This window comes from Janthinobacterium sp. 75 (assembly GCF_004365495.1).
Classification (GTDB): Bacteria; Pseudomonadota; Gammaproteobacteria; order Burkholderiales; family Burkholderiaceae_D; genus Janthinobacterium.
Genome location: NZ_SORD01000001.1, coordinates 4618496 through 4674733, shown reverse-complemented (window position 1 = coordinate 4674733; position 56238 = coordinate 4618496). Strand labels below are relative to the sequence as shown.

Below are 56238 nucleotides of genomic sequence, written 5' to 3'. Positions count from 1 at the left end.
GACGCGCACTTCCGGGCGCGCCACGGGCCAGCGCACATAACTGATGATGCCAAACAGGACCTGGGCCACCTCGGCCGGCCGCTTGGCTTCGGCAGTCGCGCCCGTTTGCGCCCGCGCCACGCACGGCGCCAGCACAATGCAGGCGAGCAGCGAAGCCAGCAGCGAGGTCAGCAGCACGGCGAGCAGGGCGGGCGGCGCGGAGCGCTGCCGATGGAGAGAGAAAGTGGGCACGGCGTCGGGTGTCTTTATGCAGGTCGGGTGGTTACTCAAATTGCTACTCAGCAACACACACTCTACGGAAGTCCATGCTGAAAGTAAATCACGGCACTAGGCCATAAACCTTGCATTATAAACACGAATGTTAAAACTTGCATTCCTTGCCATGAAAATTACTTATTAACACTGTCTTGGCGCGCCAGAGTGTTGCTATTCTTCCAGTGTTGCTTCCAGCAAGTCGATTTCGCGCAGCAGGCGCAAATGGATGGTGTCGTCCAGTTCGCCCGAGATGCGGCGGCGGAACAGTTCGTCCCGCTCCGCATTCAGCGCTTCCAGGCGCAGCGCGCGTTCAGCCTTGGCCAGCTCTTGCAGCCGCATCGCCTCGTCGTTGCTGCTTTCGCCGTATGCCAGGCGGCGCCGGTAGGCTTCGATCAGGCGGTTGGCCGCCTCGGTGACGACTTGCTGCTTGTCATTCTTGTCGATGCCTTTGCACACTTTTTCCAGCCGCGCAATAGCCGCTTCGGCGGCGGCGGCGCGGGCATTGCGTTCTTCCGTCGAACGGCGCGCGGGCGGTGCGAACACCAGGCCCTTGGTCAGCAGGGGCAAGGTGACGCTGGCCAGCAACAGCGACAGCAGAATCACCCCCATGGCCAGGAAGATGACGAGGTCGCGCGCGGGGAAACGATTTCCATCAGGCAAGAACAAAGGCAGGGTCAAAATGCCGGCCAGGGTCAGCGCGCCGCGCACGCCCGCAAACGAGGCAACCAGCAGCAGGCGCAGGCTGGGACGGGCCAGCAGCGCCGCTTCCTTCGATTCGCCCGGCATTTTCTTGTGGTGCTTGAACAAGGTCAGTTTCATGGAAATGAAGACCCAGATGAAGCGCATGAAGGTCAGCCCCACCGTGATGGCGATGACGAACAGGGGCAGTTTCCAGGCGCTGCCGGCGCCCACTTCCATGGACGCGGCGGGCAAGCCGGCCACGGTGGTGGGCAGCTGCGCGCCCAGCATGACGAAGATCACGCCATTCAAGACCAGTTGCACGGTATCCCACACGGCCTTGCGCTGGGTGCGCGTGGCGGCCAGCGGGCGGCCGATCAGGTCGGCGTAATGCATGGACACGCCCGCCGTGGCGGCCGCCAGGATGCCTGAGCCGTGGATTTGCTCGGCGCCCAGGTAGGCGGCGAACGGGATCAGGATGCTGATGAGGATTTGCAGGCCCGGCTCTTCGCCGACCTTGCTCACCAGCCATTTATTCGCCAGGCCCACGCCCCAGGAGATCGCCAGGCCGATGACGATGCCGCCGCCCGCTTCCTGCAGGAAACTCAGCGAGGCGGCGCCGATGGAAAAGCCGCCCGTCATCATGGCGCCCACGGCAAACGTGAAGCAGACCAGGCCCGAGGCGTCGTTCAGCAGGGATTCGCCTTCCAGGATGTGCATCAGGCGCGGCGGGATCGGGTTGCCGGCCGCGATCGCCGACACGGCCACGGGGTCCGTCGGCGACAGGATGGCGCCCAGCGCAAAGGCGACGGCTAGCGGCACGCTGGGGATCAGCCAGTCGATGAAGAAACCCATGCCCAGCACGGTAAACAGCACCAGGCCGATGGCCAGCATCAGGATCGAGCGCGCATCGGAAAAGAAGGCGCCCTTGGGAATGCGCCAGCCATCGAGAAACAGCAGCGGCGGAATGAAGAGCAGGAAGAAAATATCGGGATCGAGCGGCACTTGCACGCCAAACAGAGCCAATCCCGTGCCGCCGGCGATCTGGATCAGTGGCAACGGCAGTTTGACCCAGCGCGAGCGGGCGATGAAGCCGCACAGGACGACGCTCAAGACAAGGATGAGGATGATGGTTACGGTATGCATGAAGGAGCGGCGGCGTGCTGAAACGCTGATTATAAGGTGCAGCCCGCCCGCAGCGTTGCCTGCGTGTCATTGCGTACATACAACAAGTCACAATCGCGGTAAGATTGTCCCTATCATTGTCAACATTTGCCCTGTTGCTGCCGTCCGTGCGCGGCAGGCGCGTGCTCAGCCTTTTATCGGACTCCTGTTTTGCTCAAAAAGATTTTCACCGGCCTGCTGCTATTGCTGGCGCTGCTCATCGTGGCCGCCCTAGCTGCCTACTTGTATTACTGGCGCCCCGCGCTGGCGCCCGTCAATCCGCCTGCCGCCACGGCATTTTCCCCGCAAGTGGTGGAAAAGGGCCGCGTCCTGGCTGGCATGGGCAATTGCGCGGCCTGCCATACGGCCAAGGGCGGTGCCGATTATGCGGGTGGCCACGGCCTGGCCACGCCGTTCGGCACGATCTACGCGACGAATATCACGCCGGACACGCAAACGGGCATCGGCCGCTGGTCGCTGGCCGCCTTCCAGCGGGCCATGCGCGAAGGCGTGGGCCGCGATGGCGCACATTTGTTTCCCGTCTTTCCGTACACCCACTTCAACCTCGTCTCGGACGCCGACCTGACGGCCTTGTACGCGTATTTCATGACGCGCCCGCCCGTGTATGCGGTGGCGCCCCCGAACAGCGTGCCTTTTCCTTTGAACCTGCGCCCCTTGCAGGCGGGCTGGAAGTTGCTGTTCTTTAAGCCGGCCAGCTATCAGCTTGATGCCGCGCAAGGACAGGACTGGAACCGGGGCCGCTATCTGGCCGAAGGCCTGGCCCATTGCGCCGCCTGCCACACGCCGCGCAATGCGCTGGGCGCCGAGCTTGCCGGGTCGTCGTATCTGGGTGCGTCCATCGATCACTGGTATGCACCGGCCCTGACCAGCGCCAATACGGCACCATTGCCGTGGACACAGGATGAACTGTATGCCTTCCTGCGCACGGGGGCGACGGCCCTGCACGGCGTGGCGGCCGGGCCCATGTCGGACGTCGTGCACGAAGGCATGGGCGCCTCGCCCGATGGCGATATCCGCGCGCTGTCCGTGTATTTTGCCGGTGTTTCCGGTGCTGGCGGGCGCAAGGTGGATGTGGATGCAGTGATAAAAACCGGCATCGCCCGTTCGCAGCGCGTCAGCCTGGTCGACAACGACCGTGGCGCCAGCCTGTACGTGGCCGCCTGCGCCTCGTGCCACTCGAACAGCGACGGCCAGCCTGTGGCATTGCGTCCGGAACTAAGCCTGAACAGCGCCGTCAGCGCGCCTGATCCCGCCAACCTGATCCAGGTCATCCTGCACGGTTTGTCCAGGGATGAGGCCATGCCCGGCGTGCTGATGCCCGGCTTTGCCGCCTCGCTGACGGACAACGACGTGGCCCAGCTGGCCGCCTATCTGCGCCGCAGTCGCAGCCACCAGCCGGCCTGGACCAATCTGGAAGCGTTGGTGGCACGCACGCGCGCCGGCAAGTAATTCTTGAAAGTTTCTTATCTACAACACTTATGTATAACATTACCGTGAATGGCCAGCCCTTCGGCACCGAGGCCGACGCCGAGACGCCGCTGCTGTGGGTGCTGCGCGATGAAGTCCATTTGAAAGGCACCAAGTTTGGCTGCGGCATTGGCATGTGCGGCGCCTGCACCGTGCATGTGGATGGCCGCGCCATGCGTTCCTGTATCACGCCCATCGCCGCCGTGACGGGCTGCGCCATCACCACCATCGAAGGCTTGTCGGCGGACGGCACGCATCCTCTGCAGCGGGCTTGGGTCGCCACGCAGGCACCTCAGTGCGGTTATTGCCAGTCGGGCCAGATCATGCAGGCGGCGACCTTGCTGCGCGACTATCCGCAGCCGACGGATGCGAATATTGATGCCGTCATGAGCGGTAACCTGTGCCGTTGTATGGCGTACGTGCGCATCCGCAAGGCGATCAAGCTGGCGGCCGGCATGCAGGAGGCGCCCGGTGTTTAAGTTACCGAAAGAAAATTCTGCTGCCCGTCCCCCTGCACTGGGACGGCGCGGTTTCCTGATCGCCGCCGCCGGTACGGGTTTTTCCCTGGCCTTCTTGCGTGCCGACAGCTCATTGGCCGCCGGAAAGGTGGCAACCGCGCCGCCAAGACAAGACGCTGCGCCTGTGTTCGATCCCAGCATCTGGTTCCAGATCGGCCGCGACGGCATCGTCACCGTGAATATCGCCAAGGCGGAAATGGGCCAGCATATCGGTACGGCACTGGCGCGCATCGTGGCCGAGGAACTGGAGGCGGACTGGGACAAGGTGCGCCTGCATTACGTGGACACGGACCCGAAATGGGGCTTGATGGTGACGGGCGGTAGCTGGTCCGTTTGGCAGAATTTCGATCCGCTCAGCCGTGCTGGCGCGGCCGGCCGCCTCGCGCTGGTCGAGGAGGGCGCGCGCCTGCTGCGCATGCCCGTGTCGGCCTGCCACGCCAGGCTGGGCGTGGTGCATGGCCGGGGGCGGTCCATCAGCTATGGCGACATCGTGCGTCGTGGCAAGCTGGCGCGCCAGTATACGCCCGAGCAACTGCAAGCGATCGTGCTCAAGTCGCCGCAGCAGCGCAGCCTGATCGGCCAGCATGTGCAGGCGCTCGATATTCCGGCAAAAACGGATGGCACGGCCGTGTATGGCATCGATGCGCAGGTGGAAGGCATGCTGTATGCGCGCCCGAAGATCCCGCCCACGCGCTACGGTGCCAAGGTGGTCTCTATCGACGACTCGGCCGCAAAAAAGGTGAAGGGCTACTTGCGCTCGGTGGCCTTGCAGGACCCCAGCGGCACGGTGCCCGGCTGGGTCATGGTGGTGGCCGACACGTATGCGGCCGCCTTGCGCGCGGCCGACCTGGTGCAAGTGAAATGGCGGGCCGGCGCGGCAGCCCACGTGGCGGAGCAGGATATCCTCAACTACGCCACCAAGCAACTGGCCGATGCCAGCCTGGGCGCCCGCGTGGTCGATGATGATGGTGTGGAGCAGGCGTTCAAGGATGCCAGCCTGCAACTGGAACGCCACTACACGACCAGTACCGTGCTGCATTTCCAGCTCGAACCGGTGAATGCGCTGGCGCAGGAAATCGACGGCGTCTGGCATATCCATGCGGGCAACCAGTGGCAATCGTTGATCCTGCCCGTGCTGGCGCAGGCGTTGAAGGTGCCGGAAAGCAAGGTGATGCTGCATACCTATCTGCTGGGCGGCGGCTTCGGTCGACGCCTGAATGGCGATTATTGCGTGCCGGCCGCGCTGGCGGCACAAGCCGTGGGACGCCCCGTCAAGATGATTTGCACGCGGTCCGACGATGCCCGTTTCGATTCGCCCCGCTCGCCATCCGTGCAACATGTGCGCATGGCGTTCGACGACGCCGGCAAGGTGTCGGCGATGGTGCACGAAGCGAGCGCGGGCTGGCCCACGCAAGCGATGATACCCGCCTTCCTGGCCAAGGATACGCAGGGTCATCCATATGACCCGTTCGCCATCGCCGGCGCCGACCACTGGTACGCGGTGGGCGCGCACCGCGTACGGGCCGTGTCGAACGACCTGGCCAACAGCAGTTTCCGCCCCGGCTGGCTGCGTTCCGTGGGACCAGGCTGGACGAATTGGGCAGTGGAAAGTTTTATGGACGAGGCGGCGCAGGCGGCCAAGGTCGACCCGCTGGCCTTCCGTTTGTCGTTGCTGCAGGCGACGGGGCGCAATGCGGGCAGCGCACCGAACGCTGTCGGCGGCGCTGCGCGCCTGGCCCATGTGCTGCAGCGGGTGGCGGACAAGGCGGGCTGGGGCACGGCCATGCCGCCCGACACGGGCCTGGGCATCGCCGCCACGTTCGGCCAGGAACGCGACATGCCCACCTGGACGGCCTGCGTTGCCCGGGTGAAAGTAGACCGCAGCACTTGCATGGTGAAAGTCGAAAAGTTGTTCATGGCCATTGATGCGGGCATCATCGTCGATCCTGATGGCGCGCTGGCGCAGGCGGAAGGGGGCGCCCTGTGGGGCGTGAGCATGGCCTTGCATGAAGGCACGGCTTTCCTGAATGGCGAGGTGAAGGATACCAACCTGAATACCTACACGCCCCTGCGCATGGCCGATGTGCCCGAGCTCGACATCGAATTCGTGGCCAGCACGGCAACTTCGACGGGCATGGGCGAGCCGCCCACGACGGCCGTGGCGCCCGCGATCGGCAACGCCATCTTCGCCGCCGTGGCGTCGCGCGTGCGGCATTTGCCGATCCGCCCGGAAGCCGTGCTGAAGGGGCTGGACCGGCACGGCGCCGTTTGATGCGGACGCGCGGCAAAATGACGTGCGCCGCGCGTGAACGGACGCAGGCTGGTACACTGAGGATTGCAGCGCAGGGCGCGCAGGCGGCGCCCGGTTCGGCAAAATCAGCGCAGCAGTGTGATTTCAGCTTGATGTCAGCTCGATTCCAGCTCGATAGCGGAGGCAGCCATGCAAGAACAATTTGTCAGCATCACGGCCGATGAACTTCAAATGGACGGCGTGCTTGAAATGCCCGAGCGACCGGTCGGCATCGTCCTGTTTGCCCACGGTGCAGGCGCCGATAGCGACTATCTGGGCGCCTCAAGCCACGCCACTTCCCAGGATTTTCTGCGGGCGGGCATCGCCACCCTGCGTTTCGACCAGGGCGGCGTCGGGCCCGGCGGCGGCAGCAATGGCCACTCTTATTTTGTGCGCAGCGACATCGTGCTGCTGGCGCGTCAACTGGAAAAAGCCCTGGGCTGGCTGCAAGTCGATCCAGCCACGCGGCGCTTGCCTTGCGGCCTGTATGGCTATGGCACCAGCGCCGCCGTGGTGATGCAGCTGGCGGCCTGGCGCAGCGCGGAAATCGCCGCGCTGGCTGTCTGTGATGGCCAGGTGGAAATGGCGGGCAAGGCGGCGCTGGAAAATGTGCGTGTGCCTTCGCTGCTGATCGTGGGCGGGCGCGACCCCGATGTGGCTGGCCTGAACCGCATGGCCTTCGCCACCTTGCGCTGCGACAAACAACTGGAACAGATCGCCGCACCCGGTGCTCCCGACACGCGGCACCAGGCGGCCTTGCTGGCCACTGACTGGTACATGCGCCATTTCAACGGGCATACCAGCACGGCGCAATAGGCGCCAGTCAGTCTGTGGCGCGCAGGTTTTGTGCATGGAAGCGCAGATGCTCTTCCATGAAGCTGGCGATGAAATAATAGCCGTGGTCATAGCCGGCATGGCGGCGCAGCTGCAGGGGCTGGCCGGCGTCGCGGCACGCCGCTTCGAACACCTTGGGATACAGTTGCTCGGTCAAGAACTTGTCGGCCAGGCCCTGGTCGATCAAGATGCCGCCAGGAAATAGTGCCGGCTTGCCTTGCAAGCCGCGCATCAGGGCGCTGGCGTCGTATTGCTGCCAGCTTGCTGCATCGCTGCCCAGGTAGCCTGTAAAAGCCTTTTTGCCCCACGGACACTGGCTCGGTGCGGCGATGGGCGCGAAGGCGGACACTGAGCGGAACAGTTCCGGGTTGCGCAAGGCCAGCACCAGCGCGCCGTGGCCGCCCATCGAGTGGCCGAAAATACCCGTGCGTTGCGCATCGATCGCCAGTTCCTGTTCCAGCAGCGCGCGCAGTTCCAGGAGGTAGCTGTACATGCGGTAGTGGCTGCTCCACGGCGCTTCTGTGGCATCGACGTAAAAGCCGGCGCCCGCGCCGAAATCCCAGGCATCCGTCTCGCCCGCGATGTTGGCGCCACGGGGGCTGGTGTCGGGCGCGATCAGGATCAGGCCTTCTTCGGCCGCCACGCGCTGCGCGCCACCCTTGATCATGAACGTTTCTTCCGTGCACGTCAGGCCAGCCAGGTAAAACAGGGCGGGGCGCTTGATGCTGACGGTGTCGCCTGGCGCCGTGTCGGGAATGAATGCCGAAAAACGCATGGGCAAGCCGATGGCTTGCGCGTCGTGGCGATAAAAGCGTTGCACACCGCCAAAACAGGCGTGTTCACTCAACAGTTCCAGCATGAATTCTCCTCGTCAATGTCATAGTATAGCGAGAGCGGCGCACCGCTGAGCCGGGATCAGCCCAGCATGGCCGCTAATGCTGGCAAGATGTCCTGTGCCGGCGCATCGGTCTTGAATGCCAGCAAATGGTCGGCGCGCGTCTTGCCCATGTTGATGGCGGCCACGGGCTTGCCCGTCTCGGCCGCCATGCGGCACAGGCGAAAGCTGGAATACACCATCACGGACGAGCCGACTACCAGCAGGGCGCTGGCCTCCATCAGCTTGTGCTCGGCCTCGGCAGCGCAGGCGGAGGGTACGCCATCGCCAAAGAACACCACGTCGGGCTGCAATGTGCCGCCGCAGCGGGGACAGACGGGAAGGTGGAAGGTGGCCAGTTGCGACGGCTCCAGCAAGGCGTCGCCATCGGGCGCCGGCGTGGCCGTGGCGCCCAGCAGCTGCGGATTGTCGTGTTCCAGCATGTCCTGGATCAGGCGGCGCGTGTGGCGGGCCTGGCAATCGAGGCATACCACGCCATGTATGCTGCCGTGCAACTCCGTGACGGTGGCGCTGCCTGCCTGCTGATGCAGGCCATCCACGTTTTGCGTGACCAGGCCGCCGATGTGCTGGCGCTGCGCCAAATGCGCGATGGCCAGGTGGCCGGGATTCGGCGTGGCGCGCGCCAGGGTGGGCCAGCCTACCATGCTGCGGGCCCAGTAGCGGCGGCGCACGGCTTCCTCTCGGCGAAAGTCGGGACCTTGCACTGGGGCATTGCCGCGCCGCACGCCTTCCGTATCGCGGTAAGCGGGAATGCCGGACGCCGTGCTGATGCCGGCGCCCGTCAGCAGCAGCACCTCGGGATGGCGCTGCAGGAACTGCGCCAGCTGCTCCAGGGCGGGATCGTCGCTGGCGCTCAGCTGGCTGGCGGAGGGAAAGTTTTGCATGATGCGCCATGCTAACCGAAAAGCACGGCGCCGTTGCAAGAGGGGAGGTTTATTCCAGCTTCATGCCGAAACGCTGCAGCCGCGGCTGCCAATGCTCCTCGATATTGGCCGAGACGAGGATGCGCTCGGCCTTGCCAATCAGCAATGCGCGCGGCACGAAGCCGAAATAGCGCGAGTCGGCGCTGTTGTCGCGGTTATCGCCCAGCATGAGGAAATGGTCGGCCGGCACCGTCACGGGGGCAAAGCTGCGCGCCGCGCCCGCGATTTGCGGCAAGACCTGGATGCGGTGCTGCTCGGTCGCGTTGCGCTCGCTGATGCGCTGCGCTGTCAGCTGGCCCAGATGGGCGATGGTTTCGGGCGCCGTGTCGAGCACCGTGTACCGGGCGGGCTGGCCATTGATGATCAGCTGTTCATTGCGCATTTCCACCGTGTCGCCGGGCAGGGCGATGATGCGCTTGATCAAGCGCGTGCCATCTTTCGGCGAGGAAAAGGTGACGATATCGCCCCGCTGCGGGTCGCCCAGGCGTTGCAGCACGATATCGGTCAGCGGCACTTTCAGGTTGAAGGCCAGGCGGTTGACGAAGACGACATCGCCTTCGAGCAGGTTGGGGCGCATGGATGCCGACGGTATCGGATTCCAGTCCGCCACGGCCGTGCGGAAGACGCCGAACAGCAGCAGGAACATCAAAAAACCTTTGTTGGCGCGCATCCATGTTTTCATCTTGGCTCTTTCGCTGGGCCGTGCCCGTGATGGTGAGGAGAGGCGCCATGGCTGCTGGCGCCCTATCCACGATGCACGGCGAGGCTGAAGCCAGTCTTAAATCAGGTGCATGCATGGCCGGCAGCGTGGCCTTTGTTGCGTGCAAACGTCAGCGACGCGGCTATTTGAAGGCCTTGATGACGGCATCGAGCTTGACCTTCAGCGACTTGTCGTGCGCGTGGATGGCCGGCACTTCGCGCTGTACGCCGAGCAGCTGGTAGACGGCCGTCTGCGCTGCGCGTACCGAGTATTCCACGGTGAAGACGACATCGTCGGCGATTTCCACGAACTGGCTGACGAAGGCCAGGTTGACGGAGTTGGCCGGCACGGGCAGGGGACGGTCGCTCTTTGCGCGGGGCATGAACATGCTGGTGATGTAGGGCATGCGGCAGGGAATGCAGTTGGCCGTGGCCATGATGTCGAGGTCGAAGTTCAGGTGGCCGCACAGCTCGCGCAGGATATCCGCGCCGCTGCATTCGGACATGGGCTTGGCGACGAAGTTGCCGATGCGGTCAGGGTGCAGCGCATAGCCCCAGAATACTTGCACGCCCTCGGGCTGGCCGGCGAAATGGGGCTGGTGCGCCAGCACGATGGACATGAACCAGTTGCTGTCCTTGAAGGTGACGAGGCCGCCCGTGCCCGCGCTGTTGCCCGTGAATTGCTCCATCCTGTCAAAGAAGGCGCTGTCTTTCAGGGTGACCGTGTACGAGGCCCAGTATGATTCGGGGATGCTGCTGTTGAAGGCGGCGGGGCGTCCCAGTTCCGGGCGGCCCTCGGCCAGCTTTTCCCACAGGCGCCAGCCCTGGCTGTCGTTTTTCGTGCGCTGGGCCGGCGCGCTGTGCATGCTGCCATAGCTGGAGGCATCCGTCATCGAGGCGTTCTGGAAAAAGACCAGGTCGCCGGCGGCCACAGGGATCACGTCGGCCAGGCCGTGCCGCTGGCAGGCGATGGCGGTGGCGCTCAGGCGGCCGTCGCTCTCCTGCACCTCGATATCGCTCACCGTGCAATCCATGATGATGTTCACGCCTTGCTCCTGCAGCCAGGCGACCAGGGGACGTACCAGCGAATCGTACTGGTTGTAGACGGTGCGCTTGACGCCGGCCAGGGTTTCGATGCGCGAAAACTCCATCATGAAGCGGTGCAGGTAGCGCTTGAACTCGACGGCGCTATGCCAGGGCTGGAAGGCAAACGTGGTGGCCCACATGGTCCAGAACTTGGTGTCGAAGAATTCGGGTGAGAGCCAGTCCGTGATGGCGCTGCTGCCCAAGGTGTCTTCGTCGGCTTCCGTCAGCTTCAGCAGTTCCAGCCTGTCCTGCATGGAAAAGCCCATGCTGCTGACATCGACCTTGAAGCGGTTGCGGTCGACCAGGCGCGCGCGCGAGTGGGGAAGGTGCTGTTCGTTGAAGGCGATGGTTTCATCGTAGACGCTCTGGCCCGCATGTTCGAGCGAGGGTATGCTCTTGAACAGGTCCCAGGTGCACTCGTAATTATCGGTGGTCAGCATGCGCCCGCCGCGCAAGGTGTAGCCATCCTCTGCATTGCCGCCGCCATCGAGGCTGCCCCCGGTCACGGGCGACGCTTCGAAGACGGTAATGTTGCAACCTTGCATGCCGCCGTCGCGTATCATGAATGCGGCTGCGGCCAGCGAGCCGATGCCGCCGCCGACGAGGTAGGCTTTTTTGTCTGTATTAGGCATGGTTTTCCCCTGAGTGTGAGTGCATCTGCATGCGCGAAAGGCCGGCAAGCGGCACGGCTGATGCCGCGCCATATTTGCCTATTTTACAACATCAGGGGAGAATCGGCAGATAAATAGAGCGTTCGTTCGGTTTTTTCAGGCGCTGGCGTGTTCCTTGCGCCGTTCAAAGTACAGCAAATCCGACCAGGCATCCTGGAAGCGCATGGCTTTTTCCGAACGGCCATATTGGCGAAAACCGTTGCGTTGCATGACGGCGATCGAACCCAGGTTTTGCGGCCGCGCCGTCGCTTCCAGGCGCCACAGTTCCAGTGCACCGAACGCTTCTTCCAGCAACAGGGCGACCACGCGCGTGGCGTAGCCGCGTCCGCCGAACCGTTCGCCGATGCGATAGCCGAGCGTCGCCTTGTTGAAATACGGGCGCGTGACGGCAGTCAGGTTGACTCTGCCGATGATCTGCCCGTCCAGCTTGGCCAGGTACTGGTATGCGCTGTCTTTCTCACGTTCGCGCTGCGCCTGCTCGATGGCGGCGGCGATGGCTTCATGGTGGTAATACGATGGTGCGCGCGCCGTGACCCAGCTTTCAAAATACGCGCGGTTTTCCAGTTCAAAGGCCAGCAAGGCGGGAAGGTCGGCGCTGGAGGGGGGGAGCAATTGAAGGCGGTCGAGGTCTGGCATGGGATCGTGTCGGAAAGCGATGCGCCATTATAATCAGCTTGCGCATTTCGCCGCACATGCTTGAATTCATGAAGGAGCAGCATGCTGTCCCATATTTGCCTCGGCACCAACGACTTTCCCCGCGCCTACGCCTTTTACACGGCACTGCTGGGAGAACTCGACTTGATCGAGAAATTTCACGATCCGGCCCAACCCTGGGCGGGCTGGATGGCGAAGGATGCACCGCGCCCCCTGTTCGTGCTGACGGCGCCGCATGACGGCTTGCCGGCCACTCCCGGCAATGGCCAGATGACGGCCTTGCTGGCGGCCAGCCGCTCGCAGGTGGACCGTTGCCACCAGGCCGTGCTGGCGCTGGGCGCCGTGTGCGAAGGGCTGCCCGGCTTGCGGCCCCATTACCACCCCAATTACTATGGCGCTTACTTCCGCGACCTCGATGGCAACAAGTTGTGCGTCTGCTGCCACGGCGAAGATTGATTCAGCGCTCTCCCCACACGTCGTCTTCCGTCCAGCCCAGTTCCAGGAAATCCTGCGCCCGCTCGTCCGCTTCACCTGCGCAATAGAACTCGTCGAGCTGGGGCGCTTCGATGCGCGTGCCGGCCAGCATGGCGTGCACTTGCCCACGGTGGTGGATCTGGTGCTGGAACAAATGCGCCAGCATGCGCTGGCGCCTATCGACTTGCGGGGTGTCGCGCAGTATCGTCACGGGCCGCGCCAGGTCCGCATCGCACAGGCTGCGGCAATGGGCGATCAGGCGCAGGTCCGATGCGCGCTGCGCCGCGTGCAGGGCCGCGCCATCGGTGTACGGTTCGTCCTGTGCAAAAAAGACATAGCAGTCGGAATGAGGCTTTTCGCCGCGCAGCTCGCGTTCGAGTGCGTCGAGATAAAACCAGTCGCACGTCAGTATGTGGTTCAGGGTGAACTGGATGGTGGGGAAAAAGCTGACGCGCGTGGCCTGGAACTCGGCCTGGGTCAGCTGCCCGCAAGCCTTCAGCAAGCGGTGGTTGGCCCAGGCGTTGTTATACGCCTGGCCGGTGACGTAACGGGCCAGTGGATTGTTCATGATGTACCTTGCAAGGCAGGGGAGGCTGCGAGAGCGCCACTGTAGCACTTTGCGCCAGCTGGACCCAGCCGGTCACGCCGGCCGCCCCAGTACTGCTGTCATCAAGTAAAATCGCGCAGCGGATTTCGCGATAGTGATGCATATAAGGTTTGGATAGCAAAATGGGTTGGATAGGAAAATTACTGAACGGCGGCGATGAAAAAAACAAGGCTGCGCCCCTCGCGGCAGCGGCGGCGCCCGAGATGACGCGGCAGCCAGCCACCATCACCGAAATCGATGCCATCTACTACCGCTGGCTGGCCGCCGCCGGTTCGACGCAGGCTCCCGAGCAGGCCGAACAACAGATTCTGGACGAATTGATGCGCCTGGCCCGTGAACCGGTCGCTGGCGCCGCGCTGGTGCCGCGCATTCCGGCCATCATCCCGCAGTTGATGCGTACCTTGCAAAATGAAAACATGAGCGCAGCCGAGCTGTCGCGCCAGCTGGCCCAGGACGTATTGCTGGTCGCCGAGGTCTACCGCGAAGCGAACCGGCCGCGCTACCATTCTCGCTACAACGCCAGCCCGTCGATCAACAACATGGAAGGCGCCATCATGCTGCTTGGGCAAAACGGCATGCGCATGCTGCTCGCCCGCGTCGCCTTCCGCCCCATCGTCAGCATGCAAAGCGGCGGGTTGACCATACGCACGGCGCCGCTGATCTGGCGCCAGTCCGAGAAATGCGCACTGGCGGCCAACCTGCTCGCGCCGGCCATGCAGGCAAACGCCTTCGACGCCTATCTGGCGGGACTGATGGCCAATGTCGGCCTGGTGGTGGCGTTCCGGCTGATCGACCAGATGCATGCGCCCGATGCCTTCCCGCAATCGGACGCCTTCATTGCCCAGGTGTTTGCGCAAGCGCGTATCTTGTCGGTACGGATCGCCGAATTATGGGAGTTTCCCGAGTCCGTGACCAATGCGATCGAGCATGCCGGCGTCGATGCCCACGCCGATGCCGATCCGCAGGCGCAAGCGCTGGCGCTGGGCGATCGCTTGAGCAAGCTGCGCATGCTGGTCGATACGGGCCGCTTTCCTGCCGACGATCCCTTCGTGATGGCCGGACTCGGAAAGAGTCAGCTGCTGGTGTTCGACAAGCTGGCCGACGAGGACGAGGACGACGAGGAGTGATGCCAGCTGCATGCAGCGGATATCACTCAGCGCGCAAAGTAGAGTTCGTGCAGATGCTCGAGATCGACCTCGGAAGCGGCCTGCGACAGCGCCACTTTGCCGCTCTGCATCAGGTAGACGTGATCGGCCACGCCCACGGCGCGCGCCGTGTTTTGCTCGACGAGGATGATGGTGCGCCGGCCATCGTTCAGGCGCGCGAGGATCTCGAACAGCTCGTTGACCACCAGCGGCGCCAGGCCCAGCGAAGGTTCGTCGATGATCAGCAGCGACGGGTCGGACATCAAGCCCCGCGCCATCGCCAGCATCTGCGCCTCGCCACCCGATAATGACCCGGCCAGCTGCTTGCGGCGCTCGTGCAGGCGCGGGAACATGGCGTAGGCTTCGGCCAGGCGCGCCGGCATGTGGCTGCGGTGCTCTTTCGGGAAGGCGCCCATGATCAGGTTTTCTTCCACGCTCATGTCACGGAAGGTCATGCGCCCCTCGGGTATCATGGTGACCCTCGCGTCGCTCATCTTCCACGTCGGTGTGCCATTGATGCCCACGCCATCGAGCGCGATGCTGCCCGCGCCCACGGGCAGCAAACCCATGATGGCGCGCAGCAGGGTGGTCTTTCCGGCCCCGTTCGGGCCGATGATGGTGGTCAGCCTGCCTTTCTGGATGGACAGCGACACATCCCACAGCACATTGATGGCGCCATAGCCGGCGCGCAGCTGACTAATTTCAAGCTTCGTTTCAGGCATGAACTGCTCCCGTATAGCTTTGGATGACGGCTGGATCGCGGAACACGGCGTCCGGCGTGCCGTCGGCGATCAGCTGGCCAAAATTGAGCACGGCCACGCGCTGGCACAGATTGCTGATGGTTTCGATATCGTGCTCGATCATGACGATGCCCACGCCAAAGGCGGCATGCAAGTCCTTGAGCATGCCCATGAAGCGGCGCTTGCCGTTCGTTTCCAGGCCGGCCAGCACTTCATCGAGCAGCAGCAGTTTCGGATTGGTGGCCAGCGCCTTGGCCACTTCCAGCGCTTTCAGTTCCGTCAGCGCCAGTTCGCTGGCAGCGTCGCGCCCGGCCTTGTCCGCCAGGCTGGTGAAATCGAGGATTTCATCGATCTTGCGCTGGTCCACCTTGCCGGTGCCGAAGCGTTGCGCCACGATGAGGTTTTCGCGCACCGTCAGTTCATGCATGGGCTGCGGAATCTGGAAGGTGCGGCCCAGCCCAAGCCGGGCGCGCTGGTACATGGGCGTGGCCATGATGTCGCGCCCGTCGAAGCGGATGTGGCCACTGGTGGGGCGCACCAGGCCGGAAATCGCATTGAACAGGGTGGTCTTGCCGGCACCGTTGGCGCCGACGAGGCCGATCACGTCGTGGCTGCCCACGTTCAGGGTGACGGCATCGACGGCCGTCAGGCCGCCGAAGCGGACGGACACATTATCGAGTTCAAGCATGTGCTTTCTCCTTGACCAGCGCTTTTTTCAGCCATTTTCGCAGCAGCGGCAGCAGGCCGTTCGGACTGAAGACAATCATCGCTACCAGCAGCACGCCCAGCACCAGCTGGTGCCCGGTGGGTATCAGCGACTTGAAAATGAGCTGGTCTACCAGGTAGACCACCACGGCGCCCAGCACGGGGCCGAGTATCGTGCGGTAGCCGCCGAAGATGGCCGCCACGATGGGCAAGGTGACCCACAGGCTGTTGAAGGCGTAGTCCGGTTCCAGGAAGTTGATGTAGTGGGCGTTGAAGGCGCCGAACAGGCCGGCCATGAAGGCCGACACGAGCAGCATCATGCCTTTCAACAGGGTGCTGTTGACGCCGACGACGCGCGTGGCGTCTTCGCTGTCGTGCATGGCGCGCAGGGCGATGCCGTAATGGCTGGAACGGATGCGACTGTACGCCAGCGCGCAGGCCACGACGAGGGTCAGCACCACCAGGTAGGCGCCCGTCTTGCTGGCCAAATCAAAGCCGAAGACGGTGGGCAGGGTGGGAATATTGTTGACGCCGCCGGCGCCGCCCGTCAGCGCACTCCATTCCGTGGCCAGGATGCGGAAGATGTGGGCGTAGGCGAGGATGGCCAGCGCAAAATACGGCCCGCGCAGGCGCAGCACGGGCAGCATGATGACGGCTGCCGCCGCAGCACCGACGCCGCCCAGCAGCATGGCGGCAAACACGGGCAAGCCCAGTTTCACGGTGGTCAGCGCGGAGACATACGCGCCCACGCCGAAGAACGCCGCATGGCCGAAGCTGACCATGCCGCCCAGGTTGCCCAGCAGGGCCCAGGACATGGCCACGCCTCCGATGATCAGGGCCGCCACCACCATGCTCATCACATACTGGTTGCCGCCAAGGGCCAGCGGCACGGCGACATACGCGGCCAGCAGAAGGCCCGTCGTGGATATCAGTGTCGAGCGCTTCATCCGCGCCTCCGTTGTGCGCCAAACAGGCCGTTTGGCATGATGAACAGCACCAGCAGGAACAGCACCATGCCGGACAATTCCTGCAGTGCGGAGCTGGCCAGGGTGACGGTCAGCGCCTCGGCGACGCCCAGCAGTACGGCAGCGAGCAGCACGCCAGGGATCGAACCAATGCCAGCCAATACGGTGATGATGAAGGCTTTCACCGTCAGCGCGCCGCCGTAGGCGGGCTGGATCACGCCATAGCTGAACAGGGCCACGCCGGCGAAGGCGGCCAGGATGCCGGCGACTAAAAACGAGACCAGCTCCGTGCGGCCCGGGTCGATGCCCATCAGCTTGGCCGCGTCGCGGTTGCTGGAGACGGCGCGCACGGCGCGGCCATACCAGCTGGTGGCCAGCCAGCGCCACAGGGCCGCCATCAGCACCAGGCTGACGCCGAAGAAAATCACTTCGCTGCGCATGCTGAAGAAGGGGCCAATCTCGATGCCTTCCTGCAGCCAGCTCGATGAGGTCGAGCGAATGTCCGCCTTCCACACCAGCAGGATGAAATTGGTGAGAATGACGCCGATGCCGTAGGTGAGGATCAGCGAATTGATTTCGCGGTCTTTCTTGATGCGGCTGACGATCAGGTACACGCCCACGGATGTGAGGCTGACGATCACCAGTGCGATGGGAATGGCGAACATGGGACCGAGTCCCAGGCCTGACTCCACGCTGTAGGCGATATAGGCGGCCAGCAGCACCAGTTCGCCGTGCGCCAGGTTGATCACTTTCATGGTGCCGAAGACCAGCGCCAGTCCCAGTGCGATCAGGGCGTAGGAGCCGCCCTGCAGCAAGCCTGAATACAGGGCTTGCAAGATTAATTCTGTCATGTCGTCATCCCGTCAGGCAGCCCTGGCGAGGGCCAGAACTGCCGTTCATCGGTGCGCGCCCTGGCGGGCGCGCGCGTGTGCGCAGGGGAGGCTGCTGTTACCAGGGCAGGGCAGGATAGGCCAGCTTGCCCGTAGCGTGTTCCTTCGGCCAGACGATTACCACCTTCTTGTCCTGGTGCTGCGCCATGCGGTGCACGAAGTTCTGGTTGTCACCATTGGCGGCGAATTGCACCCGGCCGATCAGGGTTTCCCGGTCCGTCTTGCGCATTTCCTCTGCCACGCCGCCTTTCTTGATCGTGCCCTTGTCGGCCGCGCGCGCAATCGCCTCGAACAGCAGCATCGATTGCACGTAGCCGAACTGGCCCAGGTAATCCGGCTCCTTCTTGTACAGCTGCTTGTAGGCATCGCTGAAGGCTTTGCCGTCGGCCGTCTTGAATTCGGTGGGGAAGGGCAGCAGGGCCGTGCCAAAGACATTCGGCATCAGGTCGGGGAAGTCGGCCGCCATTTTCGGCGTGGCCAGCGACCACACGCCCACCATAGCCTTGATCTTCGGCTTCAGTACGCGGGCGGCGCGGATGATGCCAACATAGTCGTTTTCATAGCCGACCATGGCCACCACTTCCGATTTATCCTGCAGCTTGATCTTGTTGATGATGGGCTTGAAGTCGGTAATGGCCGGATCGAACGAGTGCGTCGTCACCTTGACACCCCTGGCGGCCAGGGCCTTTTCCACGTCCTTCGCCAGACCGGTGGTGGCATCCTTGGTCGAATACACGATGGAGACGGACTTGGCGCCCACGTCCTGCAGCAGCCCCAGCATGGCTTTTTCGTAGCCGGCCGTGTTATTGATGCGGAAAAAATTCTTGCGTCCGCTGGCCACCAGGCTGTCGTCCACGCCGCCCGAGGTGATGTAGACCAGGCCCAGTTTGTTCGCCGTGTCCGAGGCGGGCGAGATATTGTTCGAGCCATAGCCGCCCGTGATGGCCACCACGCCCTGGCTGGCCAGTTTTTCCACGGCGGCGATGGCCTTGGCGGGTGCCGATTCGTCGTCGACGGTGACGATCTTGACGGTGTGCTTGCCGTTGGTCTTGTTGAATACCTCGGCTGCCACCATGATCCCTTCCTGCATGCCGGCGCCGACCCTGGCTAGGTTGCCCGTCAAGGGGATTTCGGCCCCGACCAGGAATTCGTCGGCGCTGGCCTGCGCCATCCAGGCGCTGGCAACCAGCGCTGCCATGGCGATGCGTGTGTATGTGCGTTTCATCGTGTCTCCTCCGGTGATGTGACTCGGTTTGCCGGCGCCAGGATCGGCACCGGCAAAACCACCCGCCTGGGTTTTATTGTCGGGTGTATTGAAAGCAACTGCAATGGTGAATGTACTGCCTGTTCTTACTGCCTGTTTTGCGCCATCTGCCGCAGCTGCCCCTTTAAAATCTTGCCTGTGGCGGCCGCCGGCAGCGCTTCCATGACGATGATGGCTGATGGACATTTGTAAGGCGACAGGGTCTGCGCCAGGTAGTCCAGCAAGGCCTGCACCGTCACGGGGTGCTGCGGGTCCAGCTCTACATAGGCGATGACGTCCTCGTTGCCATCGTCCAGGGTGCGTCCCACCACGGCCGATTGCACCACGGAAGCGTGGGCGTTCAGCGCCGTTTCCACTTCCAGCGGATACACATTGAAGCCGGAGCGGATGATCAGTTCCTTGGTGCGGCCCACGATGAACAGCGCGCCATCTGGCTCCTGGCGCGCCATGTCGCCTGTATTGAGCCAGCCGCCGTCGCGCATGGTGGCTGCCGTCATGTCCGGTTCGCGGTAGTAGCCGGCCATGACATTCGGCCCGCGTATCCACAGTTCGCCCGCATCGCCCGGCGCCACGTCCGCGCCGGCCAGGTCCACCACGCGCACTTCCACGCCGGGGATCGGCGTGCCGACGGAACTGTCATGGCGCGGCGCATCGAGCCGCGTCTGGCTGATGGTGGGCGCGCTTTCCGTCATGCCGTAGCCGTTGTGCAGCGCGGTGCCCAGCAGCTTTTCCACGTCGCGCTTGAGCGATGGCGCCAGCGGCGAGCCGCCCGCATACGCAAAGCGCAGTCGCGTGAGCAGCGGCGTATCGGTGCCGCCCAGGGTTTGCAGCAGCTTGGCGTACATGGCGGGCACGCCCTGCACGATGGTCAATTCATCGTCTTTCAGCGCGGCCAGCAGGCCATCGACGGAAAAGCGCGGCACCAGGTACAGAGCGGCGCCCGCATACAGGGTGCCCAGGGCAACCGAGGCCAGGCCGTACACGTGAGAAATCGGCAGCACGCCGTAGGCGCGGTCGCTGCGCGTCAATCCCCGCAAGGTGCTGGAGACGGCGGCAATGAACAGCAGATTGCGGTGCGTCAGCATGACGCCCTTCGATTGTCCCGTCGTGCCCGTGGTGTAGATCAGCGCGGCCACTTGTTCGTTGCCGGGTACGCAGGCTTCCGCGATAGCTGCGCTGTTCAATTCGCCCGCCAGCAGCTCGCCCATGCCGTCGACCGTGGCGCTGGCCGCGCCCAGACGTGCCGCATGCGCTGCCGCTTCCGGCGAGGCGCCGGCCAGGAACAGCACCCGCCGTGCGGAACTGTGCGCCGCGATGGTGTCGATCTCGCGCGCCGACAGGCGGGCGTTGACATTGACGACCCACGCATCGATGCTGGCGGCCGCGAAGATCAGCGCCACCTGCAGCGCGCTGTTCTCGCCCACCACCATCAGGCGGTCGCCGGCGCGCACGTCCAGCTGGCGCAGCAGTTGCGCGGCGCTTGCCACGCTGTGCTGCAGCTGCGCGTAGGTCCAGTGCCGTCCGCCTTCATGCAATGCCGGCGCGTCGGGCGCGCGTGCTGCCCAGTGGGCGGGGATGGCCGAGAGGCGGGCCGGAAGACCGGCCAGCAAGGCTGGAATATCCATCGCTGCCTCCTTCACTTTTGCGCTGCCTTGATCATGTTGCGGGCGATGACGATCTGCTGGATCTGTGTCGTGCCTTCGTAGATGCGGAACAGGCGCACGTCGCGGTAGAAGCGTTCGGCCGCGTATTCGCTGATGTAGCCGGCGCCGCCGTGGATTTGCACGGAGCGGTCGGCCACGCGGCCGCACATCTCGGAGGCGAACAGCTTGCAGCACGACGCTTCCGTCGAAATGTCTTCCTTGTTGTCGCGCCGGCGCGCGGCGTCGAGCACCATGCTGCGTGCCGCGTAAATCTCGGCCTTGCTGTCGGCCAGCATGGCCTGGATCAGCTGGAATTCCGCAATGGGCTGGCCGAACTGCTGGCGCTCCATCGCATACGCCAGCGCGTCAGCCAGCATGCGTTCGGCCGCGCCAACGCAGACGGCGGCGATGTGCAGGCGGCCCTTGTCGAGCACCTTCATGGCTGTCTTGAAACCCACGCCTTCCTTGCCACCGATGATGTTCGCGGCTGGCACGCGGCAGTTTTCAAAGATCACGTCACAGGTGTGCGCGCCTTGCTGGCCCATCTTTTTATCGATTTTTCCCAGCGAGAGGCCCGGCGTGTCCCTTTCCACGATGAAGGCGGAGATGGCAGAGGCGCCCCGCTTGACGGGGTCCGTGCGCGCCATGACGGTAAAAATGCTCGCTTCGGGTGCGTTGGTGATATAGCGTTTGCTGCCATTGAGGATATAGAAGTCGCCGTCGCGCACGGCGCTCGTGCGCAGCGATGCCGCATCGGAGCCGGAACCGGCTTCCGTCAGGGCGAACGAGCCGATGATCTCGCCGGCCGCCAGTTTCGGCAAATAGTGCTGTTTCTGCGCTTCCGTGCCGTCGATGACAATGCCTTGCGAGCCGATGCCGTTGTTCGTGCCGATCAGCGAGCGGAAGGCGGGCGAAGTGCGGGCGATTTCAAACGCGACCCTGACTTCCTCTTCCATGCTCAGTTCCAGGCCGCCGTAGGCTTCCGGGATGGACAGGCCGAACAGGCCCAGTTCGCGCATCTGTGCCACGATGGCGGGCGGTATCGTATCCGTGTCGGCCACCAGCGCCTCGTTTGGTACCAACACTTCGCGCACGAAACGGGCGATGCTGTCGAGCAGGATGTTCAGGGTTTCTTCGTCGCGTATCATCGGGGTCCTCGGAGGCGATGTTGAGAGGGGGCGCGCAGTCTAACCGCGGCCCAGGTTTTTTTCCACTGTCTTGACCAGGGCGACCAGGCGTGGTCCCAAGTCCGATTCGAGTTTTTCACGCGATAGCAGGAAGGCGGGGCCACCGCAATTGAAGGCCATCACCTGTTCGCCGTCAAAGCCCTGCATGGGCACGCCCACGGCATGCACGTCGTTCTGCCACTCGCCGGCCGAGATGCAAAAGCCTCGGTCCTGGTAATCCTTGAAGCCTTGCTCGATGCCGGCCTTGATGCGCGGCCAGCGTTCCGTCTCGTGCACGCGCGCATGGTCCATCAGGTAGTCGCGTTCTGCCTGCGGCAGGATGCACAGTAGGGCCTTGCCCATGGCCGTCGTCATCAAGGGAATGCGCGAGCCGACGTCGAGGCGCAGGGTGACATTGGCGCTGCTGCGGCAGGTTTCCACGTAGACCATGCTGAGACGGTCGCGCGTGCCCAGAGAAACGGAGGCCTGTGCATGTTCGGCCAGTTCTTCCATCAGCGGGCGCGCCATCTTGCGCACGTCGAGGTTCGACAGCATGCGGTAGCCGAGGGCCAGTACGCCGGCGCCCAGCTGGTACTTGCCCAGACTGTCCGAGTAATTCAGGTAGCCCAGTTTGGTGAGTGTGTAGGTGAGGCGCGAAATCGTGGGTTTCGGGATGGCCGTGCGCTTGGCCATGTCCGCGTTCGACAGGAATACTTCGCCGGGTCGGAAGCAGCGCAGCACTTCCAGGCCCCGCGCCAGCGCGTTGACGAACTGGCGGTCCTTGCCTTCCTCGTCATCGCTAAAAACGATGAGTTCCGGATCGGCTGCGGCCTGAGTATTTGTCATATTTGCTTTCATTTTCTGACTCCCTGCAAATCAGTTTGCCTAGCCGAATCTCGCATGTCAATCGTTTTGTGAAACATTCGTTCGCACAGCGAAATGCTGCGCTGCATGAAAAAGGCGTGAAATTTGACCTGCGCAAGTGTTTCCAGTCCTGTCGCTTGAGCAACGCTATATACCTCTGTATATTGCGCTGTTGGGTGACGGCCGCTGCATGTGTGGCCGCTTTTTTTGTATTTTTTTGTATATCGCTATATAAGATGGTATATAACGCATGTAACGAGAGTGGAAAGAGTAAGACGATGTTGAAACAGCTAATGACAGGCGCCGTGATGCTGGCGCTGGCACAGATGGCGCAGGCGCAGCAAACAGCAAGCAAGGATGAGGCGGCGCCGTTCGTGCTGGGCACGGTGACGGTGATCGGCCAGCGCGACCAACCGGGGCAGGTGGCGCAGCCGGGTGAGCAGCAAGTGGGTTCGCGAGTGAGCCGCGCCGAAATGCGCCGCTTTAACCGCGACAACGTGGGCGACGCCCTCAATTTGCTGTCGGGCGTGTCGCTGTCGACCAATTCACGCAACGAAAAAACCGTCGCCATACGTGGCTTCGATGCGCGCCAGGTGCCGCTGTACATCGATGGCATCCCCGTCTACGTGCCATATGACGGCTATGTCGATTTCAACCGCTTCACGACGGCCGACCTGGCCGCCATCCAGGTGGCCAAGGGCTTCAGCTCCGTGGCGTATGGCGCCAACACCCTGGGCGGCGCCATCAATCTGATTTCGCGCAAACCCGCAGCGCGCCTTGAGGGCGATACCTCCATCGGTTTCGGCTCGGGCAGCGAGCGCCAGGTGTCGGCCAACGTGGGCACCAACCAGGGCCTGTGGTATCTGCAGGCGGGTGTGTCTTACATCGACAGCGACGGTTTCCCCCTGTCGTCCGACTTCCGTCCCACGGCCACGGAGGACGGCGGCATGCGCAACAATGCTTACCGCAAGGACCATAAACTGTCGTTCAAAATGGGCTACACGCCCGGGGGCGGCGACGAGTATGCGCTCAGCTACTACAAGCAGCATGGCGAAAAGGGCCAGCCGCCATCGACTAATCCCGTCGGCGCGCGCTACTGGCAATGGCCGTACTGGAACAAGGAAAGCCTGTATTTCGTCTCGCAGACGCGCCTGGGCGAGGTCGAGCGCCTGAAACTGCGGCTGTACCACGACAGCTACGACAATGAAATCACGTCCTACACGAACGGCAGCTACGCGACGCTGAAGACCAGCGGCCAGGGCAGCGTCAGCGGCGGGCGCAGCATCTACAACGACCGCACGAACGGCGGCGCAGTGGAGCTAGAATCGTTCCGCCTCGCCACGCACAGCCTGCGTTTCGTCGCCAGCGTCAAGGCCGACGAACACCAGGAACTGGACGCCAGGGGCGTGCGCAATACCTGGTACAAGGATGTCCTGTGGACCCTGGGTGCGGAAGACAGCATCGCCCTCAATGCGGCGACGGAGCTGTCGCTGGGCGTGTCGCGCAATGCACTGCGCCCGGACACCGTCTACAGCGCCGGCAATGCGTATACCTTGCCGAGCAATCAATCGGCCACCGACCTGCAGGCGGGCCTGTTCCACAAGATTGGCGCAGAGGCGCGCGTGTATGCCACCGTGGCGCGCAAGTCGCGCCTGCCGACCTTGAAGGACCGCTACTCGCAGCGCCTGGGCACGTATATTGAAAACCCGGCCCTGCGCGCGGAAGAGGCGATGAATTATGAGCTGGGGTATCAAGGAAACTCGCAGGGCGCCAAGGTGGAAGTTGCGCTGTTCTACAGCGACGTGAAGGACAAGATCCAGAGCGTGGCGAATGTCTCGGGTGTGCGCGCGCAGATGCGCAACGCGGGCAGGGCGCACATCAGCGGCGTGGAACTGGGCTTGCGCGGCCGCGCCGGCGCCTGGCTGGATGTCGGCGGCAACTACACGTATACGGACATGAAGAATGTCAGCGACCGCGCCATCCGCCTGACGGACGTGCCGCGCCACAAGCTGACGGCGCACGCCGTGCTGCATGCTGCGCGCCAGGTCGACGTGGTGGCCGTCGCGGAATCGAACAGCGGGCGCTGGGTTTCGAACACTTTGGCACTCGGTGGTTTTACGACGCTGAACCTGAAGGCCGTCTACCGCCCCTTGACGGACTTGACCCTGGAAGCGGGCGTGGCGAACCTGGGTGACCGCAATTACGCGCTGTCCGACGGCTTCCCCAGCGCCGGGCGCACTTGGCTGGCCAATGCGCAGTACCAGTTCTGATTTTTGACTGTTCAATGAAAGGACACAGCATGTTCAAGAAAATATTTGCTGCTTGTACAGCGGCGTCGTTGCTGGCGTCGGCACCGGCCGCGTGGTCGGCACCCGCTGGCGCGCGCGACAACATGAGCCACGCGCTTGCCGTGACGGGCATGGTGGAAACACCTTTGATTCTGAAGGTGGCTGACCTGCGCCAGATGCCGCCCGCGAATGGCGGGGAAATCGCCGTCACACGCCATAATGGTGACAAGGCCGAGACCATCACCAGCTATCAGGGTGTGCGCCTGCGCGACATCCTCGACAAGGCGGTGCTCGATGCGCCGGGCCATAACGACGTCAAGAAGATCGCCATCATCGCCACGGCGACCGATGGCTATGCGGTGGTGTTTTCCTGGGGCGAGCTGTATAACGCACCGGCCGGCGAGGGCGTGATCGTCTACTACGAAAAAAACGGCAAGGCGCTCGACGACAACGATGGTGAAATCGCCCTCATCTCGGCGAAAGACATTCGCACGGGGCCGCGCCATGTGAAATGGTTGAACGGCATCGAGGTGCGCAAGCTGGTGGAGTAATGAGAAACGCCGCCGTGGAGCCTTCCCCGGCGGCGTATTTTTTACCGTCGCTGCTTATCTTCCCAGCGCTGTTCGCATCGCCTGGCCCGCCACGTCAAACAATCCCCGCGCCGCTGGCGTCAAGCCCAGCATGTGCATAGCCGCGTGGATCATGCCGTCGAGCTGCACGCATTGCGCCGCGACGCCATCGTCTTGCAAGCGCCGTGCATACGCCGCGCCTTCGTCATGCAGCGGATCAAATTCGCACACCAGCACAGTCGCCGGCGGCAAGTCCTTCAGCGAGGCGGCCCGCAGGGGCGCCGCGTAGGGATGCGCGCCATCGGCCGGCTCGTTCAGGTACGCCGACCAGCAAAAACGCATCGCTTCGCGCGTCAGCGAATGGCCCTCCGCATAGCGCTGGTAGGACGGCGTGTCGAAAGCGAAATCGAGCGCCGGGTACAGCAGCAGCTGGTGCGTCAGCGCGGGACCGGCCTGGTCGCGTGCCATCAGTGCCGCTGCCGCGGCCAGGTTGCCGCCCGCGCTGTCGCCGCCCACGGCCAGGCGCTTCACGTCGATGCCCAGCGCCGCGCCATGCTCGGCGACCCAGCACAGCGCCCCGTAAAAGTCGTTCAGCGGCACGGGGAACTTGTGCTCTGGCGCCAGCCGGTAGTCGACGGAAAAAATCACGCAGCCGGTGGCGTTGGCAAGCGCGCGGCACGGATTGTCGTACAGGTCCAGCGAACACAGGCACCAGCCGCCGCCATGCGCGAAGACGATGGCGGGCAGAGGCTTGCCCGTATCCGCGCCAGCCGGCACGTAAGCGCGCACGGTCAGCGCATGTTCGCCCGGCAGCACGTAATCCTTGATCGAGGCGACGTCTTCCAATGGCCCGTGCAACTGGCGCAGCCCCGTTTCCGTGGCGGCGCGCAGGTCTGCCAGCGAGGCGGGCGGCGGCGCATCGTTTGCCTGTGCCAGGAAGGCCGCTACTTGCGGGTCCAGGCTCATGCCGGCGCTCCCGCCAGGAAGGGCAGCAGGTGGGCGATGAACGCTTCCGGCTGTTCTTCCATGATGAAGTGGCCGCATTCGGCGACGATGGCGCCTTGTAAAATGTCGGCCTTGCCCTGCATGGTCAGCAGGGGCGCGTCATTCGTCGCGTGGTCGGCGCCGATGGCCAGTACGGGCATGGCCAGGCTCTTTTTCGCCCGTTCCAGGTTTTGCCGGATGGTTTCGGGTATGGCCCGGTAGTAGGCGAAGCCCGCGCGCAGGGCGCCCGGCGTGGCGTAGGCATCCGCATACACGTCGACGGCCACCTTGTCGCGGCGGTACGACCAGCGGTCGAAAATGAAGCGGATGTATTCGCGCTCCTTGCCCGCCGTGAGCATTTCCGGCAAGTCCAGTACCTGGTTGAACATGAAATGCCACAGGAAGATGTTGTCGGACGGCGCCACGAAGATGGGCGGCGCCGGCGCGAGGCCGGGAATCACGGCTTCCGTCAGCGCCAGTTTCGTCACGGCCTGCGGGAAGTCGCTGGCCAGCGCATAGCCCACCCACATGCCGATGTCGTGACCGACCACATCGTAGTGCGCGTGGCCCAGGGCCAGCATGGCGCGGTGCAGGGTGGCCGCCACGGTGCCCGTATCGTAGCCATCGGCCGGGCGGCTGGAGTGGCCGCTGCCTGGCGGGTCGATGGCGATGGCCTGGTAGCCATTGGCCGCCAGGGCCGCCATCACGTGGCGCCAGGCATACCAGGTCTGCGGCCAGCCGGGAATCAGCAGCACGGGTTTGCCTTCGCCGGCAATCACGCAATGCAGGCGCTGGCCGTCGATGCGGACGTAATCATGTGTAAATTCGTGGGTAAAATCGTTCACGGGGTTTCCTTGTTTAGTTATGCTCGATGCCGAGCAGGGTGTTGATTTGTCGCGCGCTGACGGGGGCGCCGGCGAAGTCGTCGAAGATCTTGCCCGTCACGGGAATGATGTGGGCATTGATGAAAGCCACGCCCTCGCGCGCACCCACTTCCTGGTCCTTCAGGCAGCATTCCCATTCCAGGGTGGCCCAGCCCGCGTAATCGTTTTGCGCCATCTTCGAAAAGATCGCCTTGAAGTCGACCTGGCCATCGCCCAGCGAGCGGAAGCGCCCGGCGCGGTTTTCCCACGACTGGTAGCCGCCGTAAATGCCTTGCCGTCCCGTCGGATTGAACTCCGCATCCTTCACATGGAACATGCGGATGTGGTCTTTGTAAATATCGATGAATTCCAGGTAGTTCAGCTGCTGCAGCACGAAGTGGCTGGGGTCGAACAGCATCTTGCAGCGCGGGTGGCGTCCCACGCGCTCGTAAAACATCTCGAAGCTGATGCCGTCATGCAGGTCTTCGCTGGGGTGGATTTCGTAGCACAGGTTGACGCCCTGTTCCTCGCACACGTCGAGGATAGGCAGCCAGCGGCGTGCCAGTTCGTCGAAGGCCGTTTCGATCAGGCCGGGTGGGCGCTGCGGGAACGGGAACAGATATGGCCAGGCGAATGAGCCGGAAAATGTGCCCATTTCCGTCAGCCCCAGGCGCTTCGAGGCCATGGCCGCCAGCTTGACCTGCTCGATGGCCCATGCCGTGCGTGCCGCCGGCTGGCCACGCAGGTGTTCCGGCGCGAAGCTGTCGCACAGCGCGTCGTAGGCCGGATGTACGGCCACCAGCTGGCCGAGGATGTGCGTTGTCAGTTCGCTGATGACCAGGCCGTGGCTGGCCAGCATGGCGACCAGTTCGTCGCAGTATTGCTGGCTGTGGGCGGCTTGCGCCACGTCGAACAGGCGCGCATCCCAGGCGGGAATTTGCAGGGCCTTGAAGCCCATGCCGGCCGCCCACTCGGCGATGGCAGGCAGGGTGTTGAAGGGCGCCGTATCGGCGGCGAATTGTGCCAGGTGCAGGCTGGGTCCTTGGATGGTTTTCATATCGGCTCCTATTGTTTGTCGATCGACAAAGAATAGGTGAAATTTTTTGCGCGGTCAAGGTGCAACTGCAAAATAAATCACGAAGGCGGCTTGCATGCCAGGCGTTATACTGGCCGCCAGTTTGCAAGCAGAGGATGAAAATGGCAGGAAGACCGAGGGAATTTGACCGCGCGCTGGCGCTGGCAAAAGCGCGCGACGCATTCTGGACGCGCGGCTACGAGGGTGTGTCGATGGCCGACCTGGTGGCGGCGCTGGGCATCGCCTCGGCGCGCATCTATGCGGCGTTTGGTTCGAAAGAGCAGCTGTTCCGCGAAGCCGTGGAGCTGTACGAGTCGGGTGAGGGCGCGTTTGCCGTGCATGCCTTGGCCGCCAGCTTGAATGTGCGCGACGCGGTGGCGCGCATGCTGGAAGAAGCCGTGCTGCTGTACACGCGCAGCGGCCAGCCGCAAGGCTGCATGGTGGTCACGGCCGCCACGAATACGAGTGCGGAAAACGCCGGCATCGCTGACTGGCTGGCGCAACACCGCCGCGCGCGCACGCAAGCCGTCATCGAGCGCTTGCGCGCGGCGCAGCTGGCGGGAGAATTAAAAAAGGAAGCGGATGTGCAGGCGCTGGGCGATTACTATGCGGCCTTGCTGCACGGCCTGTCGGTGCAGGCGCGCGACGGCATTCCCGCCGAACGGCTGCTGGCGCTGATTCAGCCTGCCATGGCGCCGCTGGCGCTGGCTATGATGTAAATAGTCACAGGGTTCAGGTTTTGACGTCGATCAGGCTACCCAGGGCCTGGTCGGCTGCCTTGACGACATTGGCCGACAGGTTGAAACCTGCCTTGTAGACCAGGTTATCCGTCAGTTCAGAAGCGAGGCCCACGCCGTTCGGCCGGCTTTCAGCCGTCTTGGCCGCAGTCGCATTGGCGCCGCTGACGCTTTCGCCGGCGGCCAGCTTGCGCCCTTCGACGGAGAGGGTGACGCCCGTGCCGGCCGGGCTGGCTTCCTGGAAGTTGGCCGACTGTGGCTGGAAGCCCGGCGTATTCGCATTGGCGATATTGTTGGCGGCCACATCCAGCGCGCGCTGGTTGGCGGTCAGCCCCGAGGTGCCGGTGGTGAGGGCGGATATGGACATGGCAGCTCCTTCAGAATGCACCTAGTTTACTCCTGCCAGCGGGAAAAGTGTGGTGGTGCAAGGCAACAATTTTTCCTGGCGGTACTTGCCGGAAAAGGAGGTGCATGAGGTGATTTTTCATATTCTCCTGTGGCATTTCACTGCCTGGAGTGGCACGGTAGTCTTCCGCCGAGTCCGCCATTTCCTGCCTGTATCGTTTCATGCTCCGGAGGTGTGCTGCTCAACTTGTGTCGGCCAGCGGCGCAGCAGCATGCCGTGCCAGCTGTATTCGGTCGATGAAAGCGTTGCTTCGCCAGGCGCCGGCACCAGCGCGAGTACCGCCGCCGATGCGCAATAGGTGCACCGCGCACGATAGTTGTCGCCGAAACGGGGGATGGGCGAATATACTAGGCGAAAAGGGAGGCGTTGCGCTTCCCGTCCGCCCTTATCATCCAGCGAGAATTCACCCTTATGGCGTCATCCCCAGAAAACCTCAGCATGGCCGTGTTTTGCGACTTCGAAAACGTCGCGCTCGGCGTGCGAGATGCAAATTACGAAAAATTCGATATCAAGCCCATCCTTGAACGCTTGCTGCTCAAGGGCAGCATCGTTGTCAAGAAGGCATATTGCGATTGGGACCGTTATAAAAGTTTCAAGGGCACCATGCATGAGGCGAACTTCGAACTGATCGAAATTCCCCACGTGCGCCAGTCCGGCAAGAATTCGGCCGACATCCGCCTGGTGGTCGATGCTCTGGACCTGTGCTATACCAAGGCTCACGTGAACACCTTCGTCATCATCAGCGGCGATTCCGACTTTTCCCCGCTGGTGTCGAAGCTGCGCGAGAACGCCAAGCAGGTGATCGGCGTGGGCGTCAAGCAATCGACCTCCGACCTGCTGGTGGCCAACTGCGATGAATTCATTTTCTACGACGACCTGGTACGCGAGAGCCGCCGCACGGCCGCCAAGCGCGACGCGCGCGAAAGCCCGGCTGCGGCCACCAAGCGCTCGCCCGACGAAGAAGTGCGCCGCAAGGAAAAATACGAGTCGCGCAAGACGGAAGCGATCGAGATGGCCGTCGAAACCTTCGACGCGCTGGTGTCGGAACGCGGCGACAGCGGCAAGATCTGGGCCTCGATGCTGAAAGAAGCGATCAAGCGCCGCAAACCGGACTTCAGCGAGTCTTACTATGGTTTCCGCACCTTCGGCAACCTGCTGGAAGAAGCGCAGACACGCGGTTTGCTGGAATTTGGACGCGACGAGAAATCGGGCGCCTATGTCTACCGCAGCAGCGGCCTGGTGGCCTTGCCCGCTGCCGCGAACGCGGACGCAGCCAGCGAGACTATCGCCAGTGGCGAGACTGTCGTGACGGCGGAAGAGGGCAATCATCGCGAAGGCGGCAATCGCCGCGATTCGCGCCGCAATGGCCGTGGTGGCCGCAAGCAGAACGAACATCGCCGCGGCGAAGCGCCACAGGCTTTCGTGCCGGTGGCCGAGGCCGAATCGCCTGTCATCGAGCAGCATGCGCCGGCGACGCAGCTTGACGTCGTGCATGAACTGACCGAAGCCGTGGAAGCGGTGGCCGAAGAAGGTAACGCCAAACGCGGTTCGCGTCGCAATGGCCGTGGTGGCCGCAAGAATGGCGATGGCGCCCGTGAAGCGCGCGCCGAAGCGGTCGAGGTGGCGCCAACGCCCGAGCCGGTAGCCGAGCCAGTAGTCGAGCCAGTCGCCGAGGTGGTCGTGGAAACCGTCGCCGAAGCCAAGCCGAAGGCCAAGCCGCGCACGCCAGCGCGCAAGACCGCAGCAGCCAAAAAGCCGGCCAAGAAGGCGGTTGAGGCCGTGCTGGAAGCGGCGCCTGTCGCCGAAGCGGCGCCGGTGGAAGTGGCCGTCGTGGCGGAAGACAAGCCGGCCAAGGCGCCGCGCAAGACCCCGGCACGCCGTCCCGCGCGCAAGAAGGCGGAAGCGGCTTGATTGCAACCCCAAAGCAAGAACTGGGGGCAGACCCGGCGGGTCTGACCCCGGAATTTTGCTGCGTCTTGGCAAAGCGGCATTAGTCCATGTATCACGGTGAACGGTTCAACAGCATTTCCCATACGGTGGGCGCCGCGCTGGCGGCCATCGGCGGCGTCATCCTGATCGTCGCGGCGGCCCGCACGGGCGACCCCTGGAAAATCGTCAGCTGCAGCGTGTATGCTGCCATGCTGCTGACCTTGTACCTCACTTCCACCCTGTATCACAGCGTGCGTGGCAAAGCCAAGGCCGTGCTGCAGCGGCTCGACCACTGCGCCATCTACCTGCTCATCGCGGGAACCTACACGCCCTTCATGCTGGTGACCCTGCGCGGGCCGTGGGGCTGGTCGCTGTTTGGCGTCGTCTGGGGCCTGGCGCTGCTTGGCATCGTGCAGGAATATATGTACGCGAAAGGCGCGCGCATCCTGTCGCTGGTAATTTACGTGGCCATGGGCTGGCTGGTCGTCATCGGCATCAAGCCGCTGCTGGCGGCGCTCGAATGGAACGGCTTCCTGTGGCTGGTGGCAGGCGGGCTGTGCTACACGGGCGGCATCGTTTTCTACGCCACCGATCACAAGCTGCGCCATGGGCACGGCATCTGGCACCTGTTCGTGCTGGCCGGCAGTAGCTGTCACTTTATCGCCATTTTGTTCTACGTTGCCTGACGTTGCCTGTCGCCATCACTGTTGCTGCGATTCCTTTATAATGGCGCCATATGTGAAACACAGGCAATAATAAGGCAGCAATGGATATCAATTCGGACGACTTGAAAATCTTCGTCACCGTCATCGACAGCGGCACCCTGAGCGCGGCCGCCGTGCATCTGGGTCAAACCACCTCGGGGGTCAGCCGCGCCCTGTCGCGCCTGGAAGACAAGTTGGCCACCTCGCTGCTGACGCGCACCACGCGGCGCATGGAGCTGACGGAAGAAGGGCAGTTGTTCCTGGACAAGGCGCGCGCCATCCTCGCCTCGATGGAAGATGTGGAGGAGTCGATCCGCATCCGCCGCCAGAAGCCGGCCGGGCGCTTGTCCGTGGATGCCGCCTCGCCCTTCATGCTGCATTGCGTGGTTCCCCATGTAGCCGAGTTTCGCGCCATGTACCCGGACATCCGCCTGGAGCTGACCAGCAACGACCAGATCGCCGACCTGCTCGAGCACCGTACCGATATCGCCATCCGCATCGGCGCCCTGGTCGACTCGACCCTGCATGCACGCCCGCTCAGTGCCAGTCCTCTGCACGTGCTGGCCACGCCCGCCTACCTGGCGCGCCACGGCGTACCAGAAACGCCGGAAGCGCTGTCTGGCCATGCGCTGCTGGGTTTTGCGCAATATGAACTGGGCAATCACTGGCCGCTGCGCCACGACGCCGGCAACAGCCTGCAGATCGTGCCCGCGCTGGCGGCCTCCAGCGGAGAGACCCTGCGCCAGCTGGCGCTGCATGACCAGGGCATCGTCTGCCTGTCCGACTTCATGACGAAGGACGACATCGCTGCCGGCCGCCTGGTGAAGGTGCTGCAACCGTTTTATACGGGCTACCGCCAGCAGATCCACGCCGTGTACTACCGCAACACGCAGCTGGCGCAGCGCATCAGCTGTTTCCTCGAATTTTTGCAGCACAAGCTGTAGGCATGATGGAGCGAGGCATGCAATGTCCGACTTGCGGCGAGTATGGCGACCTGCTGCACGCAACGGTCAAGAAAACGGGGCAGGCGGTGATCGTTTGCACAGAGTGCGATTTGCTGTGGGCGCATCCACAACAGGATATCGATCCGGCCCGCGCATCAGATGTGGAGTTGTTTTTGGCGCAAGCGGGTCTCGAACCCGATTGGCAAGAGCTGCAATTGGGTGCCAGGGTGCCGCCGCCCCCTAGTGCATGACGTGCGTTTCTTCCGCCCGCAGCAGAGCTTCGACTTCGTGCGCCGGCAGCGGGTGGCTGAAATAATAGCCTTGCGCTTCGTCGCAGCCGTGCTGGCGCAGGTAATCGAGCTGCGCAGCCGTTTCCACGCCTTCGGCTACCACGCGCAACTTTAAATTGTGCGCCAGGGCGATGATGGAGACGACGATGGCAGCATCGTCCGCGTCGCGCGCCACGTCACCGACGAAACTGCGGTCGATCTTCAGCACGTCGATGGGGAAGGTGCGCAGGTAGGCGAAGCTGGAATAGCCGGTGCCGAAGTCGTCGATCGACAGCTGCACCCCCAGCGCCTTCATGTCGTGCAGCTGGCTGACGGCCAGCGCCACGTCGTGCATGAACAGGCTTTCCGTCAGTTCCAGTTCCAGGCAGGCGGGCGGCAGGCCCGTTGCAAGCAGCACTTCGGAGATCGAGGCGACCAGGTTCGGCTCGTTGAACTGGCGTGCCGACAGGTTGACGGCCAGACGCAGCTTGTCCAGTCCCGCCGCGTGCCAGCTTTTCACCTGCGCGCAGGCCTGGCGCATGACCCAGGCACCGATCGGCACGATCAGGCCCGTATCCTCTGCCAGCGCGATGAAGCGCTGCGGCGCCACCATGCCCAGGTCCGGGTGCTGCCAGCGCAGCAGCGCTTCCACGCCGACAATGCGTCCGCTGGCCAGGTCCACTTGCGGCTGGTAATACAGCACGAACTGCTCGCGCTCCAGCGCGTTGCGCAGCGCCGTCTCGATGCGCAGGCGCTCCAGGGTGGCCTGGTTCATGGCCGTCGTGTAGAACTTGATGTTGTTGCGGCCCTGTTTCTTGGCGCAGTACATGGCGATGTCGGCTTGCTCGATCAGGTTCTGCGTCTCGCCATTCAACGTCACGTCGCCCGGGGCGTCGTAGCGCGACATGTCGTAGACGGCCACGCCGATGCTGCAGGTGACGAAAAATTCCTTCCCATCTAACAATACCGGCTGCGCCACGGCATCCATCACGCGCTGCACGATGGCGCCGCTGAGCAATTCGTCGGCCTGTTCGCACAGGATGGCGACGAATTCATCGCCCGACAGGCGCGCCACCGTATCGCTTTCGCGCAGGCTGGCCTGCAAGCGCGTGGCGATGGTTTTCAGCAGCAGGTCGCCGGCCTTGTGACCGAGGCTGTCATTGACGAACTTGAAACGGTCGAGGTCGATCAACAGTACCCACAATGCGCGGTTCTTGCGGCGCGACAGGGCCATCGCCTGGGCCAGGCGGTCGCGCAGCAGGGCGCGGTTGGGCAAGCCCGTCAGCACGTCGTGGTGGGCGATGTGCTGGATTTGCTGTTCGACCAGCTTGCGTTCCGTGATTTCGGACCCCGTACCCCGGTAGCCGCGAAATTCGCCCAGTTCGTTGAACAGCGGTTCGCCATTGATGCTGAACCAGCGCAACTGGCCATCGCGGTCTTTCATCGCATATTCGAGGTTGGAAAAGGGCAGGTGCGCTTCCAGATTGGCGATATGCTGCTTGCCCCAGCGCGAGTTGCGCATCTCCGGGTTGTTTTCCCAGCGCGTCATGCCGATGAAGCGTTCCAGCGGCATGTTCGACTTGTCCGTGAAACCGCTGGTGATGTGGGTGAAGCAGAAGTTGGCATCCTGTTCCCAGTACCAGTCCGAGGACAGGGCCAGCAGGCGGCGGAAGCGCTTTTCGCTTTCCTGCAAGGCGCGCTCCGTGCGCTGGCGCGCCCGCACGTCGGCGCTGAGCAGTTCATTGCTGCGCTTGAGGTCGGCCGTGCGCTGTTCCACCAGCAGCTGTACGCGGCGCGAGCGCTGCGTCAGTGTCTGCACGAAGGCCGCCGTCAGCACGCTGAACAGCAAACCCGTGATCAGGGTGAGCAATGAGCCCAGGTGGTCGGCCAGGAAGGGGCGCGGAAGGGCCACCACGCGCACATGCCAAGGCCGGCCGGCGGAGGAAAAGGCCCGGTCATAATGGCTGTGATAGGCAAATTGCAGCCAGCGTGGCAGCGACTTCCAGGCGTCGCCCGCTTCGTTGGCAGGCGCCTGGCCATGCCGGAAGATCAGCTGGTGCGGATCGGCGCCGGCGTCGGCGTAAACGCTGAGTTCGAGCTGCGGGTCGCCCAGCAGGTCGGCGCCGGCGAGGATCTTCTGCACCAGTTCCCCGGCGCGGACGACGACCGCGGTATCGCCGATCAGCGCCGCGCGCCGCTGCTGCACCGTTTGCAAGGGCACGCCGTGGCGGTACACGGGGCGCAGGATGACGAAACCCTGCTGCGGTCCCTGCGCCAGGGCCAGCAGGCCAGTGGCAGTGGTCTGGCCGCTGATGATGGCCTGTTCCAGCGCGCCGGCCAGCAAGCCGTCAGGGCGCACGTTCAGGCCGAAGGCGGGACGGTTGCCCTGCAGCGGTTCGAGATAGTCCACCACCAGGTAGCTGGCGCGCTTCGTGGCGGGCACGATGACGCCATCGCGCATTTCCGTCATGGCGTAATCGGGGGTGATGCGTCGCAGCTCGGCCTCGAAGGCCGCGCGCTGGGCATGCGGCACGATGCGGTGGAAGTTGAAAGCCTGGATGAAAGGGTGGCGCTGCAGCAGCGGCGTGGTGAAGGCGTGGAACTGCTCGCGTGAGACGGGCACGACGGCGGCAAACAGCTGGTTCGTCGTGGTCAGTACCTCGACCGCGTCATCGAGTCCCTGCTCGATGGCGGCCACGCGCGCGCCGGCGCGCTGCTGCAAGCTCAGGCTCATCTTGTCGTATTCGAGCTGGCTGATGGCGGCGAACAGCATGGCGGTGATGCCGACGCCGCTGGCAAAGGTCAGCGCAGCCGCGGCAGAAATCGACAATGGCAGGCGGCCACGCAGCATGGTTTTTCCTATCTCACTTCATGGACACTTGAATTCGGCGGCGCCTGCCGGCCCCGCGCTGGCCGTAGTTTGTCATAAACCACATTCATCATGCAGATTTTGCACCAAATTACTGCTAATAAGCAACAACATCCATGTCCATGGCGGGGGAAGACGGCAGTCAGTCTCTGCCCGCGCCTGACTGCCGGCGCATACGCCACAACTGCCATGCCGGCAGCCAGCGGTTCAGGAAAGCCATGCCGCACACCCGCCGCCAGCGCACCAGGCGCACGACGCGCAGTGCACGGCCCGCGCCTAGTTTGTCTGGCCTGGCGGCGAAGACGATGCGGTTATTGCCCGCGATGCCGTCGAAGTGGCAGACGGCGCCGCGGAAGGTGAGCATCAGGCGCGCGAGCATGGCGGGATAGTGTTCGTCATAACTGAACAGGTTTGCCACCAGCACGCCGCCGGGTAGCAGGGCGCGCAGGCAGTCCGCATAGAAGCGCGCGCTGCCCAGTGCGGGTGGCAGGCCCGTTTCATCATAGCCATCGAGCAGCAGCACGTCGGCGCAGCCCGGATGCTGGCGGATATAGCTGACGGCGTCCGTTTCGATGATATGCAGGCGCGCGTCGTCGGGCGGCAGCATGAACTGCTCGCGCAGGGCGATCACGTCGGCGCGCAATTCCAGCACGGTGATGCGCGCCTCGGGCAGGTGGCGGTGGCAGAATTTCAGCAGCGAACCGCCGCCCAGTCCCACCATCAGGATGTGCCGGGGACGCGGCACGAACAAGGTGAAGCACATCATGGCGCGCGCATAGCGCAGCAGCAGGTGGTCAGGGCGAGACAGCAGCATTTCGCTCTGGATCATGCCTGGCTGGAATTCCAGGCGGCGCCGGTCGCCGCAGGTATGCACCTGGGGCGCGCGTACGGCAGGTAATTTGCTATCCGACATAGGACGACTTCGCTGAGTGGACTGGGGGAGATGCTTTGTTGCATTCAGAGAAATCTGATAAGCTCCCGTGAGCATACCCGATTAATCCGCACCGAGCGTCCGTATATGGCAGAGGCGGGCTCGCCACTTGCCGTCCGACGTGCGGTGTGGCGCAGCGCAAGGCAGTCTACGGCACGCGGCGCCACGGCCGCGCAGTCGGGCACCATGGAGACAAGCATGTTTTTGGATCACCCCATCATTACCGCGACGAATAGTTTTACCGAGCCTGACCGCATCGAGCGGCTGACGCGCGTATATGGTTACGCAGCGGCGCTGGCCGACGTGGCCGCTAATGTCGGATTCATTGAAAAAGTGGCCCAGATCCACGATCACAAGGGTACCCTCATCGTGTTCTGGCATGAGGCGCCCAACGAAGTGGAAAAGCAGTATTTCGTGCAGGCGTGGGCCAGCAAGGTGGGCGACGGCAGCACGAATGTCGAACACGAAATCTGACCTGGCGCACCGCGCCTGCGCATCGATAGCGTAGCCCATGGATATCAAGACCCTGGTACTGGCCCTGGCGCTCGGCAACCTGAGCCTGTGCGCGGCCCTGTTCTTCTTCGAGTACGAGCGCAAGAAGTCGCTCAGCATGTCCACCTGGGCGGTGGCCAAGCAATGCCAGGCCGTGGCCTGGTGTTTGCTGTATTTCCGTGGCGTCTTGCCCGATGTGCTGTCCATCCTGCTTGGCAACAGCCTGCTGTTTGCCGGCATGGCGCTGGACGCGGGCGCGCTGTGGCAGGCGGCCGGCCGCAGCGGCTGGCGCCGCACCATGCTGCCGGCGCTGGGCCTGTCGGTGGCGCTGTTTGCCGCCTGCTACCTGTTTGACGTGGCGCCGCTGCTGCGCAGCGCCGGCGGTTCGCTGATCGTGGCCGGTTTTTTCATTGCCGGCGTGGCCGCGTTGTGCCTCAAATGGCGGGAGGCGAGCATGCTGCGCCGTTTTCTCGTCGTCAGCATGGGTATGCTGTCGCTGCTGATCGCCGCGCGCGGCGTGCTCGCTGCCGCCATGCCGTATGTTGACGCCGAGCCGCTGCAGCTGGCCGGTTTTGGCGCCCTGTACCTGATGATGCTGACGAACGCCTTCGGCTATCTGCTGCTGTCGCGTGAAAAACTGGGCGGCGAACTGGCGCGCCTGGAAGTGCTCGACGCGGCTACGGGCGTGCCGAACCGGCGCGGCTTTTACCAGGCGCTGGCGCCGTGGATGGCGCTGGCGCGCCGGCCCGGCCTGCCGACGGCGCTGGTGGTGCTCAATATCGACCATTTCAAGCGCGTCAACGACAGCTACGGCCATCCGGTGGGTGACGCAGTGCTGAAAACCATCGTCGATACTTGCCGCCAGCAACTGCGCGACAGCGACCTGATGGGCCGCCTGGGCGGCGCCGAATTTGCCATCCAGCTGCCGCGCACGACCCTGGCCGATGCGCTGATGGTGGCCGAGCGCATCCGCGCCGCCGTCGAAGTGCTGCCCGTCAAGACGGAGCGCGCCGTGCTGCAACTGACGGCCAGCCTGGGCGTGACCACCATCCGTGCCGAGGACAGCACCGTCAGCCTGTTCAAGCGGGCCGACGAGGCGCTGCAGGCTGCCAAACAGGCGGGCCGCAACAGGGTGGTGGAAGCGCAGGGCGCGTGCACGCTGGACGTGTAGCGCCCCTATTTCTTGGGTGACCCCAGCCAGCTGGGCTCTTTGCCGCATTCCTTGCTAAGGAACAAGGCGTCGAGGCCGGGATCGCAGCGCCTGTCGGGCGCCTTCATGGGCTCCACGCTGAACCATTCACTCCTGGGCAGGATCTTTTCTTCGCGTGGCGCCACCGGCGGCGCGGGTGGCAGGCTGTCTTGCCACCTTGGCGCGGCGGCAGGCGCAGGTGGGGTGGCCCAGTTTGCATCAACCTGCACTTCGCGGGCCTGTGGTTTGCTCGCGTCCTCGCGCGGCGCCTGCGTGCCTGCCTGTGCGGCGGCGCACAGGACGCTGGCGAAGACGAATAATACGGTGCGCATGGCTGCGCTGCTTGATCGATTCATGGTCTGTCCTTGGTCGGTAGCGGGAGGGTCTGCCCTGCAGTATGACGGCATCTGCAAGCAAAAAGACAAGGAACTGCAACGGCATGTTACCAAAGGGACTATAGTTATGGGTAGCAAGCAGGTGCACTGCAGCAAGGTGAGCGAGGCGCGGGGCGCCGGCATGCGGACGTGTGTATTCCCTAACTTTCATTTAAGCTAAGCAAGTTATGCTGTGGGGTGCACGCTAGGCCCCTCTTGTCGTCCGCACCGCAGTTCCCCTTTTTTACTCTTGCCAGGCCCATAATGAAAATGCTTAAATCCCTGCCTGTATGGCCGCTTGCCGCCCCCCTTGCCGGCTGGCTGTTCCTGTTCGGTTCCACGTTCAATGTCGGCGGCGCTTACCAGATCCTGTTGGTGGCTGGCTTGATCGGCAGCGTGCTGGCCGCCGTGTACCACGCGGAAGTGGTGGCGCACCGCATCGGCGAACCGTATGGCACCCTGGTGCTGGCGCTGGCCGTGACCCTGATCGAGGTGGCGCTGATCGTCTCGCTGATGCTGGCCGGCGGGCCGGAAACGACGGGACTGGCGCGCGACACCGTGTTTGCCGCCATCATGATCATTTTAAACGGCATCGTCGGCATCTGTTTGTTGCTGGGCGCCGGGCGCCACAGGGAACAGACCTTCGGCCTGCTGGGCGTGAGCGCGTCGCTGGCGACCCTGGCGGCCATCGCGATCCTGACACTGGTGCTGCCGAATTACACCTCCAGCGCCGCCGGACCATATTACAACTCCAGCCAGCTCATTTTCATTGCCGTCATCTCGCTGGTCCTGTACGGCACTTTCGTGCTGGTGCAGACGGTGCGCCACCGGGACTACTTCCTGCCCAAGGAAGCCGTCGGCGACGAAGAGGTGCATGCTGCGCCGCCCACGCCCACCGTCGCCTGGGTCAGCGCCGGTGCGCTGCTGGTGTGCCTGGGCGCCGTGGTGTTGCTGGCCAAGTCGCTGGCGCCCGCGCTGGAAACGGCGATTGCCGCCATGGGGGCGCCGAAAACCCTGGTCGGCATCGTCATCGCCGCCATCGTGCTGCTGCCCGAAGGCCTGGCCGCCGTGCGCGCGGCGCGCGCCAACCGTTTGCAAACGAGCTTGAACCTGGCGCTCGGCTCCGCCCTGGCCAGCATCGGCCTGACGATTCCCGCCGTGGTGGTGGTATCGCTGGCGACTGGCCTGACGATCACCCTGGGACTCGATATCAAGTCGACGGTGCTGTTGCTGCTGTCGCTGATGGTCGCCACACTGTCGCTGGGCACGGGCCGCACCACGGTCATGCAGGGCACGGTGCACCTGGTGATTTTTGCTGTCTATTTGTTTACCACCATCGTGCCTTAAACGTCGTCGCCGCGCGACTTCTTGTCACAATCCTGTCACGCCGCTGTCATACGATGGGGGAGTGTGGTAGGATTTTTAAATCGTTTAAATGATTTATATAGTTTAGCAACTGAGTTTGCCAACTTTTCCGGTTGGCACAGCAATGACAAGACAAGAGGCCAGTATGTATGCAGCGGTGGACCTGGGGTCCAACAGTTTTCGTTTACACGTCGGCAAGCATGATGGCGACACCATACGCGTAGTCAAGAGCGTGCGCGACCCGATACGCCTGGCCGCCGGCCTGGACGCCAATGGCGACCTGACCGAGGCGGCCATGCAGGCGGCGCTGGCCTGCTTGCAGCGCTTTCGCGCCATCCTCGCCGGCTTTGAACTCGATGCCGTGCGCGTCGTGGCCACGTCGGCCATGCGCGTGGCTCGCAATGGCGCCGTCTTCCTGCCGCTGGCCGAGCAAGCCATAGGCTACCCGATCGAGATCATCTCGGGCGAAGAAGAGGGGCGCTTGATCTACATGGGCGTGGCCAATGCGCTGGCCATTCCTGGCGAACGCCGGCTGGTGATGGATATCGGCGGCGGTTCGACCGAACTGATACTGGGGCGTGGCAATGATATCGAACGGGTCGAGTCCTTCAGCCTGGGCACCGTCAAGCAAAGCCTGTCGTTCTTCATCGGCGGGCGCATCGACGCACCGTCGTTCGAGGCGGCCATCCTGTCGGCGCGCAGCCATTTCGAGGATGCCGCGCCGCCGTACCGCCCGCAGCACTGGAAGACGGCCTACGGCTCTTCCGGCACCATCCGCACGATCGCCGACATCATCGCCCGCAACAAGCTCGGTGATGGCTTGCTGTCCGGCACCAGCCTCGATGCGCTGGCGCGCCGTTTCATCGAACTGGGCCACACCAGCCGCATCGACATGCCCGGCTTGCGCCCCGACCGCGCCAGCACCATCGTCGGCGGCCTGGCCATTTTGATCGGCCTGTTCCGCGAACTGGCCATTCCCGTCATGACGCCAATCGAGGCGGGCCTGCGCATGGGCGTGATGTGGGATTTGTACCTGCGTTCGACCAAGCGCGACCGCCGCGAACAGTCGGTGCAGGGCTGCATGGAGAAATTTCATATCGACCAGCAGCGCGCCGGCCGGGTGGCCGAGCAGGCACTGGCCATGTACGCGCAGCTCAAGCCCACGTCCGACGCCCTGGTGAAATGCCTGCGCTGGAGCAGCCTGCTGCACGAAGTGGGCCTGGCCGTGTCGCAGACGGGTTACCACAAGCACGCATCCTATATCGTGGAAAATGCAGACTTGCCCGGTTTTACCACGCGCGAACAGAAGACCATGAGCCGCTTGATCCTGGCGCAGAAGGGCAACTTGCGCAAGATCGGCGAAGTGCTGTCCGATCCCGATTTCGCCAAGGCCGTGCTGGCGCTGCGCCTGTCGATTCTGCTCATGCATGCGCGCATCGAAGCCGATTTCAGCGAACTGCGCCTGCGCATGAAGAGCCGCATCGAGCTCGACATCAAGCGCGGCTGGGTGGCGCACCATCCCACCGTGTCGTTCTGGATCGAGAAGGAGCAGGAATTCTGGGATGAGGTCGGGGTCGATTTCACCATCCGCGCCAGCGCCTAGGAGGTCATGCCGTGCGCATGACTTGATGTGTAGCATGCAAGATTTTAAAAAACAGTATATATTGTTTATATTATTTGTTAAATTGGAAAATCCATGACCAAATCCACCCCAGTGAAAAAAGCCGAGGGCGCGCCCGTATCGATGTTCCCCACCAGCGCCTCGATCAATGCGGCAGCGGCAAAGAGCGCACCGGCCGCCAAGCCTGTCGTGAAGCCAGCTGCCAAGCCGGTGGCAAAAGCCGCAGTCAAGCCAGTGGCCGCCAAGGCCGCCGCAGCGAAGCCTGTTGCCGCCAAGCCTGCCGTTGCCAAGGCGCCCGCCGCCAAGCCGGCGGCCAAGGCCGTCGTCGCCAAACCAGTTGTGGCCAAGCCCGTCGCCAAAGCCGCTGCCAAGCCGGCCGCCAAGGTTGCGGCCAAGGTTGCTGCGAAACCCGCCGCCAAGGCTGCGGTCAAGCCGGCAGCGAAAACTGCCGTCAAACCGGTGGCCAAAGCTGCCGCCAAGCCTGCACCAGCGAAAAAAGCGCCGCTCGCCAAGGTCGCCGCCGTCAAGGAAAAAGCCCGCAAGCCGAAACTGGTGCGCGACAGCTTCACCATGCCGGAAGCGGAGTATGAAGTTTTGGGCCAGGTCAAGAAAGCTTGCCTGAAGGCCGGTTTCGAGATCAAGAAAAGCGAATTGCTGCGCATCGGCGTGGCGCTGATCAGCCAGATCGACCTGGCGACCCTGCAAAACGTGCTGGCCGGCCTGCCGCAGCTGAAAACGGGCCGTCCGAAGAAGGATTGATGACGCGAGCGGAGGGGCCGCCCCCCCGCTTGCCCGTTCTGGTTTACCATGGGGGCTGTGATAGTTCCCCCGTGGTTGCCATGTCAGAAGAAACCAGTATTGAACGCGCCGGCTTCGTCGAGCGCGCCATCATCCGCCACCGCGCGCACCAGTCCATTGATGCCACCGACCATGTCGCCGAGGAAATCCCCGTCGCGCTGGTCTTCAATGGCATTTCCCACGTCGTCATGATGGCCACCCCGCGCGACCTGGAAGCATTTGCCTACGGCTTCGCGCTGACGGAAGGCGTGGTCGCTTCCGCCGGCGCTATTTTCGATTGCGAAGTGGTCCTGCGCCCTGACTCCGCCGAAGTGGCTTTGAGCATTGCCCAGGAGGATTTCGTGCGCCTGAAGGACCGGCGCCGCCAGCTGACGGGCCGCACGGGCTGCGGCGTGTGCGGCATCGACAGCATCGACATGCTCGATTTGCGGCCCGAAGCGCTGCCGCCGCCTCTGATCCACGTCGACTTGCCGGCCGCGCTGGCGCGCGCGTCGGGCGGCTTGCACGAACACCAGGCGCTGATGCGGGCAACGGGCGGCGTGCATGCGGCCGCGTGGTGCACGCCCGAAGGCGATATCGTCCACGTGTTCGAGGATGTCGGCCGGCATAACGGCCTCGATAAACTGATAGGCCATTTGGCACTGAGCGGCACTGACATGCGGCGCGGCTTCGTATTCCTGTCCAGCCGCGGCAGCTACGAGCTGGCGCGCAAGGCGGCGCGCATGCGGATCCCGCTGCTGGCGACGATCTCCGCCCCCAGTTCGCTGGCCATTTCCATTGCCGCGCAGGCGGGCATGAAGCTGGTCGGCTTCTGCCGCCAGGATGCGTACGTCGATTACACGCCCGGGATCACCTTGTAAGTTCCGCTGCGTTCCATCAGCACGGGGACAGATTTCGACGTCGGCGTGCCGGCGCCGTCCGCCGTGCTGGCGAGCGGCACCAGCGCGTTCGTCTCCGGGTAATACGCGCCCAGGCAGCCGCGCGGGATGTCGTAGTCCACCAGCCGGAAACCATCGGCACGGCGCGCCACGCCATCGTCCCAGGCGCCGATCAAGTCCACCAGGTCGCCATCGGAAAAGCCCAGCATGGCGATATCGTCCTTGTTGGCGAAGACCACCTTGCGCGTGCCGTACACGCCGCGGTAGCGGTCATCCATGCCATAGATGGTGGTGTTGTACTGGTCGTGCGAGCGCGTGCTCATCAAGACCATCAGGCGCTCGCCGTGGCGCGCGCGGGCGCGATGCAACGGCGTGTCGAGGTCCAGCGGGGCGACGAGGAAGCTGGCCTTGCCGCTGGCCGTCTTCCATACGCGTTCGCGCGAGGCCACCGTCAGATGAAAGCCGCCCGGCTGGGCCACCCTGGCGTTGTAGTCATAAAAGTCGTCAAACACTTTCTCGATGTCGTCACGGATACGCGCATAGTCGGCCGCATACGCGCGCCAGTCCACCAGGCCGTTGCCCAGCGTCGCTTCGGCCATGCCGGCCACGATGGCCACTTCCGAGCGCAGCTGTGGCGAGGCGGGCGCATTGCGGCCGTACGAGATATGCACCATGCTCATCGAGTCTTCCACCGTCACGCCCTGCGCCACGCCGTGCTGCAGGTCGATCTCCGTGCGCCCCAGGGTAGGCAGCAGCAAGGCTTCCTTGCCGATGACCAGGTGGCTGCGATTGAGCTTGGTGGCCACTTGCACCGTCAGCGCGCACTGGCGCAACGCGGCAAAGGTCAGCGGCGTGTCGGGCGTGGCGGCGGCGAAATTGCCACCCAGCGCAATGAATACCTTGACGTCGCCGCGTTGCATGGCTTCGATGGTGGCTACGACGTCGTGGCCGTGCGCGCGCGGCGGCGCGAAGCCATACACCTGGCCCAGGCGGTCGAGGAAGGCGTTGGTGGGCTTTTCCTCGATGCCCATGGTACGGTCGCCCTGCACGTTCGAGTGGCCGCGCACGGGGCATAGGCCCGCGCCCGGCTTGCCGATCTGGCCGCGCAGCATCATCAGGTTCGACAACATGCGGATGGCTGCCACACTGTGCTTGTGCTGCGTCAGGCCCATGCCCCAGGTGGCGATAATGCGCTGGCCCTTGATGAAGATGTCCGTCAGCGCCCCGATCTGCGCGCGCGCCACGCCCGACTCCCGTACCAGCAGTTCCCAACTTTCTGCGCGCAGGTCGTCGCGGAAGGCCTCGAAACCGCTACAGTGTTCAACGATGAAAGCATAGTCGATGACGGCGGGCTCGCCGCTGGCCTGCGCCGCATCGTCATGCTCGACGACGCGCTTGGCGACAGCCTTGATCAGGGCGAAGTCGCCGCCCAGGGTGGGTTGCACGAACAGGCCGGCCAAGCGCGTGCTGCCCAGGGTCGCCATTTCCAGCGCGCTTTGCGGGTCCATGAAGCGCTGCAAGCCCCGTTCGCGCAGGGGATTGATGGAAACGATTGAGCCGCCGCGGCGCGCGCAATCGCGCAGTTCGCCCAGCATGCGCGGATGGTTGGTGGCGGGATTCTGGCCGAAGATGAGGATGGTGTCGGCCAGTTCGAAGTCGGTCAAGGTCACCGTGCCCTTGCCGATGCCCACGGTGGCCGGCAAGCCGCGGCTGGTCGCCTCGTGGCACATGTTGGAGCAGTCGGGGAAGTTGTTCGTGCCGTACAGGCGCGCCATCAGCTGGTACAAAAAGGCCGCTTCGTTGCTGGCGCGGCCCGACGTATAAAACGCGGCCTGGTTCGGGTCGGGCAGGGCGCGCAGGTGGCGGCCCACGAGGGCGCAGGCGTCTTCCCAGGTGATGGGCACGTAGCGGTCGCTGGCAGGGTCGTACACCATCGGTTCGGTCAGGCGGCCGTGCTGCTCCAGCGCGTAGTCCGACTGTTCCAGCAACTGGGTGACGGTATGGCTGGCAAACAGCTCCGGGCCGGCGCGGCGGCTGGTCGCTTCGGCGGCGACGGCCTTGGCGCCGTTTTCGCAAAAGGCAAACGTGGAAGCGTGGTTGCGGTCCGGCCAGGCGCAGCCGGGGCAGTCGAAGCCGTCCGGCTGGTTTTGCGCCAGCAAGGCTTTCAGATTGCCGGCCGTGACCCGTTCCTGGCGCAGGCTGATGACCACGTGTTTCAATGCATCCCAGCCGGCGGCCGGCTTGGCATAGGGCGTGATGTGGGGTGCTTCGTGTTCGTCCATGGTGGCTTTCCGGAAGGGGCGTGTGGTAATTATGCACGATCCCCGAATGACATTGACTAGCGTCATGGAAATGACATTCGGCTGTCATTTTCCTGACATATTAGGCAAGTACGCTGGAGTCGTCTTGATCACAGGGATGAAACCATGCAAAACATAATCGCATCAAACGAAGCCAAGGCCCGGCCGGTTCAACTGGTGCTGAGCCAGGCCACTACAGCGGCGGAATTGCGCGAAGTCCAGCGTTTGCGTTACAAGGTGTTTATCGAGACCATGGGTCTGACGTCGCTGGCCAACGCCGATGGCCTCGACAGCGATGAATTCGACGCGCACTGCGATCATCTGATCGTGCGCGACGCCGATACCCTGAAAGTGGTGGGCACTTACCGCGTGCTGAGCGCGGCCAAGGCGGCCAAGATTGGCCGGCTGTATTCGGAAAACGAGTTCGACCTGAGCCGCCTGAAGAACCTGCGCGGACGCATGGTCGAAGCGGGCCGCGCCTGCATCCACCCGAAATACCGGGGCGGCAGCGTGATCATGCTGCTGTGGTCGGGCCTGGCCGAGTACATGCGCCGCGAGCGCTGCGACTACCTGGTCGGCTGCGCCAGCATCAGCCTGGCCGATGGCGGACATAACGCCGTCGCCGTGTACCAGGCGCTGGCGGAAAAGCACATGGCGCCGGCCGAATACCGCGTCACGCCGCACCTGCCTTTCCCCATCCACCAGGTGGAAGCAGCGCACAAGCCGCAAGTGCCGCCGCTGATCAAGGGCTACCTGCGTTCGGGTGCCTGGATTTGCGGCGAACCGGCGTGGGATCCTGATTTCGAAAGCGCCGACATGTTCATGATGATGCCGCTGGCGAATCTGGACGAGCGCTACGCGCGCCATTACGGGGTGGTGCCTGGTTAAGGCTGCCAAGGCGAATGCCGGGCAGTGAGGCCAGCCTCGCTACTACCAGCGCGGCCAGGCAGGCATCGGTCATGGCGCGCTGCGCCGGCGCGCCAATTTCACCGGCGCGCCAATTTCACCAGCGGGCCGCGATGGCCGCTTGCGAGCCCGTTTCAACGATGGCCGTGGCGAGGATGGCGCGATGACGTCGGGGCGCATGTCGCCCAGAAGCGTCGCCGGGCTGCGCTTGAGATCGCTGGTTAAAAGCTGACCTTGATGCCTGCGGGGACTATGCGTGTTGTGTCAGATCAAAGGTGAGTGCTCATGCTGGCTGGCAGAGGGCAATGCGGAGTGAATGCGAGGGGGGGATGGCGCTGGAGCGGGTGGGCAGAGAAACGGTCAGCATGGTTTGGGCTGGGTCTCTTCGCTATCGTGCTCGGATGTTGTACTGTGAGCGAACTACGCGAATTTCATGGCAAAAGTTCATGGCGCCGGGGACCTGGGTGCCTGGCATGGCATTACAACAGCGGGTGACTCAATGGACTGGCGTGGCGGACAGTTCCTTCAGTTCGCGGATGGTGATGTCCGACTTTTCATGCATGCGCAATAAAATCGTTGCACCGACCGACAGTTTGCCGTGACGAATCTTGCTGATGATGGGGGGCTGGACTTCCAGAACACGGCACAGTTCCGCATCATTTTTCAGGTTCATCTTCTCGATCAGGGTATCGAGCAGCTTGTTGGGCACAAAACTCGATGGCTCGAGCGCCCGCGCCCGGTTCATCGCTTCAATCATTTCCAGCTTCTTTTGCCGAACGTTCATTTACTCCTCCTTCAGGTTATGCAAGGGACGGGACCACACTGATGCGGCCCCGGCTAAAGTTCGTCATCGCAGTACGGCTGTCTGGGTGACGTGACAACATTCGCGTTAAAACATTGATAACCAGGCAAGTGTTTTCAATAATACTACGATAACAAAACTTGTGACAGATGGTCAGTTAAATTAACTGATTGTTTGATCAATTTGGTTGACGGTTGTTGTATTTTGTAAGCCGTTTTTCGTCAGGATCATGGTTCTGTCCGCCATTTCGGCGGCGGCCAGCGAATGCGTGACCATGATCGCGCAACTGCCGTTGGCCTTGATTTCGGCGCGTAGCAATTGCAGGATGCTGTGCGCCGTATCCGGATCGAGGTTGCCGGTAGGCTCATCGGCCAGCACCAGTGCCGGCTTGTGCACGAGCGCGCGGGCAATGGCCACGCGCTGCATTTCGCCGCCCGACAGTTGCTGCGGAAAGTCGCCGCCGCGTCCGCCCAGGCCGACCGCTTCGAGCATGCTGGTGGCACGCTCCTGGGGCAGTCCGTTGAGCAGCAGCGGCAGGGCCACGTTTTGCAGCAGGGTCAGGTGCGGCAAGACGTGGAAGGCCTGGAAAATAAAGCCCATGCGGGCGCGACGCAGCCGGGTGGCGGCGGCGTCATCGAGGCTGGACATGGCTATGCCGTCCACCAGGATAGGATGCGCTTCGGTACCCGCATCGGGCGTATCGAGGCCGGCGATCAGGTTCAGCAAGGTCGACTTGCCGACGCCCGAGTCACCCATGATGGCGATGAATTCCCCGGCCTTGAAGCGGCAGGAAATGTTGGCCAGCACGGGACGGGCATGGGCATAGGACTTCGACAGATGGCGCAATTCGAGCATGGTGTTAACGGCTATCGTAAAGGGTGGCACGCGGGGGAGAGGGGGGCCTGGGAACTGCAAAGGGGCGCGGATTGTTTGGCCGGCAATGTGTAGTATACGACAGGCTTATCATTTTTGCTGGCTAATACCAATTTTGTTTGCACACTGTTAGTTTGACCTTAAGTTACCTGTCGCACGGCCGGCTTGTGCGGATTCCGCTATGATGGGAAAAAGTCATCGGCAAAGGCGCCCGCAAACCGCTGTGGCAGGGGCGGCGCCCGGTGGCTGACCGTGCAAGTCCATTGTGAACCTTGATAAACGACGCCAGCCCATGACCATGCCATTCGCCCAACACCAGTCAGAGTTGTATCACCCCAACAACGTCCGAGTGGCCAGCGCCACTCCTGCCACAATAGTCGAGATCAGCAGCGGCCTGCTGGCGCGCGATGCCTGGACCTCGCCCAAGTACCTGTACGACGCCTTGGGCTCGAAACTGTTCGAAGCCATTTGCGCCTTGCCCGAGTACTATCCCACGCGCACGGAGGCCGCCATCTTTGCCCGTCACGGCGCCGAGATCGCGCACGCCGTAGGGCCCGGCAGCACCCTGATCGACCTCGGTGCGGGCAATTGCGCCAAGGCCGCCAGCCTGTTCCCCCTGCTGCACCCGGCCCAGTATGTGGCCGTGGATATTTCCTATGATTTCCTTAGCGAATCGCTGAGCCGCCTGCAGCAGCGCTTTCCGCACATCGAGATGACGGGCCTGGGCCTGGATTTTTCCAGCCGCCTGGACTTGCCCGACAGCGTGCGCGAGGCGCGGCGATTGTTCTTCTATCCTGGTTCGTCGATCGGCAATTTTGCTCCCGAGCAAGCGACCGCCTTCCTGCGCCGCCTGCGCGCGAATGCGGACGGCGATGGCGGCCTGTTGATCGGCGTCGATCTGATCAAGGATGATGCCGTCCTCGACGCCGCCTATGACGATGCGCTGGGCGTCACGGCCGCCTTCAACCTGAACATGTTGCGCCACGTGAACGGCCTGATTGGTGCGGACTTCGATGTGCGCGCCTGGCAGCATCATGGCTTTTTCAACGCCGACGAGCGCCGTGTCGAGATGCACCTGGAAGCACGCAGCGAGCAAGTTGTCCATTGGAAAGGTGGTCAGCGGCGTTTCGCGAAAGGCGAGCGTATCCATACAGAAGACAGCTACAAATACACGCGCGCGACCTTCGTCGGCTTGCTGGAGCAGGCGGGGTTTTCCACAGTGCAAGTCTGGACGGATCCGCAGCAGTGGTTTGCCGTCATTTACGCGCGCGTGATCCGGGATTGAGAAGGAAAAGATGCTGATCGATCATTACAACAAGGTGCGCCAGCACTCGCTGCGGCTGGCCGAACCCCTGTCCGACGAAGATTGCGGCGCCCAGTCGATGTCGGACGCCAGTCCCGTGAAATGGCATCTGGCGCATACCACCTGGTTTTTTGAAACGTTTATCCTGGAAAGCATGGAAGCGGCGTTCGCGCCATTCCACCCCGCCTTTCGCGTGCTGTTCAATTCCTACTACAACGGCGTGGGCGAGAAGCATCCGCGCGCGCAACGGGGCTTGCTGACGCGCCCTGGCATGGCGCAAGTACGCGCCTACCGGATGGATGTCGATGCGCGCATCGCCCGTTTGCTGGCGGGCGAACTGGCGCGGCCCGAGCGCGAACGCCTGACCATGCTGCTGGCGCTGGGCCTTGAACACGAGCAGCAGCACCAGGAGTTACTGCTGACGGACGTGAAACACTTGCTGGCGCAGAGCGCCCTCTTTCCCGCTTACCTGGACAGCGCGCTTGCGCCAGCGCAAGAACATGCGCAGCCCACGGTCTGGCTCCCGTTTGACGGCGGCCTGGCGCAGATCGGCCATGCGGGCGATGGTTTTTGCTTCGACAATGAATTGCCGCGCCATCCGCAGTACGTGGCGCCGTTCGAACTGGCCAGCGCGCTGGTGACGAATGGCGAATTTCTCGCCTTCATCGAGGCGGGCGGCTACCGCATGGCGCACTTGTGGCTGGCCGAAGGCTGGGACTGGGTGCGCAGCCAGCAGCTCGTATGCCCGCTGTACTGGCAGCGCGACGAGGCGGGCCACTGGCAGGAATTCACCTTGTTTGGCTTGCGCCCGCTGGACCCGCACGCGCCGGCTACCCACCTGTCGCTGTTCGAGGCGGATGCGTATGCGCACTGGGCCGGCGCGCGCCTGCCGACGGAAGGGGAGTGGGAAGTGGCGGCGCAAGGCGTCGCCGTGGAAGTGGGCCAGCTGCATCCGGCCCCGGCCACCTTGGGCGCAGGCTTGCGGCAAATGTTCGGCCACTGCTGGCAGTGGACCAGCAGCAGCTACGCGCCGTATCCCGGCTACCGCACGGCGCCGGGGGCGCTGGGCGAGTACAACGGCAAGTTCATGTTGAACCAGTATGTGCTGCGCGGCTCGTCGTGCGCCACGCCGGTCGGCCATGCACGCGCCAGCTACCGCAATTTCTTCCCGGCTGGTGCGCGCTGGCAATTTTCCGGCATCCGCCTGGCGCGCCAGGTGGAATAGCTTGCTTACTGCAAGCGCGGAACGGACGGCGCAGGGCGGGGTGGCGCCTTGCGGTCGGCGTTTTGCTCCAGCTTGAACTGGCTGACGAGGGTCTCCAGTTCGCCTGCCTGTTCATGCATCGCTGCCGCCGCTGCTGCCGCCTCCTCGACCAGGGCCGCGTTCTGTTGCGTCGTCTGATCCATCTGCATGATGGCGGCATTGATCTGCTCGATACCTTCGCTCTGCTCGTGGTTGGCGACGCTGATTTCACCGACGATGGCGCTGACCCGGCCCACGCTGGCCACCACTTCTTCCATCGTGGCACCCGCCTGACTGACCAGCTGCGCGCCCTGTCCTACGCGGGTGACGGAGTCGGCAATGAGTTCCTTGATTTCCTTGGCGGCCTGGCTTGACCTCTGCGCCAGGTTGCGCACTTCGGACGCCACCACGGCAAAGCCACGGCCTTGCTCGCCGGCCCTGGCCGCCTCGACTGCCGCGTTCAGGGCCAGGATATTCGTTTGGAAGGCGATGCCGTCGATGACGGCGATGATGTCGACGATCTTGCGCGAGGAAGCATTGATGGCATCCATGGTGCCGATCACTTCCGCCATGGCCGTGCCGCCGCGCTGCGCGATGGCCGACGCCGAGCGGGCCAGGCTGTCCGCCTGGCGCGCATTGTCGCTGTTGCTGCGCACGGTACCCGTCAGTTCGATCATCGACGAGGCCGTTTCTTCCAGCGCGCTGGCCTGCGCTTCCGTGCGGGCCGACAGGTCGGCATTGCCGCTGGCAATCTGGCTCGACGCCACGGCGATGGTGCCCGTGCCGCCGCGCACCTGTCCCACCAGGGTGGCCAGGTTGGTATTCATGTCGCGCAGTGCCTGCAGCAGCTGGCCCGTTTCATCCTTGCCATCGGCCGCGATTTTACTGCTCAGGTCGCCTGCGGCCACGGCTTGCGCCACGCGCAAGGCATACGCGATGGGTGTGGTGATCGAGCGCGTGACCCTCCAGGCGAAGAGCACGCCCAGCAGCAAGGCGGCTGTGCCCAGGCAGGCCATCAGCACATTTGCCGCGGAAATATTCTGCTGGATTTGCTGGCCGCCATGCACGACCACTTGGCGCTGCAGCTCGTTCAGTTGGTTGACCGTTTTTTGCAAGCGGTTCAGGGCGGGCAGGGTATCGTCGCGCACATGCACGGCTGCTTCCGAACGCTGTCCCGCCATCAGCAGCTTGTCGGCCTGGCTGAACGAGACGACATAGGCCTTGCGCTGCTGCTTCAGTGTGGCCAGCAGTTCCTTGCCTTCAGGCAGCACGATCAGGCGGTCGAGGATGGCCAGCGCATCGCTGATGGTGGCCTTGTTCGCGTCGATTTCGCCGTGGATGGCGTTGGCGCGGGCCGGATCTTCATGGATGAACAGCTCCAGCACGAGCGCCGCGTTCGACCGCGTGGTACTGCGGATGGTGGCAATGGCATCGGCCTTGGCCCAGTCTTTCTCAATGATCGCTTCGCTGAGCGCGCCGATCTTGTCCAGTCGGAAAAGGCCCGTGCTTACCAGCACTGCCATCAGCAACAGCACCACGCCAAAACCGGCACCCAGGCGTACGCCTATCTTCATATCCGTCAATTTCATACTGATTCCCTCGGTAGCTAATGATCTGTCTCCGGTGGTCTTCTTATGAAACGATTATACGGTCGGCGATACCTGATTTGCACTATTAATTGCTCAATAGAAATGAAAAAGCGGCACGGCGATCAAGCCGTACCGCTTTTTCTCCCTATGAGGGATGCCCGAGTCGCGCTCAGGCGGCGCTGGCCGCCAAGTCGGCCGCTGTTGTTTTTTCGGCTTCCGTCTGCCCGATGCGGCGGTTCACGGCCGACAGCACGGCCTTGAACGAGGCGGTGACGATATTGCTGTCGATGGCGGCGCCGAACAGGGTCGGGCCGTTGTCGAGGCGCAGTTCCACGTAGCAAGCCGCTTGCGCGTTGGCGCCCGAGCCGATCGAATGCTCATGGTAATCCATCAATTTGATGTCCAGGCCCAGCGCATTGACGAAGGCATCGATGGGGCCGTTGCCGCCGCCTTGCAGGGCCAGCGGGGTCTGGCGGTGCGACAGGCTGATGTCGATCTGCACGGATTCATCGCTGTTCGTGTCTTCCACCATGCGGTGCGAGGCGTAGGCGTACGGCGCCGTCTGCTCCAGGTATTCCTTCTGGAAAATTTCATGGATATCCTGTGCGGCGATTTCGCGGCCCGTGGCATCGGCCACGGCTTGCACGGCGCGCGAGAATTCGATCTGCAGGCGGCGCGGCAAGACCAGGCCGTATTCCTGTTCCAGCAAATACGCCATGCCGCCCTTGCCGGACTGGCTGTTGACGCGGATCACGGCGTCGTAGCTGCGGCCCAGGTCGGCCGGGTCGATCGGCAAGTACGGTACTTCCCAGATGCTGTCCGGTTGTTGCTTGGCAAAACCTTTCTTGATGGCATCCTGGTGCGAGCCGGAAAACGCCGTGAAGACCAGGTCGCCCGCATACGGGTGGCGCGGGTGGACGGGCAACTGATTGCACTCCTCCACGCACTTGCGCACGTTGTCGATGTCGGAGAAATCCAGACCCGGGTGCACGCCCTGCGTGTACAAATTCATCGCCAGGGTGACCAGGTCGACGTTGCCGGTGCGCTCGCCATTGCCGAACAAGCAGCCTTCGACGCGGTCGGCGCCCGCCATCACGGCCAGTTCGGCCGACGCGACGGCCGTGCCGCGGTCGTTGTGCGGGTGCACGCTGATGATGATGGAGTCGCGGCGCGCCAGTTTGCGCGACATCCATTCGATCTGGTCCGCATACACGTTCGGCGTGCTGCATTCCACGGTCGATGGCAAGTTGATGATCATCTTGTTGGCCGGCGTCGGCTTCCAGATGGCGCTGACGGCGTCGCAGATATGCTTGGAGAAATCGAGCTCGGTGGTGGAAAACGATTCCGGCGTGTATTCAAAGCCCCATTCCGTTTCCGGATGCTGGGCTACCAACTGTTTTACCAAGGTGGTGCCGGTGGTGGCGATATTCGTGATTTCTTCGCGCGACATGCCGAACACGACCTTGCGGAACACGGGCGCCACCGAGTTGTACAGGTGGACGATGGCGCGCTTGGCGCCGACGACCGATTCCACCGTGCGGCGTATCAATTCTTCGCGCGACTGGGTCAGCACGATGATGGTGACGTCGTCCGGGATGCGGCCTTCATCGACGAGTTTGCGCACGAAGTCGAAATCCGTCTGCGATGCCGATGGGAAGCCCACCTCGATTTCCTTCAGGCCGATGGCGATCAGCATCTCGAAGAACCGCAGTTTCTTTTCCGCGCTCATGGGCTCGATCAAGGATTGGTTGCCGTCTCGCAAGTCGGTGCTCATCCAGATAGGCGGTTTGCTGATAATCTGGTTTGGCCATTGACGGTCGGTCAATTTGACGGGAGGAAAGGCGCGGTATTTGGAAGCTGGGTTTTGCAACATCATGATCGGGTACTCCTGAAGATAGGGGGAAATCAATGGTTGTGGCGCAAGCTTGCCGGGCGGCCACGCAACACTAGGCCAGGCAAGCGGTCGGTAGTTTTAGCAGGCAAAGCAGGGCAACGGCGCCAGCGGTGGCGGTCGCGTCAGAAGTTACGGGTGTAGCGGGGGATGGTGCAAACATCATCAAACCTTCCAGGTTTTTTGAAACACGCCGGCGTGTGGCCAGGCGAAGCAATGCGGCAAACTTATGCGCGTGCTAGGTGTAGTCGCGATAGCGACAGCAGGGAAGGGGAGGAATGTTTGAAGGAGGACATGCACTTAATGTACGGGAAGTTGGGCGCGGCTGTCAAGCGTTTCCGTTCTACATGTAATGTACCTGCGTCGCCCCGTCCGGTGCATCGTGCGCCATGCGCGCCAGGATGCGCTGCAGGATGGCCGCATCGCGCGGCAGCCGCTCTTCCAGCACGTGCCACCCCATGAATTGTAACTGTTGCGGCATATCCACCAGGCTAGTGATGGCATCCCAGAAGGCATCCCAGTTCATGCCGTAATTGGCAGGAAAGGCCAGCGCGGCTGCCAGGGTGGCATGCAGCTGGCGCGCGGTGTTGATATCGCTCAAGTCGATGCTGATATGGGCTGGCCTGTTCACAGTATGCCCTTGAGCAGGTTCTGCAGGTTTTGCCGCATGCCACCCACCACTGTTTCGTGCCGCTCCAGGATGGAGGAAGCATCGTTGAACGGTGCCGGGTCGAGGTACAGGCGCGGCAAGTCGGCCACGGCCACGCCGCGGGATCCGCCGCGCAGGATGTCGTCCACATGCTTGTTGATCGAGTTGACGGCCGCCTGGATGCGCGGCGTCGCTGACGCGGCCAGGCAGGCGGCCAGCGCGGCATCGAGGTGGGCGCGCGTGGGCGCTTGCGGCAGCACAGGCGCGGCAATCTGTTCCAGCGGCGACATGTTGGCGGCTGGTCTGCGGTAGGCATGCAGGGTATCGAGCGCCATCAGCCGGTGCGGGCCGCCGCGCTGCAGCCAGCCAGCGATGCGCGGCCAAGGCGTGCCCAGCAGCGCCGCCGTCACGCCCCATTGCCCCGCCACGGGCGAGCCGACATGGTCGTCGATCCAGGCCAATGCGGCTGGATTGCCGGTGTAGGCCAGCAAGATGGCGTTCGACGAACGCAGCGCGGGCGCCTGCGTGGCGAGGATGGCGGTCAGCCAGGCGAGGGCGCCATCGGGAGGATAGCTGGATAACTGTTGTGCAAATGGGGCGCTCAGGGCGCGGCTGTCGGAAAATTGATATTCGTCGGACATGTCATCGAAGGGTGGGGAGCCAACGGCCAGTCTAACAGCCGGGGCAGCGCGCACGGAAACATTGTCACCGCAATCATTTAAGACAGCCTTTAGTGCGGGCAACCCCGCTTGCGCTACAATCGGCACTCCTTTGTTGCC

Annotated in this window: 52 protein-coding genes (1 of these 52 running past the window's edge); 22 read left to right on the top strand and 30 right to left on the bottom strand. The window is 63.4% G+C overall.

The features are described 5' to 3' along the window. Together C8C89_RS21235 and C8C89_RS21230 are read right to left on the bottom strand one after the other, a co-directional pair. Positions 1–231, bottom strand: partial view of a YfiR family protein gene (locus tag C8C89_RS21235; RefSeq protein ID WP_243858162.1) — the beginning only. The gene continues 360 nt to the left of window position 1, outside the view; the window shows 231 of its 591 coding nt (coding positions 1–231); its start codon is at positions 229–231; its stop codon lies off the left edge, out of view. 195 nt (positions 232–426) lie between these two features. After that, positions 427–2079 carry a Na+/H+ antiporter gene (locus C8C89_RS21230; RefSeq protein ID WP_133992382.1) on the bottom strand — a complete coding sequence of 551 codons (1653 nt, stop codon included), beginning with the start codon at positions 2077–2079 and terminating at the stop codon, positions 427–429. 189 nt (positions 2080–2268) lie between these two features. Between C8C89_RS21230 and C8C89_RS21225 the strand changes: the two genes are divergently transcribed. From C8C89_RS21225 to C8C89_RS21210, 4 genes are all read left to right on the top strand, one after another. Beyond that, on the top strand, positions 2269–3567 hold the full coding sequence (locus C8C89_RS21225; RefSeq protein ID WP_133992380.1) for a cytochrome c: 1299 nt from the start codon (positions 2269–2271) through the stop codon (positions 3565–3567). A gap of 29 nt (positions 3568–3596) precedes the next feature. Further along, entirely contained in the window at positions 3597–4064 is a 468-nt protein-coding gene (locus tag C8C89_RS21220; protein WP_133992378.1) for a (2Fe-2S)-binding protein, read from the top strand. Then, positions 4057–6375, top strand: a complete 2319-nt coding sequence (locus C8C89_RS21215) for a molybdopterin cofactor-binding domain-containing protein (protein ID WP_133992376.1) — start codon at positions 4057–4059, stop codon at positions 6373–6375. The genes C8C89_RS21220 and C8C89_RS21215 overlap by 8 nt, the downstream gene beginning before the upstream one ends. Before the next feature lie 168 nt (positions 6376–6543). Beyond that, positions 6544–7209: a hydrolase gene (locus tag C8C89_RS21210; protein ID WP_101480674.1), complete on the top strand. Its 666-nt coding sequence runs from the start codon at positions 6544–6546 to the stop codon at positions 7207–7209. A 7-nt stretch (positions 7210–7216) separates the two neighbouring features. Here C8C89_RS21210 and fghA read toward each other — a convergent pair whose 3' ends face one another. From fghA to C8C89_RS21185, 5 genes are all read right to left on the bottom strand, one after another. Further along, positions 7217–8086 carry an S-formylglutathione hydrolase gene (gene fghA, locus C8C89_RS21205; protein ID WP_133992374.1) on the bottom strand — a complete coding sequence of 290 codons (870 nt, stop codon included), beginning with the start codon at positions 8084–8086 and terminating at the stop codon, positions 7217–7219. Between the two features lie 56 nt (positions 8087–8142). Then, the gene (locus C8C89_RS21200) at positions 8143–9006 is read right to left on the bottom strand and encodes an NAD-dependent protein deacetylase (RefSeq protein ID WP_133992372.1); all 864 of its coding nucleotides are present in this window, start codon (positions 9004–9006) and stop codon (positions 8143–8145) included. 49 nt (positions 9007–9055) lie between these two features. After that, positions 9056–9727 (bottom strand): signal peptidase I, encoded by a 672-nt coding sequence (gene lepB / locus C8C89_RS21195; protein ID WP_133992370.1) that lies wholly within the window; start codon positions 9725–9727, stop codon positions 9056–9058. 160 nt (positions 9728–9887) lie between these two features. Then, a complete protein-coding gene (locus C8C89_RS21190) occupies positions 9888–11462 on the bottom strand; it encodes an oleate hydratase (protein WP_101480678.1) in 1575 nt (524 codons plus the stop codon). Positions 11463–11597: 135 nt separating this feature from the next. Beyond that, positions 11598–12137, bottom strand: a complete 540-nt coding sequence (locus tag C8C89_RS21185; RefSeq protein ID WP_133992368.1) for a GNAT family protein — start codon at positions 12135–12137, stop codon at positions 11598–11600. 81 nt (positions 12138–12218) lie between these two features. Here C8C89_RS21185 and C8C89_RS21180 point away from each other — a divergent pair, with 81 nt between their 5' ends. Continuing rightward, a complete protein-coding gene (locus tag C8C89_RS21180) occupies positions 12219–12611 on the top strand; it encodes a VOC family protein (protein ID WP_133992366.1) in 393 nt (130 codons plus the stop codon). A 1-nt stretch (position 12612) separates the two neighbouring features. Here the strand turns inward: C8C89_RS21180 and C8C89_RS21175 are convergent, their stop codons facing one another. After that, positions 12613–13197: a DinB family protein gene (locus C8C89_RS21175; RefSeq protein WP_133992364.1), complete on the bottom strand. Its 585-nt coding sequence runs from the start codon at positions 13195–13197 to the stop codon at positions 12613–12615. A gap of 161 nt (positions 13198–13358) precedes the next feature. Here C8C89_RS21175 and C8C89_RS21170 point away from each other — a divergent pair, with 161 nt between their 5' ends. Continuing rightward, complete coding sequence (locus C8C89_RS21170) at positions 13359–14363, top strand: HDOD domain-containing protein (protein ID WP_133992362.1); 1005 nt, start codon at positions 13359–13361, stop codon at positions 14361–14363. 26 nt (positions 14364–14389) lie between these two features. Here C8C89_RS21170 and C8C89_RS21165 read toward each other — a convergent pair whose 3' ends face one another. The 8 genes from C8C89_RS21165 to C8C89_RS21130 all read right to left on the bottom strand — a co-directional run bounded on the left by C8C89_RS21165 (position 14390) and on the right by C8C89_RS21130 (position 22600). Next, positions 14390–15103, bottom strand: a complete 714-nt coding sequence (locus tag C8C89_RS21165; protein ID WP_133992360.1) for an ABC transporter ATP-binding protein — start codon at positions 15101–15103, stop codon at positions 14390–14392. Next, entirely contained in the window at positions 15096–15809 is a 714-nt protein-coding gene (locus C8C89_RS21160) for an ABC transporter ATP-binding protein (RefSeq protein WP_101480684.1), read from the bottom strand. The genes C8C89_RS21165 and C8C89_RS21160 overlap by 8 nt, the downstream gene beginning before the upstream one ends. Further along, a complete protein-coding gene (locus C8C89_RS21155) occupies positions 15802–16773 on the bottom strand; it encodes a branched-chain amino acid ABC transporter permease (RefSeq protein ID WP_133992358.1) in 972 nt (323 codons plus the stop codon). The genes C8C89_RS21160 and C8C89_RS21155 overlap by 8 nt, the downstream gene beginning before the upstream one ends. After that, positions 16770–17642, bottom strand: a complete 873-nt coding sequence (locus C8C89_RS21150) for a branched-chain amino acid ABC transporter permease (RefSeq protein WP_099379617.1) — start codon at positions 17640–17642, stop codon at positions 16770–16772. The genes C8C89_RS21155 and C8C89_RS21150 overlap by 4 nt, the downstream gene beginning before the upstream one ends. 97 nt (positions 17643–17739) lie before the next feature. After that, positions 17740–18906: an ABC transporter substrate-binding protein gene (locus tag C8C89_RS21145; RefSeq protein ID WP_133992356.1), complete on the bottom strand. Its 1167-nt coding sequence runs from the start codon at positions 18904–18906 to the stop codon at positions 17740–17742. Between the two features lie 125 nt (positions 18907–19031). Continuing rightward, positions 19032–20570: an AMP-binding protein gene (locus C8C89_RS21140; RefSeq protein ID WP_133992354.1), complete on the bottom strand. Its 1539-nt coding sequence runs from the start codon at positions 20568–20570 to the stop codon at positions 19032–19034. Between the two features lie 11 nt (positions 20571–20581). Beyond that, positions 20582–21736: an acyl-CoA dehydrogenase family protein gene (locus C8C89_RS21135; RefSeq protein WP_101480688.1), complete on the bottom strand. Its 1155-nt coding sequence runs from the start codon at positions 21734–21736 to the stop codon at positions 20582–20584. A 39-nt stretch (positions 21737–21775) separates the two neighbouring features. Then, on the bottom strand, positions 21776–22600 hold the full coding sequence (locus C8C89_RS21130; RefSeq protein WP_101480689.1) for an IclR family transcriptional regulator: 825 nt from the start codon (positions 22598–22600) through the stop codon (positions 21776–21778). Between the two features lie 296 nt (positions 22601–22896). Between C8C89_RS21130 and C8C89_RS21125 the strand changes: the two genes are divergently transcribed. Together C8C89_RS21125 and C8C89_RS21120 are read left to right on the top strand one after the other, a co-directional pair. Next, positions 22897–24888: a TonB-dependent receptor gene (locus C8C89_RS21125; protein ID WP_133992352.1), complete on the top strand. Its 1992-nt coding sequence runs from the start codon at positions 22897–22899 to the stop codon at positions 24886–24888. Positions 24889–24917: 29 nt separating this feature from the next. Next, the gene (locus C8C89_RS21120; RefSeq protein ID WP_101480691.1) at positions 24918–25457 is read left to right on the top strand and encodes a molybdopterin-dependent oxidoreductase; all 540 of its coding nucleotides are present in this window, start codon (positions 24918–24920) and stop codon (positions 25455–25457) included. Positions 25458–25511: 54 nt separating this feature from the next. Here the strand turns inward: C8C89_RS21120 and C8C89_RS21115 are convergent, their stop codons facing one another. From C8C89_RS21115 to C8C89_RS21105, 3 genes are read right to left on the bottom strand one after another with little or no spacing between them, the layout of a single operon-like run. Further along, on the bottom strand, positions 25512–26441 hold the full coding sequence (locus C8C89_RS21115; RefSeq protein WP_133992350.1) for an alpha/beta hydrolase: 930 nt from the start codon (positions 26439–26441) through the stop codon (positions 25512–25514). Further along, positions 26438–27304: an alpha/beta hydrolase gene (locus C8C89_RS21110; RefSeq protein ID WP_101480693.1), complete on the bottom strand. Its 867-nt coding sequence runs from the start codon at positions 27302–27304 to the stop codon at positions 26438–26440. Before C8C89_RS21110 ends, C8C89_RS21115 begins: the two co-directional genes overlap by 4 nt. Positions 27305–27317: 13 nt before the next feature. Then, positions 27318–28379 (bottom strand): sugar phosphate isomerase/epimerase, encoded by a 1062-nt coding sequence (locus tag C8C89_RS21105; protein WP_133992346.1) that lies wholly within the window; start codon positions 28377–28379, stop codon positions 27318–27320. A 140-nt stretch (positions 28380–28519) separates the two neighbouring features. On the opposite strand from C8C89_RS21105, the gene C8C89_RS21100 reads away from it, so the two are divergent. Continuing rightward, positions 28520–29116, top strand: a complete 597-nt coding sequence (locus tag C8C89_RS21100) for a TetR/AcrR family transcriptional regulator (RefSeq protein ID WP_101484467.1) — start codon at positions 28520–28522, stop codon at positions 29114–29116. 13 nt (positions 29117–29129) lie between these two features. Here C8C89_RS21100 and C8C89_RS21095 read toward each other — a convergent pair whose 3' ends face one another. Beyond that, positions 29130–29501 (bottom strand): flagellar basal body protein, encoded by a 372-nt coding sequence (locus tag C8C89_RS21095; protein ID WP_101480695.1) that lies wholly within the window; start codon positions 29499–29501, stop codon positions 29130–29132. A gap of 450 nt (positions 29502–29951) precedes the next feature. On the opposite strand from C8C89_RS21095, the gene C8C89_RS21090 reads away from it, so the two are divergent. From C8C89_RS21090 to C8C89_RS21075, 4 genes are all read left to right on the top strand, one after another. Further along, positions 29952–31451, top strand: coding sequence for an NYN domain-containing protein (locus C8C89_RS21090; protein ID WP_133992344.1), 1500 nt, complete (start codon positions 29952–29954; stop codon positions 31449–31451). An 86-nt stretch (positions 31452–31537) separates the two neighbouring features. Beyond that, positions 31538–32155, top strand: a complete 618-nt coding sequence (locus C8C89_RS21085; protein WP_101480697.1) for a hemolysin III family protein — start codon at positions 31538–31540, stop codon at positions 32153–32155. A gap of 80 nt (positions 32156–32235) precedes the next feature. After that, complete coding sequence (locus C8C89_RS21080; RefSeq protein ID WP_133992342.1) at positions 32236–33117, top strand: LysR family transcriptional regulator; 882 nt, start codon at positions 32236–32238, stop codon at positions 33115–33117. A gap of 17 nt (positions 33118–33134) precedes the next feature. Further along, the gene (locus tag C8C89_RS21075; RefSeq protein WP_133992340.1) at positions 33135–33368 is read left to right on the top strand and encodes a hypothetical protein; all 234 of its coding nucleotides are present in this window, start codon (positions 33135–33137) and stop codon (positions 33366–33368) included. Here the strand turns inward: C8C89_RS21075 and C8C89_RS21070 are convergent. Beyond that, positions 33358–36237 carry an EAL domain-containing protein gene (locus C8C89_RS21070; RefSeq protein ID WP_133992338.1) on the bottom strand — a complete coding sequence of 960 codons (2880 nt, stop codon included), beginning with the start codon at positions 36235–36237 and terminating at the stop codon, positions 33358–33360. The two genes, C8C89_RS21075 and C8C89_RS21070, sit on opposite strands and share 11 nt — an antisense overlap. 160 nt (positions 36238–36397) lie before the next feature. After that, a complete protein-coding gene (locus C8C89_RS21065; protein ID WP_101480701.1) occupies positions 36398–37168 on the bottom strand; it encodes a transferase spermidine synthase in 771 nt (256 codons plus the stop codon). A gap of 216 nt (positions 37169–37384) precedes the next feature. Here C8C89_RS21065 and C8C89_RS21060 point away from each other — a divergent pair, with 216 nt between their 5' ends. After that, entirely contained in the window at positions 37385–37660 is a 276-nt protein-coding gene (locus C8C89_RS21060) for a hypothetical protein (protein ID WP_101480702.1), read from the top strand. Between the two features lie 37 nt (positions 37661–37697). Next, the gene (locus tag C8C89_RS21055; protein ID WP_133992336.1) at positions 37698–38849 is read left to right on the top strand and encodes a GGDEF domain-containing protein; all 1152 of its coding nucleotides are present in this window, start codon (positions 37698–37700) and stop codon (positions 38847–38849) included. 5 nt (positions 38850–38854) lie between these two features. Here the strand turns inward: C8C89_RS21055 and C8C89_RS21050 are convergent, their stop codons facing one another. After that, positions 38855–39199, bottom strand: coding sequence for a hypothetical protein (locus C8C89_RS21050; protein WP_133992334.1), 345 nt, complete (start codon positions 39197–39199; stop codon positions 38855–38857). 306 nt (positions 39200–39505) lie between these two features. Here C8C89_RS21050 and C8C89_RS21045 point away from each other — a divergent pair, with 306 nt between their 5' ends. The 4 genes from C8C89_RS21045 to fdhD all read left to right on the top strand — a co-directional run bounded on the left by C8C89_RS21045 (position 39506) and on the right by fdhD (position 43885). After that, positions 39506–40588, top strand: a complete 1083-nt coding sequence (locus tag C8C89_RS21045) for an ionic transporter y4hA (RefSeq protein WP_071077959.1) — start codon at positions 39506–39508, stop codon at positions 40586–40588. A 163-nt stretch (positions 40589–40751) separates the two neighbouring features. Beyond that, entirely contained in the window at positions 40752–42209 is a 1458-nt protein-coding gene (locus C8C89_RS21040; protein ID WP_133993588.1) for a Ppx/GppA phosphatase family protein, read from the top strand. A gap of 93 nt (positions 42210–42302) precedes the next feature. Further along, a complete protein-coding gene (locus tag C8C89_RS21035) occupies positions 42303–42986 on the top strand; it encodes a hypothetical protein (protein ID WP_133992332.1) in 684 nt (227 codons plus the stop codon). Positions 42987–43066: 80 nt separating this feature from the next. After that, a complete protein-coding gene (gene fdhD / locus C8C89_RS21030) occupies positions 43067–43885 on the top strand; it encodes a formate dehydrogenase accessory sulfurtransferase FdhD (protein ID WP_166674816.1) in 819 nt (272 codons plus the stop codon). On the opposite strand, the gene C8C89_RS21025 is transcribed toward fdhD, so the two are convergent. Continuing rightward, positions 43861–46185 (bottom strand): FdhF/YdeP family oxidoreductase, encoded by a 2325-nt coding sequence (locus tag C8C89_RS21025; RefSeq protein ID WP_133992328.1) that lies wholly within the window; start codon positions 46183–46185, stop codon positions 43861–43863. The genes fdhD and C8C89_RS21025 overlap by 25 nt on opposite strands. A gap of 144 nt (positions 46186–46329) precedes the next feature. On the opposite strand from C8C89_RS21025, the gene C8C89_RS21020 reads away from it, so the two are divergent. Further along, positions 46330–47091 (top strand): GNAT family N-acyltransferase, encoded by a 762-nt coding sequence (locus C8C89_RS21020; RefSeq protein WP_101480710.1) that lies wholly within the window; start codon positions 46330–46332, stop codon positions 47089–47091. A 514-nt stretch (positions 47092–47605) separates the two neighbouring features. Here C8C89_RS21020 and C8C89_RS21015 read toward each other — a convergent pair. After that, positions 47606–47893, bottom strand: a complete 288-nt coding sequence (locus C8C89_RS21015; RefSeq protein ID WP_034786045.1) for a hypothetical protein — start codon at positions 47891–47893, stop codon at positions 47606–47608. Between the two features lie 180 nt (positions 47894–48073). Then, positions 48074–48766 carry an ABC transporter ATP-binding protein gene (locus tag C8C89_RS21010; RefSeq protein WP_133992326.1) on the bottom strand — a complete coding sequence of 231 codons (693 nt, stop codon included), beginning with the start codon at positions 48764–48766 and terminating at the stop codon, positions 48074–48076. 310 nt (positions 48767–49076) lie between these two features. Here C8C89_RS21010 and egtD point away from each other — a divergent pair, with 310 nt between their 5' ends. Both egtD and egtB read left to right on the top strand, forming a co-directional pair. Further along, positions 49077–50069 (top strand): L-histidine N(alpha)-methyltransferase, encoded by a 993-nt coding sequence (gene egtD / locus C8C89_RS21005; protein ID WP_133992324.1) that lies wholly within the window; start codon positions 49077–49079, stop codon positions 50067–50069. A 10-nt stretch (positions 50070–50079) separates the two neighbouring features. Continuing rightward, positions 50080–51312, top strand: a complete 1233-nt coding sequence (gene egtB, locus C8C89_RS21000; RefSeq protein ID WP_133992322.1) for an ergothioneine biosynthesis protein EgtB — start codon at positions 50080–50082, stop codon at positions 51310–51312. Positions 51313–51317: 5 nt separating this feature from the next. On the opposite strand, the gene C8C89_RS20995 is transcribed toward egtB, so the two are convergent. The 4 genes from C8C89_RS20995 to C8C89_RS27200 form a co-directional block, all read right to left on the bottom strand. Further along, entirely contained in the window at positions 51318–52919 is a 1602-nt protein-coding gene (locus C8C89_RS20995) for a methyl-accepting chemotaxis protein (protein WP_166674815.1), read from the bottom strand. A 169-nt stretch (positions 52920–53088) separates the two neighbouring features. Next, entirely contained in the window at positions 53089–54795 is a 1707-nt protein-coding gene (gene leuA / locus C8C89_RS20990) for a 2-isopropylmalate synthase (RefSeq protein WP_133992320.1), read from the bottom strand. 358 nt (positions 54796–55153) lie between these two features. Continuing rightward, positions 55154–55441, bottom strand: a complete 288-nt coding sequence (locus C8C89_RS27205) for a barstar family protein (protein WP_208327745.1) — start codon at positions 55439–55441, stop codon at positions 55154–55156. After that, complete coding sequence (locus C8C89_RS27200; RefSeq protein ID WP_208327744.1) at positions 55438–56100, bottom strand: hypothetical protein; 663 nt, start codon at positions 56098–56100, stop codon at positions 55438–55440. Before C8C89_RS27200 ends, C8C89_RS27205 begins: the two co-directional genes overlap by 4 nt. Positions 56101–56238: the final 138 nt, after the last annotated feature.

Bases quoted from the DNA above. Each gene is read 5' to 3' on its own strand.
- C8C89_RS21230 (WP_133992382.1), bottom strand. From the start codon at position 2,079: ATGCATACCGTAACCATCATCCTCATCCTTGTCTTGAGCGTCGTCCTG.
- C8C89_RS21220 (WP_133992378.1), top strand. From the start codon at position 3,597: ATGTATAACATTACCGTGAATGGCCAGCCCTTCGGCACCGAGGCCGAC.
- C8C89_RS21210 (WP_101480674.1), top strand. From the start codon at position 6,544: ATGCAAGAACAATTTGTCAGCATCACGGCCGATGAACTTCAAATGGAC.
- fghA (WP_133992374.1), bottom strand. From the start codon at position 8,086: ATGCTGGAACTGTTGAGTGAACACGCCTGTTTTGGCGGTGTGCAACGC.
- C8C89_RS21200 (WP_133992372.1), bottom strand. From the start codon at position 9,006: ATGCAAAACTTTCCCTCCGCCAGCCAGCTGAGCGCCAGCGACGATCCC.
- lepB (WP_133992370.1), bottom strand. From the start codon at position 9,727: ATGAAAACATGGATGCGCGCCAACAAAGGTTTTTTGATGTTCCTGCTG.
- C8C89_RS21190 (WP_101480678.1), bottom strand. From the start codon at position 11,462: ATGCCTAATACAGACAAAAAAGCCTACCTCGTCGGCGGCGGCATCGGC.
- C8C89_RS21185 (WP_133992368.1), bottom strand. From the start codon at position 12,137: ATGCCAGACCTCGACCGCCTTCAATTGCTCCCCCCCTCCAGCGCCGAC.
- C8C89_RS21180 (WP_133992366.1), top strand. From the start codon at position 12,219: ATGCTGTCCCATATTTGCCTCGGCACCAACGACTTTCCCCGCGCCTAC.
- C8C89_RS21175 (WP_133992364.1), bottom strand. From the start codon at position 13,197: ATGAACAATCCACTGGCCCGTTACGTCACCGGCCAGGCGTATAACAAC.
- C8C89_RS21170 (WP_133992362.1), top strand. From the start codon at position 13,359: ATGGGTTGGATAGGAAAATTACTGAACGGCGGCGATGAAAAAAACAAG.
- C8C89_RS21165 (WP_133992360.1), bottom strand. From the start codon at position 15,103: ATGCCTGAAACGAAGCTTGAAATTAGTCAGCTGCGCGCCGGCTATGGC.
- C8C89_RS21160 (WP_101480684.1), bottom strand. From the start codon at position 15,809: ATGCTTGAACTCGATAATGTGTCCGTCCGCTTCGGCGGCCTGACGGCC.
- C8C89_RS21155 (WP_133992358.1), bottom strand. From the start codon at position 16,773: ATGAAGCGCTCGACACTGATATCCACGACGGGCCTTCTGCTGGCCGCG.
- C8C89_RS21150 (WP_099379617.1), bottom strand. From the start codon at position 17,642: ATGACAGAATTAATCTTGCAAGCCCTGTATTCAGGCTTGCTGCAGGGC.
- C8C89_RS21145 (WP_133992356.1), bottom strand. From the start codon at position 18,906: ATGAAACGCACATACACACGCATCGCCATGGCAGCGCTGGTTGCCAGC.
- C8C89_RS21140 (WP_133992354.1), bottom strand. From the start codon at position 20,570: ATGGATATTCCAGCCTTGCTGGCCGGTCTTCCGGCCCGCCTCTCGGCC.
- C8C89_RS21135 (WP_101480688.1), bottom strand. From the start codon at position 21,736: ATGATACGCGACGAAGAAACCCTGAACATCCTGCTCGACAGCATCGCC.
- C8C89_RS21130 (WP_101480689.1), bottom strand. From the start codon at position 22,600: ATGACAAATACTCAGGCCGCAGCCGATCCGGAACTCATCGTTTTTAGC.
- C8C89_RS21125 (WP_133992352.1), top strand. From the start codon at position 22,897: ATGTTGAAACAGCTAATGACAGGCGCCGTGATGCTGGCGCTGGCACAG.
- C8C89_RS21120 (WP_101480691.1), top strand. From the start codon at position 24,918: ATGTTCAAGAAAATATTTGCTGCTTGTACAGCGGCGTCGTTGCTGGCG.
- C8C89_RS21115 (WP_133992350.1), bottom strand. From the start codon at position 26,441: ATGAGCCTGGACCCGCAAGTAGCGGCCTTCCTGGCACAGGCAAACGAT.
- C8C89_RS21105 (WP_133992346.1), bottom strand. From the start codon at position 28,379: ATGAAAACCATCCAAGGACCCAGCCTGCACCTGGCACAATTCGCCGCC.
- C8C89_RS21100 (WP_101484467.1), top strand. From the start codon at position 28,520: ATGGCAGGAAGACCGAGGGAATTTGACCGCGCGCTGGCGCTGGCAAAA.
- C8C89_RS21095 (WP_101480695.1), bottom strand. From the start codon at position 29,501: ATGTCCATATCCGCCCTCACCACCGGCACCTCGGGGCTGACCGCCAAC.
- C8C89_RS21090 (WP_133992344.1), top strand. From the start codon at position 29,952: ATGGCGTCATCCCCAGAAAACCTCAGCATGGCCGTGTTTTGCGACTTC.
- C8C89_RS21085 (WP_101480697.1), top strand. From the start codon at position 31,538: ATGTATCACGGTGAACGGTTCAACAGCATTTCCCATACGGTGGGCGCC.
- C8C89_RS21080 (WP_133992342.1), top strand. From the start codon at position 32,236: ATGGATATCAATTCGGACGACTTGAAAATCTTCGTCACCGTCATCGAC.
- C8C89_RS21075 (WP_133992340.1), top strand. From the start codon at position 33,135: ATGCAATGTCCGACTTGCGGCGAGTATGGCGACCTGCTGCACGCAACG.
- C8C89_RS21070 (WP_133992338.1), bottom strand. From the start codon at position 36,237: ATGCTGCGTGGCCGCCTGCCATTGTCGATTTCTGCCGCGGCTGCGCTG.
- C8C89_RS21065 (WP_101480701.1), bottom strand. From the start codon at position 37,168: ATGTCGGATAGCAAATTACCTGCCGTACGCGCGCCCCAGGTGCATACC.
- C8C89_RS21060 (WP_101480702.1), top strand. From the start codon at position 37,385: ATGTTTTTGGATCACCCCATCATTACCGCGACGAATAGTTTTACCGAG.
- C8C89_RS21055 (WP_133992336.1), top strand. From the start codon at position 37,698: ATGGATATCAAGACCCTGGTACTGGCCCTGGCGCTCGGCAACCTGAGC.
- C8C89_RS21050 (WP_133992334.1), bottom strand. From the start codon at position 39,199: ATGCGCACCGTATTATTCGTCTTCGCCAGCGTCCTGTGCGCCGCCGCA.
- C8C89_RS21045 (WP_071077959.1), top strand. From the start codon at position 39,506: ATGAAAATGCTTAAATCCCTGCCTGTATGGCCGCTTGCCGCCCCCCTT.
- C8C89_RS21040 (WP_133993588.1), top strand. From the start codon at position 40,752: ATGTATGCAGCGGTGGACCTGGGGTCCAACAGTTTTCGTTTACACGTC.
- C8C89_RS21035 (WP_133992332.1), top strand. From the start codon at position 42,303: ATGACCAAATCCACCCCAGTGAAAAAAGCCGAGGGCGCGCCCGTATCG.
- fdhD (WP_166674816.1), top strand. From the start codon at position 43,067: ATGTCAGAAGAAACCAGTATTGAACGCGCCGGCTTCGTCGAGCGCGCC.
- C8C89_RS21025 (WP_133992328.1), bottom strand. From the start codon at position 46,185: ATGGACGAACACGAAGCACCCCACATCACGCCCTATGCCAAGCCGGCC.
- C8C89_RS21020 (WP_101480710.1), top strand. From the start codon at position 46,330: ATGCAAAACATAATCGCATCAAACGAAGCCAAGGCCCGGCCGGTTCAA.
- C8C89_RS21015 (WP_034786045.1), bottom strand. From the start codon at position 47,893: ATGAACGTTCGGCAAAAGAAGCTGGAAATGATTGAAGCGATGAACCGG.
- C8C89_RS21010 (WP_133992326.1), bottom strand. From the start codon at position 48,766: ATGCTCGAATTGCGCCATCTGTCGAAGTCCTATGCCCATGCCCGTCCC.
- egtD (WP_133992324.1), top strand. From the start codon at position 49,077: ATGACCATGCCATTCGCCCAACACCAGTCAGAGTTGTATCACCCCAAC.
- egtB (WP_133992322.1), top strand. From the start codon at position 50,080: ATGCTGATCGATCATTACAACAAGGTGCGCCAGCACTCGCTGCGGCTG.
- C8C89_RS20995 (WP_166674815.1), bottom strand. From the start codon at position 52,919: ATGAAATTGACGGATATGAAGATAGGCGTACGCCTGGGTGCCGGTTTT.
- leuA (WP_133992320.1), bottom strand. From the start codon at position 54,795: ATGATGTTGCAAAACCCAGCTTCCAAATACCGCGCCTTTCCTCCCGTC.
- C8C89_RS27200 (WP_208327744.1), bottom strand. From the start codon at position 56,100: ATGTCCGACGAATATCAATTTTCCGACAGCCGCGCCCTGAGCGCCCCA.